Here is a 53,445-nt window from a genome sequence, read left to right as displayed (position 1 = left end):
GACGTCGGCGTGGGCGTGAGTCGGTACCGCAACGGTGACGGCGTCGCACCGATCGAGCAGCGTCTCGAGGTCGACGGCGTCGGTTCCGTACTCGGCAGCGACCCGTCGGGCGACCTCGCGGTCGCGGTCGGCGACGCCGACGAGGTCGACGGTTCGCAGCTCGCTGTACACCCTCGCGTGGTTCTCGCCCATCGAGCCGGCGCCGATGACGCCGGTCCTGACGGGAGGTTGGTCTGTCATTGCGTATCGTAGTAGTCGTGTACCGCCTCGACGACGGTTCGTCGCCCGTCGGCCGACAGCATCGGGTGGACGGGCAGGGAGAGGACTTCCTCGGCGGCCCGCTCGGCCTCCGGGAACGTCGCCGCGGCCGTGCTCACGGAGTCGTAGGCCGGCTGGCGGTGGATCGGTCGCTCGTAGTAGATCCCGGTGTCGACGTTTCGCTCCGCGAGCGCCGCCGCGAGCGCGTCCCGGTCGTTCGCCCGAACCGTGTACTGGTGGTAGACGTGGCGGTACCGGGCGGGCTCGGTCGGCGTCTCGAGGGACAGGTCGGTGAAGGCCTCGTCGTAGGCGGCCGCGTGCTCGCGGCGCGCCCGATTCCGGGCAGGCAACCGCTCGAGCTGGACCCGACCGATCGCGGCCGCGATCCCGGTCATCCGGTGGTTGTGGCCCAGCTCGAGGTGGTCGTAGCCGCCGGTTCCGGTCTCGCCGCGGCCGTGGTTGACGTACCGGGCTGCCCGGTCGGCGACGTCCTCGCGGTCGGTCGTGACGATCCCGCCCTCGCCCGTCGTCATGTTCTTCGTCGGGTAAAACGAGAAGCAGGCGGCGTCGCCGAGGGTGCCGACCCGAGTCCCCTCGCATTTCGCCCCGTGGGCCTGGCAGGCGTCCTCGAGGACGAACAGGCCGTGCTCGTCGGCGAGATCTGATAGCGCGGGCATCGGGGCCGCAAGCCCGTAGAGGTGCACCGGTAGCAGGCCGACGACGTCCTCGCGGTCGCGGACGACCCGTTCGACCGCGCCGGGATCCAGCGCGTACGTCTCGGGGTCGATGTCGGCGAACACGGGCGTCCCGCCTGCGAGCCGGATCGCGTTCGCGCTCGCGACGAACGAAAACGGCGAGGTGACGACCGCGTCGCCGTCCTCGAGACCCAGCGCCTCGAGGGCGGTCACCAGCGCCGTCGTCCCGTTCGAGGTCGCGACCGCCCGGTCGGTGCCACAGAAGGCGGCGAACTCCGCCTCGAAGGCCCGAACCTCGGGCCCGTCGGCGAGTTCGCCGCGCTCGAGGACCTCGCGGACGCGATCGATCGCATCCTCGTCGAGCGACGGGTCGGCGATCGGGACGGACTCGTCGTCCGCGGGGGCGCGCTCGATGGCACTGTCGGCGCCGTCGGCGTCGGTTTCGGTGTCGGTCATTCGAGCTGGTTCGGTCCCTCGAGGGGGGCTGGAAGCGGTCGCGTTCGAGCCGGTGCGCCCACGGCGAGGCTGTCGGCGGGGACGTCCTTGACGACGACAGCGCCGGCCGCGACGAACGCGTTCTCGCCGACGGTCACCCCCGGCAGGATCGTCGCGTTCGCGCCGACGGAGGCGCCGTCCTCGAGGGTCGGCCCCTCGAGGTCGGCCTCGGTTCGGACGGGGTACTCGTCGTTGGTCATGACGGCACCCGGGCCGACGAAGACGTTGTCCCCGATCGTCGTCTCGGTCGGCACGTAGACGTTCGTCTGGAGGCTCACGTGCGAACCGATCGTCGTCTCGCCGTCGATAACGGTCTTCGTGCCGACGAGGACGTCGTCGCCGATCGTGGTTCGCTCGCGGATCAGGACGTCGTGGCCGGTGGTGAACCCGTCGCCGATCGTTACGTCGCCGTAGACGATCGAGCCGGCTCTGATCGTCGCGTCGGCGCCGATTCTGGTAGGTTCGTCGAACTCGCCGTGATCGATCGTCGCGTCGGCGGCGATCGTACAGTTCTCGCCCGAGACGAACCGCGTCACGGGGACCCGCCTCCGCTCGAGGGGGCGCTCGGAAGCCGTCCCTCTGTGTCTCGTCGGTCGTGTCTGTGTTCTCTCATAGCTACTCGGTGCCCGAATGGGCAGTCGTCCGGACACACCCGGTAGCGCGGCTTTGTTATCCCCGGCTTGACGGGCGCGTAGTCCCGTACTACGCGAGCGCTCACGGGGCGGACGCCGGTGAGGCCCCGATCTGCGGTCGCTCGCCGCCGACGCCCGACTTCAGGCCGGTGAAACTCCGATTCTGACGTCAATCACGGCTCCTAACCGGTATATAGCGATTTCAGGTCGGTAACTGCGAGATAGTAAAGGCTCGACCCGTCCCACTCGGTGGTGTGAGTCATCCGAACAGCCCCCACGGACGGATACGGGAGTCGGAATCGGGAGGGAAACCATGACCGACGGGGAGTTCAGTCAGGCCGAACTGTTCGACGTCTTCAGCAACGCGCGCAGGCGCTACGCCGTCAAGTACCTCCGGCGAGGGGGCGGCACCTGTGACCTCGCGCCGTTGGTCGAGCAGGTCGCCGCCTGGGAGAACGGGATCGGGACCACCGAGGTGACCCGGACCCAGCGGCGCCGGGTCTACATCTCGCTGTACCAGACCCACCTGCCGATGCTCGAGGACCACGGCATCGTCGACTGGGACCCCGACACGCACACAATCGAACTCCTCCCCAGCGCCGACGTGTTCGAGCCGTACCTCGACAGGCGCCCGGGGTACCAGCGCCCCTGGCACCGGCTCTACGCGGCGGTGACCGCCCTCGGCGTCGTCGCGCTCGCGCTCACCTGGCTGTCGATCGGCCCCGCGACGACGGCGCTGGCCCCGCTGGTCGCGGTGGCGCTCTGTCTGGCCGTGCTGGCGGTGTCGATCCTCCAGTACGTCTCGAGGCGACCGACGCTGACGCTGCCGTTCGGCGCGGCGGGTCGGTAGTCCGACCGCACCCCGCAGACGACGCGATTCGAACGGCGACGGGGCGTTCGCGGTTCGATTACTCGCTCTCCGCCTCGTCCGGCTCAGGTTCCTCCGCGACGGTCACCCAGAAGTACGCCTCCTCGAGGGCGTTCTCCTCGGTCGGGGTCGTCGGCGCCTCCTCGCCCTCGAACAGCAGGACGCTGATCCGAACGGTCTCGCCGGGTTCGGCCGTCGGCGCCACCTCGTAGGTGCCGTCCGCGGCCGAGCCCGCACCGACCGTCGCGCCGATCCGACCGCGCTCGGTTCGGTCGACGACCTCGCCGCCCTCGACGACCTGCTCCTGAACGACGATCGCGTACTCGCGGGTCTCCCCGCCGCCGTTTTCGACCTCGATCGTGACCGGAACCGACTCGCCCGGCGCGACCTCGTCGGGGAACTCCCCGGCGACGAGCTCGCCGTCCTCGGTCTCGGAGTACAGCGAGAGCTGGTCGTACCCGCCCGCCGAGGCCGGAAACAGGAACGCGGCGAGGAGCGCGCCGAGCGCGACCGCGATCGCGACGCCGAGGACGACCGACGACAGCCCCACCCCGCCGCCCAGTCGCTCGCGGATCGTCCGGATCGAGACGGTAAATCGGACGGCCGCGGGGGTTCGCAGTCGGCGAACGACCCCGAGCTGGGCCAGCCCGATGGCGACGGCCGCCAGCCCGCCGGCGACCGACGCCGCCTCGAGCGCGAAGCCGGCGAACGGGAGCGCGATCACGACGATCGGCCCGACGGCGATCGACAGAGCTAGCCCGAGCGCGAGTCGCTCGGTGACGTCGATCCCGCGCGGACGACGGGTCGTCGCCGTCCGCGCCGTTCGTCTGGCGCTTCGCTCCCCGGCCGGGAACAGCACCGAGACGAGGGCGTACCCGGGGAGAAACAGCGCGAGCGGAAACGTCGCCAGCAGCCGCGGCGCGGTCCCCGGCTCGAGGTTCGTGACGGCGGCGTAGGCAAGCGCAGCCGCCAGCGAGACCACCGCCAGGTCGAGGGGGTACCACCGGAGGAAGCCGAACCGCGGCTCCGCGCTCGTCGGGTGACTCATCCGACGCTCACCGCGGCTGGTCGGGCGATCGGCGACTCGAGAACGGGGGCTACTACCATGGATCGTTGAGCCGGTCCCCGCTCGCGGGCTTTGTTATATCCGGATTACGGCTCGACGGGACCGATCGGAAACGCACGGATCGACGGCGCGGTTCCGGATCGGGATCGACAGCGGCGGGCTACAGGTCGACGTACTGTTGCTCCCACTCGCGGCGCTCGCTGATCCGTTCGCGCCCCTCGTCGGTGATCGCGTAGTAGTTGGTGCGTCTGTCGAGCTCGCCTTTCTCGACGAGGCTTTTGTTGACGAGCGTGTCGAGGTTCGGGTACAACCGTCCGTGGTTGATCTCGGAGCTGTAGTACTGTTCGACCTCGTCTTTGACCGTCTGTCCGGACGGTCGATCGGCGCCCGCGATCACGTACAGGAGGTCGCGCTGGAAGCCGGTCAGATCGTGCATTGCTCAATCACACTGACCGTTCCACTGAGCGGATATTTGTTATCCGTATCGTACAGCCGCGTTAGTAGTTCTTTCCGATCCGACCGCCCGAAGTAAGATGATGCTGGTCGCGACGGTACGGCACCCCCCGTGCGGCGCTCGGACCCGCCGTCGCTACTCGGTTTTCGACAGCGAGACGTCGATCCCGCTCGAGTCGATTCTGATGCGCAGTCCCTCGACGGTCGCCCTGTAGGCCGTCGTGTGCGAGCCACTCTCCTCGAAGCGGACGCACTCCTCGAGGAGGTCGCTCTCGAGGAGGTTATTGATGCGCCGATAGACCGTCGCCGAGGAGCTGTCGGTTCGGGCGGTCAACTCCTTGGCCGTCTTGGGGCCGTCGCTGGTCGCGACGAGGATCGTCCGTGCGCAGTCGTCCCCGAGGACGTTCAGCTTCACTGACGGGTTCGAGTCCGATTCCGCTCGTGTCTCGGTCGCTTGCGTTGACATAGTCGTGATCACCCAGCTGTGCCGGAGCCCCCGGTACCGGTAGACGGTACGAGCTCCGGTCCTAGAGCCGCGGCGGTCCGCGGTCGTCGACCCCGGCGCCGCGTTCCAACACGTAGATCGGTAAGCGGTAGTGGTATTTGATAACGGTGGACCTTACACCCAGTTGCAAAATCTCCGCCAACGGAAACTGTTGCTTTCGGTCGAGAAACGGACACTTTCGATCGGCGTCGAATTCGAGACGTCGCGGCAACGGTCGGCGAACCCGGAAGAACCCGGCTGAATTCACCTTGAGATCGGATCCGTCCGTTCGACCGAAAGCCCCGATAGCGGTCGCAGTAGCCGCCAACGCGGGCAGAAATGACGGGTTTCCGGGAGTATCCACCCGGTCGCGGAGTGAACGGTCGCGGTCCTTTATCCACATCTACCCCCCTGCATGGGAGTGAGGTCGGATGGCGCGATCCCGTCGCCCGTCCGCGACCCCCTTCCCTTACCCATGAACCCCACACAACACGGCTGGAAACCGATGGAATCGTCGTCGGCAGGCGCTCGCTGTCGAAACTGCGGGACACACGTCACCCAGCAGTTCGCCCGGGTTTTCGGCGACAACGGCGACGTCGTCCACGGCTGTCCCGCCTGCACGACGTATCGGGAGATGCAATCGGGCGGCCACCTGCCCCGCTAATCGCTCGCCCCGTTTTCCCCGTGTTAGTTTCCTGTCTCGGCCGATAGAATACAATCCTTCCGGAACGAAAGTACAGGAATTAATACCGCAGGTTGAAGTCGGTGGTCGGCGAAACCCTGGCGTATGGTAGTGGGTGGTAGACCGGTCGAGAACTACACGTCGTCGGACGCTTCTTGAGAATGTCCGTACAGACGAACCGAACCGACTCGCTCGAGGAAAGCGAGGTCTTTCACATTCTAGGGAACGATCGCCGCCGAGCGATCGTCCAGTTGCTCGCCGGAGAGGCCGGCCAGATCGACGTCTCGGACGTCGCGACTGAGATCGCGTCGACCGAGTCCGACGCGGCGTCGGTTCCGAACAACCTCTACAAGAGCGTCTACGTCTCTCTCCAGCAGACCCACCTCCCGCAGCTCCAGGAGGACGATGTCATCGAGTACGACTCCGAGGCGAAGACGATCCGTCCCGGTCCGAACTTCGACGACGTCCTCGGGTACGTCGACGGCGAGACGAGCGATCGCTCCTCGACGCTTCGCCTTCATCTCGGGATCTGCCTGCTCGGACTGCTCCTGATCGCGATCGCCGGCCTCGACGGAACCGCCTCGAGTCTCGATCCCGTCCTCTCGAGCGTGCTCGCGTTGCTCGTCGTCGCGGCGAGCAGCCTCTACCAGCTCCTCGGCTAACCGCTCGACCCCGGACCGTCTCACTCGTTTTTGGGTCGCTCCGGCGACTTCGAGGCGGTCGGCTCGTGACCCGGCAGACAGACCAGGTTCTCCCGCCCCAGCCGGAGCTTCGTGACCTGCTCGTCCTCCTCGAGTTCGGCCAGCAGTCGGCTCACCTTCGCTTTCGACCAGTCGACGGAGTCGACGATCTTCGACTGTTTCATTCGGCCGCCGTTTTCCCTGACGAGTTCGCACACCCACTCCCGATCGGTCATGAACTCCTCGTCGCGACGCGGTTCGGACTCGCTTCCGAGCGAGGTCGTCCCGACCAGCTGGTTCCGGGCGACGAGAACGCCGCCGAGTATCACCAGCGCGAGGAGTCCGACGACGGCCGCGAGGTGGGGATCCCAGACGAGTCCGGGACCGGAGACGTCTCCGGGGACGGTACCCTCGGTGGTCGACGGAACGAGCGCGCCGGTAGCGGAAGGAGTCGTGATCATGGTGGCTGGAGAGATCGGTCCGTGGTACCGCACGCTGCGGAGCGACCGTCTTACGCAGAACCGTCGATAGCGCCCCACAAAGTATTTTTTATAAATCATGTAGTGTTATCCCAGTCACTGTATGTCACCTACAGCCCAGTATCAGGCGATTTAGCGCCACATCTAGATATCAACAAAGCGTGTTCTATTCTGATACGTCTGCGGCGCGCTACACCCCGGGGACGCCCGCTGCTTCGAATGCGGTGAGGCCGAGGAACGCGAGCACGTAGAGGACGACGAGCACGGCGAGCCAGGCGACGATCGTGATGACGAGCGCGTCGATCCAGCCGCCCGGATACCGGGCGTTGATCACCGCGAGATAGGCCAGAAACACCAGTATCGGGCCCAATAGCGGAATCCATCCCAGGAAGAGACCGACGACCGCCCAGACGATCGCCCCGATGAGGGCGGTGATCAGTGCGTAGGTGTAGTCCTCGGTGTCGACGACGACCTTCGCGCCGACGAAGATGCCGAACGCGCCGATCAGGAGGCTGACCAGGAAGACGACGAGGTTATCGATCATAGGTCGATCGCACCCGGCCGAGCCCGTTAGTTATCTCTCACCTACGCGAACCGATCGAGAATCGCACGAGCGGCGTCGATCGATTTCCGCAACTCGAGGCGGAAACGCGCCAATCCGTCGATACCGACGGAAAACCACGATTAGCGACAGGACCGGCTCGAGGCGACGATCGCGGTCGCCACGGTCGGCCCGAGCACCACGCTTGAGGGGCGACGCCGGCCGGGCGAGAGCCGACCGATCGAGCCAACAGAAGGTATATCCGGGCTTCGCGGGTACGTGATCCCGATGACCGCCGATCTCGTCGTGCGAAACTGCACCGTCGTCACCCCCGCCGGGCGAACCCCCGACGCGGGCGTCGCCGTCGAGGACGGGACGATCACCGCCGTCGCGCGCAGCGACCGCCTCCCCGACGCCGAGCGGGTCCTCGACGCCGAGGGGGCCGTCCTCGTGCCGGGCGTCGTCGACTGTCACATCCACAACCGCGAGCCCGGCCTCGAGTACAAGGAAGACTGGGAGTCGGCCACCCGCGCGGCGGCCGCGGGCGGCGTGACGACCGTCGTCGGGATGCCAAACACCGATCCCGTCATCGACCGCCCCGAACGCCTCGAGCTGAAGTACGAACGGGGCGAGGCCGGCGCCCACGTCGACTTCCAGAGCTACGCCGTCGTCACCTCGGAGAACCTCGAGGCGATCCCAGACCTCGACGCGGCCGGCGTACTCGGGTACAAGATCTTCCTGGGCTCGACGGTCGGGGACGTGCCGCCGCCGACCGACGGCGAGATCCTCGAGGCGATGGAGCGGATCGGCGAGACGGGCAAGCGGCTGGGCTTTCACGAGGAGAACGGCGAGATCATCGATTATTACACGGCGCGGTTCCAGGCCGACGGTCGGAACGACCCGATCGACCACTCTCACTCGCGGCCCGCCATCGCCGAACAGGAGGCCGTCGAGCGGATGATTACCTTCGCCGCGGAGACCGACGCGTCGATTCACATGTTCCACGTCTCCTCGGGCTCCGCAGCGGAAGCCGTCGCCCGCGGCAAGGAGCGGGGCGTCGACGTCACCGCGGAGACGACGCCGCACTACCTCTGGTTCACGGAGGAGGTCATGCACGAGAAGGGCAACGTCGCCCGGATCCAGCCGCCGATCCGCGACGCCGACGAGCGCGAACGGCTCTGGGAGGTCGGGATCGACGGCGGCGCGATCGACTGCGTCGCGACCGACCACGCGCCCCACACCCCCGAGGAGAAGAAGGTCGACGACCCGTTCGGCAACACCTGGGAGGCGACCTCGGGGTTCGTCGGCCTCGAGACCGAGGTCCCCGTCATGCTCAGCTTCGTCGACCGGGGTCGGCTCACCCTCGAGGAGTGGGTGCGTCGCCACTCGACCCGGCCCGCGCAGGTGTGGGGGATGTACCCGCAGAAGGGGTCGCTGCAGATCGGCACCGACGCCGACTTCACGATCGTCGACCCCGACGAGGAGTGGACCCTCGAGAGTTCCGACAAGCTCCACTCGAAAAACTGCGTGACGCCCTTCGTCGGGGAGTCGTTCGTCGGCAAGCCGACAGCGACGGTCGTCCGCGGCGAGGTCGTCTACGAGGACGGCGACGTGGTGGGCGAGTCGGGGTACGGGATGCGGGTCGACGTCGACTGATACGGACTGCTGTGACGATTTGCCAGTGCGACCGCAGAACGGTCGCAGTCGCGCCGGAAATAACTTACAGCAGTCCGTATGCGGCCGTCAGTCGAGGTCGGCCCCGACGGCGTCCTCGACCGACGAGAAGCCGTCCCGTTCGAGCAGGTCGACGAGTCCGCGGTTGATCCGTCTGGCCGTCCCGGGACCGCCGTAGACGAACCCGGTGTAGAGCTGGACGAGCGAGGCGCCCGCCCGGATCTTTTCGTAGGCGCGTTCGGCCGAGTCGACGCCCCCGACGCCGATTATCGGCAGGTCGTCGTCCGCGTTTCTCGCCAGCGTTCGGATCGTCTCGGTCGAGCGCTCCGCCAGCGGCGCCCCGCTGAGCCCGCCCCGCTCGGCGGCCGTCGGCGAGGTGACGCCCTCGCGGCTGGTGGTCGTGTTCGTCGCGACGATCCCGTCGAGGTCACAGTCCTCGACGATCCCGAGGAGCTCGAGCATCGAGTCCTCGGGCGAGTCGGGACCGATCTTGACCAGGATCGGGACGTCGTCGTCGTTCTCGGCCGCGAGGGTCTCGAAGATCGACCGCAGGTGGTCGGGGGCGGCCTCGTCGAACTCGTCGGGCGTGTTCGGACAGGAGACGTTGACGACGACGTAGTCCGCGAAGGGCGCGAGCCGGTCGAACACGCGCCGGTAGTCCTCGATCGCCTCGTCCTCGCTCGAGGAGTTCATCTTCCCGACGTTGATCCCGAGCGGGACCTGGGGCGGCCCCTCGCGCTCGAGCCGAGCCCGGACCCGTTCCATCCCCTGGCCGTTGAACCCCATCCGGTTGACCATCGCCTCGTCCTCCCGCAGTCGGAACAGCCGCGGGCGGTCGTTTCCGGCCTGGGGGTACGGCGTCACCGTCCCGACCTCGACGAACCCGAACCCGAGCGCCTCGAGGGCGCGGGCCACCTCAGCGTTCTTGTCGAACCCCGCGGCCACCCCCACCGGGTTCGGAAACCGGGTGCCGAACAGCTCGATCTCGAGCGCCGGGTGGGCGTACCGGTAGTTCGAGGCGAGTGCCGCTCGAGTCGGCCACGTCGACTGCATCGCCCGTAACGCCCGTTTACCGAGCGCGTGGGCCGTCTCGGCCGGGAGTGTGAACGCGAGCGGACGGACTCGCGAGTACAGCGTCATCGGTACCGACTGGGGGTAGCGGGAAGGTAAACCCCTCGAAACCCGTGGGCTGGGTTCTTCGGCACGTCAGCGCCCCTCGAGCAGCGCCATGATCGCGCCCCCGCCCCCGACGCTCATCCCGACGAGGCCCCGCTCGACGTCCGGGTCGTCCCGGAGCTGGGAGGCCAGGCTGGCCGCCAGCATCCCCCCGGAGGCGCCGATCGGGTGGCCGAAGGCGACCGCCCCGCCCGACGGGTTCATCTTCTCGCGGGGAATCCCGAGGCGGTCCATGACGTACACCGACTGGGCCGCGAACGCCTCGTTGATCCAGAAGACGTCGACGTCCGCGACCGCGAGGTCGTTGCTCGCGAGCAGGCTCGCGACGACGTCGCCGACGGCCTCGTTGAACTCGTCGGGGTCGCGGTAGACCAGCTCGTAGTCGACGACGGTCGCCAGCGGCTCGAGGCCGCGATCGGCCGCCGTGTCCGCGCCGGCGAGCAACACCGCCCCGGCGCCGTCGCTGAGCTTCGAGGCGTTGCCCGGGGTGATCGTCCCGTCCTCGCGGAAGGACGGCGACAGGGCGGCAAGGTCCGACAGCGTCGAGTCGGGACGGGGCCCCTCGTCGGCGTCGACCGTTCCGTCCCGCGTGTCGACGGGGACGATCTCGTCGTCGAACGCGCCCGACTCGATCGCCTCGGCCGCGCGGCGGTGGCTCTCGAGGGCGTACTCGTCCTGGGCCTCGCGGGAGACGTCCTCGCGGTCGACGAGTCGCTCGGTGATCTCGCCCATGTGCACGTCGAGGTTGACGTCCCACAGCGAGTCCATGATCATCGAATCCTTAAGCGTCACATCGCCGTGGCGCCGCCCCCTGCGGTAATCCGGCAGGATCCAGGGAGCGTTGGTCATCGACTCGAACCCGCCGGCGACGGCGAAGTCGACCCGCCCGGCCGCGATCCGGTCGAACGCCAGGGCGATCGCTCGCAGCCCCGATCCCGAGGCCTCGTTGACCGTCGTCGTCGGCGTCTCGTTCGGGAGGGCGGACTCGACGACGGCCTGACGGCCCGGCACCTGTCCGATCCCGGCCTGGATGGCGTTGCCGAGGGCGACCCAGTCGACCGCGTCGCCCGGGAGGGCGGTTCGCTCGCACAGTCCGTCGATCGCCGTCCGTCCGAGTTCGACCGCCTCGACGTCGGCGAGCGACCCGAGCAGGGTTCCGTGGGGCGTTCGCGCGCCGGCGACGAGGACGGTCTCGCGCGTGTCGGTCATACCCCCCGTGACGACGGGAACACGAATCAATGTTCGTGATCGTTTTTCGGCCGCGATCGCGGCGAGTCCCCGCGAACCGACGCCGTCCCGGAGACGGCGCCCTCGAGCGCGGCCGCGGTGTCGGAATCGGACGAGCGATTTATCTCTCGCCGTGCGCGTTGTAATCTGTGCGGATATCGTCCGAGAAAACCAACGGTGGGACGCGTCGGGCCCGCCCGACGGATAACGAAATCGTTTTCCTACGGCTACCGCTTGAATCGATTACCAACGAGAGCCATGAGTGTACAACGACGGTCGCGCGGAGGGACCTACCGTGGCGACTGAACGACTCCTCGTCCCGCTGTCGGAGACGGTGACCGTCCGGCAGACGGTCGGCTACGCCGTCCGATCCGGACTCGAGCGGGCCGACGACCTCGAGTGCCACCTGGTCGTCGCGATGCCGAGCGACCGGGAGTTGCCGGAGGGAACGTCCGAGGTCGACGAGGCGGAATCGCTGCTCTCGAAGGCCGAAAGCTGGGTCGAGGAGGACGCCGAGGGCTCGTCGGTAACCGTCGAGACGGCGGTTCTCGGCGCCGACGAGTACCTCTTCGGTCCGCGGGACTTCGCGCGGACGTTCGCGTCCTACGCCGCGGCTCACGACGTCGACCGCGTCGTCCTCGATCCGGAGTACCAGCCGGGCGCGACGGCGGGGATCATCCAGCCCCTCGAGCGCGAACTCGAGGCCGCCGGACTCGCCTACGAGGAGGCGCCCGTCGAGCGCCCGGCGCGCCACGAGCGGCTGATCGGCGACGGGACCCAGCGGTTCGATCGGCTGTTCGCGACGTTCGTGATCTCCTACGGCTTCTACATGATCCTGGGCGATCCGACCTACTGGTTCGACTGGGCCACCGGCGCAGCCGTCGCCGGGATCGTCGCGGCCACGCTGGCGAACGTGACGTTTACCTTTCCGCTCGATCGCGTGCAGTCGCCGCTGCGGACGGTGCGGTTCGCGCTCTATATCCCCTACCTGCTGTACGAGATCGTCAAGGCCAACCTCGCGATCTCCGTGGTGATCCTCCGGCCGTCGATGCCGATCGATCCGAAGCTGACCCGGGTCGACGCCCGCGTCAGGAGCGGTCTGCCGCTGCTGGCGCTGGCGAACAGCATCACGCTGACCCCGGGGACGCTGACGGTCCGGGCCGACGACCAGCGCCTGATCGTCCACTCGCTGATCGCCGGCGCCCGCGAGGACCTGTTCGACGGCTCGCTCGAGCGCGCGGTCCGTTTCGTCTTCTACGGCCGCGACTCGGCCGCGATCGCCACGCCGCGCGAGAGAGACGACGCCGAGGTTATCGGTGGTGAGGAACTGTGAACGGCGAACTGCTCGCCGACGTCTTTCTCGGAGCCGCGGCCCTGTTCGTCGTGCTGGCGATCGTGTTGTTCTACCGCGTCGCCGCCGGGCCGACCACCCAGGACCGCCTGCTCGCGGTGAACGTGCTGGGAACCAACACCGTCGTGATCCTCGCGCTGCTGGCCGTGGGACTCGACGAGACGTCGTTTCTGGATATCGCCCTGATCTACGCCCTGCTGAACTTCCTGATGGCGATCGCCATCTCGAAGTTCACCGTCGAACGGGGTGGGGTGCTGTGATCGAGACGATCCGCTTCTGGGCGATCGTCGCCCTCGTGGCGTTCGGACTGTTCTTCACGTTCGTCTCCGTCGTGGGGGTCATCCGGCTGCCGGACGTCTACGCGCGGTCTCACACCGCCTCCCAGACCGACACGCTCGGCGCGGGGCTGACGCTCGCGGCCGTCGCGCTGGCGCTGGGCTGGCAACACGCCACGGTCTACACCGTACTGTTGCTGTTTTTCGTGTTCATCACGAACCCGACCGCGGCCCACGCGATCGCCCGCTCGGCGGCCGAGTCGGGGATCGTTCCCTACGAAAACGCCGTCGACGAGGAGGGTGAGTCGCCGTGAGCGTGATCGCCTACTCGCTCGCCGTGTTCGTCCTGCTGTCGGCGGTCGCGACCGCCCTCTTTCGGGACGTCCTGTCGGCGATCATCGTCTTCGCCGCCTACAGCCTCGGGATGGCGATCCTCTACACCTACCTGCTGGCGCCCGACGTCGCGATGACCGAGGCCGCGATCGGCGCCGGCGTGACGACGATCCTGTTGCTGTTGACCATCGCGCGGACGACCCGTCCGTCCACGGACGAGGTCTTCGAGCGGGTCGACGTCCCGGCGGTGGTCGTCGTCGGCGCGTTCGTCCTTGTGCTCGCGACGCTGTTGCCCGACATGTACGCCGTCGGAACGCAGGACGCGCCGATCTGGGGTGCGGGAGTCCTCTCGGAGACCCCCACCGTGCACTACGTCCAGGAGGCCTACGCTGAGACCCACGCTCACAACGCGGTGAGCGCGGTGCTCGCGTCCTACCGCGGGTTCGACACCTTCGGCGAGGCCGTCGTCGTCTTCGCGGCCGGCCTCGCCGTATTGCTCGTGTTGAAACGGGAGGTGTTCGCGTAATGTCCGACGCCGACTCCTACGGCGATACCTACACCGAGAGCCAGGTGATCATGACCGCGGTCAAGATCATCGCCCCGTTTACGATGACCTACGGCCTGTTCCTCACGTTCCACGGCACCGACACGCCCGGCGGGAGCTTCCAGGGCGGAACGATCGTCGGCGTCACCGTCCTCATGCTCGCGTTCGCCTTCGGGATCGAGTCGACCCGACGTTGGATCCGACAGTCGCTGATCGTCGGCCTCGTCACCGGCGGCGTCGTCATCTTCGCCGGAACCGGCGTCGCGACGATGGCGCTCGGCGGCGGCTTCCTCGAGTACGAGGCGTTCGTCGATCGGTTCGGCATCTCCCACTACTGGGGGATGGAGGCCGTCGAGGTCGGCGGCGTCGCCCTGATCGTCGCCGGGATCATCGTGACGCTGTTTTTCGCGACGGCCGCGGGCTTTACCCCCGTGGGCGACGACGCGGACCACCACGAGATGGGGGTGGGCAACGATGATTGAGGGCGGACTCGAGATCCTGGCGTCCCGGTACGCCTACGCCCTGATGTTCGTCCTGATGGGTATCGGACTGTACATGGTGATCGCCAACGAGAACCTCGTGAAGAAGCTGATCGGCGTCAACCTCTTCCAGACCGCGATCTTCCTGTTTTTCATCGCGGTCGCCTACGTCGAGGGCGGGTCGGCCCCGATCGTCCCCGCGGAGAGCGGCGAGGCGGTCGCCAGTCCGCTCCCGCAGGTGATCGTCCTGACGGCCATCGTCGTCGGCATCGCGCTGACGGCGGTCGGCCTGGCGCTGGTCGTCCGCATCTACGCGGAGTACGGTACTCTCCGCGAGGACACGCTCAGGGAGGTGCGAGCCGATGAGTAGCGCCGACGCGCTGTTGCCGCTGCTGATCGCCGCGCCGATCGTGATGGCCGCCGTGCCGATCGCGCTGGGCCTGTGGACCGACCGGACCGGCTGGTGGGTCGCCGCGCTGGCGACGATCGGACTGTTCGGCGCGACCGCCTCCCTCGCGAGCGCGGTCGCCGAGACCGGACGCGTCGTCCACGTGCTCGGGGGGTGGGGAGAGCCACAGGGGATCGGCATCGAACTCGTCGCCGACCCGTTCTCGGCAGTGATCGCGCTGCTCGTCACCCTCACCGCCGCGGGCCTGCTCATGTACACGCGCACGGGCGGTCCGCGCGGGAACACGTTCTACGCCGGCTACCTGTTGCTCGTCGGCGGCCTGCTCGGCATCTCGCTGACCGGTGACGTGTTCAACCTGTTCGTCTTCCTCGAGATCACGGGACTGGCGACGTACGCGATGATCTCGAGCGGCGACGGCCCCGAGTCCGCCGTCGCGGCCCTGAAGTATCTCATCCTCGGCACCGTCGGCGCGTCGCTGTACCTGATCGGCGTCGGCTTCCTGTTCATGGCGACTGGCGCCCTGAACATGGAGGTGCTCGGCGCCGAGGCGATCCCGGCGATTCTCGAGGCTGGCGGGCGGGACCTGACGCTCCTGCGGGCCGCGTTCGCCTTCGTCTTCGTCGGCTTCGCGCTCAAGGTGGCCCAGTGGCCGCTGCACACCTGGCAGCCCGACGCCTACCAGCACGCTCCCGACGGAATCACGCCGCTGATCGCGGCGCTGGTCTCGACGGCCTACGCGTACGCGCTCGGCCGCGTGATGTTCACCGTCTTCGGCGTCGAGTTCCTGACGACGACGCCGTACCTCCAGGAGATCGTCGTCGCCGTCGGGGCCGTCAGCGTGGTCGCGGGAAGCGCCCTCGCGGTGCTCCAGCAGGACGTCAAGCGGATGTTCGCCTACTCGTCGGTCTCGCAGTTCGGCCTGGTCGTCGCCGCCTACGGCGCGCTGACCGAGACCGCACTGGTCGGCGCGGTCGTCCACCTCGTCGGCCACGGGGTGATGAAAGCCGGGCTGTTCGTCGCCGTCGGGATCGTCGCGATCAGCTACGACGCCCGGACCGTCGACGAGTACGCCGGCCTCGCCGACGACAGACCGTTTCTCGCCGGCCCGATCGCGCTGTTGCTGGCGGCGCTGGTCGGCATCCCGCCGGCGGCCGGCTTCGTCGGCAAGTGGTACATCGCCCTCGGCGCCGTCGAGGCCGAGCTGTGGCCCGTCGCGGGCGTGATCCTGTTCAGTACGATGCTGACACTCGCATACTCGGCCAGGCTGCTCGAGAAGATGTACTTCACGCCGGCCCCGTCGGTCGAGTCGCCCGGCGAACGCGGCGTGGCGACCGACGGCGGGAACGGCGATCCGGGGATCCTCATGGAGTCCAACCGGTTCCGGCGGGGATCGCCCGACGACGTTTCGATCGGAATGCTCGCCGCACTCGCCGGAGCCGTCGCCCTCGCGATCCTGCTCGGGTTCGCGGGCGGGCTGTTCTTCGAGTGGCTCGAGCCGTTCACCTCGGAGGTGTTCTACTGAATGACCGAATCATCCGTACTGCCGCTCGCCGCCGTCCTCGCGTCGGCGGTCGCGATACCGTTGATCGTCGCGTCGTATCGCTATCCGAACGTCCGCGAGGGCTGGTCGGTGTTGGCCGCCCTGACGAAGTTCGGTATCGTCGCCAGCATGCTCCCCGGCGTAATGGAGGGTACCGTCTACGAGTGGAGTCTGCGGGACTCGCTCGGAGTCGACTTTCTGGCCGGACTCGACTTCGTGTTGCGGGCCGACCCGCTCGGGATGCTGTTCGCGTTGCTGGCCAGCTTCCTGTGGATCTTCACCGCCTTCTACGCGACGGGGTATATGCGCGGGCTCGACGAGCACGCCCAGACGCGCTTTTTCGCCTCCTTCGCGGCCAGCCTCTCGACGGCGGTCGGCATCGCCTTCGCGGGGAACCTGGTGACGATCTTCGTCTTCTACGAGCTGTTGAGCCTCGTCACCTACCCGCTGGTCGCTCACAACGAGGACGAGGAGGCCCGCGTCGCCGGCCGGAAGTACGTCACCTACACCTTCTTCGGCGGCGGCGTCCTCCTGCTCGCCGGAACGGTGCTGGTGTACTGGCTCACCCAGGGCGTCGGGGAGGCGACGGTCGCCTTCGAGGCCGGCGGGATCGGGGCGCTCGCGGAGGCCGCCCAGGCCGAGCCCGGGATCGCCCAGGCCGCCTTCTACCTGCTGATCGCCGGCTTCGGCGTCAAGGCCGCCGTGATGCCGCTTCACTCCTGGCTGGCCGACGCGATGGTCGCGCCGACGCCCGTCTCGGGGCTGCTCCACGCCGTCGCGGTCGTCAAGTCCGGCGCGTTCGGGGTGGCGAGGGTCATCCTCGAGGTCTTCGGTCCCGGGTTGATCTCCGATCTCCCCCTCGAGGTTCCGGGGATCGGCGCGGTCGGACTGAACGTCCCGGTCGCGATCATGGCCGCGTTCACGCTGACGGCGGCCAGCATCATCGCGATGCGCAAGGACCACCTCAAGCGCCGGCTCGCCTACTCGACGACGGCTCAGCTCTCCTACATCGTGCTCGGGCTGTCGATGCTTCACCCCTACGCCGTCGTCGGGGCGCTGTTTCACATTCCCGCCCACGCGTTCGCGAAGCTCACGCTGTTTTTCTGTGCGGGAGCGATCCACGTCGAGACCCACACCGACTACATCAGCGAGATGGCCGGCATCGGCAAACGGATGCCGCTGACGATGTCCGCCTTCGCCGTCGGCGCGGCCGGGATGGCCGGGTTGCCGCCGCTGGCCGGCTTCGTCAGCAAGTTCTATATGCTGATCGGCGCCGGCGACGTCGCCGGCGGCTACTGGCTGTTCGCCGGCGCGCTGTTGCTCTCGGCGGTGCTGAACATCGTCTACCTCTGGCCCGTCGTCTACACCGCCTTCTTCGAGAGCGAGGACCGCCACGACGCCAAACCGGTGCTGGAATTCCCCCGGGGCGGCCTGTTCGAGTCGTACGCCGACGAGGAGGACATCGCCGCCGACGGTGGTGAGTCGAGCGACGACGAGGACCGTCCCTTCGAGGCGGACGACGAGAACTACGAGTACGCCGTCGACCGCTACCCCAGCGACGCCGACATCCCCGAACGGTTCGAGGGAGAGCGGGTTAGCAGCGTCGACCACCACGGCGACCACGACGACCACCTCACCGGCGGTCCGTCCGCCGAGGCCTGGCCACGTCGCTCGCCGTTTTCCGAGAGCACGTGGCTCATGCTCGTACCCATCGCCGTCATCGCGACGGGCGCGGTCGTCCTCGGGATCGTCCCCGACCGCGCGGTCTTCCTCGAGCTGGCGATGCGGATCGTCGAGGGCGTCTTCGGGATGCCCTTCGAGGAGCTCTCTGACGTGCCGTTCGACGAGCTCCTGGCGGGGGTGAGCGAATGATGGCGCTCGGACCCGAACTCGAGTTCCTCTCGGCGGCCTACCCGCCGCTCGTGGTCCTCGTGGCGGCGTTGCTCGTGCTCGTCCTGCCGCGGATCGCCGGCTTCGCCGTCGGCGCGGCCAGTCTCGCGGCCGTGCTGGCGATTTCGCTTCTCGCGCCCGGCGGCGAGCATCTCGGCGGGACCTTCCTCGGCTTCGAGGTCGTCCCGTTCCTCGTCGACGACTTCTCTCGCATGATCGGGATCGGACTGGGCTTTCTCGGGATCTGTAGTGTCATCTACGCCTACTCGAGCGAGGCCAGCGAGACGCTCGTCGCGTTCGCACTGGCGTACGTCGCCTCGTCGATCGGGGCCGCCTTCGCCGGCGACTGGCTCGTCCTGCTGTTCATGTGGGAGCTGATGGCGGTGACGAGCACGCTGGTCGTCTGGCACTACGGCGGCGACGCGGTCCGCGCGGGCTTTCGGTACGCCGTCTTCCACGGTACCGGCGGCGTGCTCGTGATGATGGCGGTCGCGGTCCACTACGTCCAGACCGGCACGTTCGTCTACGACGGCTCCGGCATCGCCGGCGGCGTGCCGGCGCTGCTCGCAGTGCTCGGGATGGGCGTCAACGTCGCGTTCGTCGGCCTCCACACCTGGTTGCCCGACACCTACCCGCGTCCCCACATCGCGGCCTCGGTGTTCCTCTCGGTGTACACGACCAAGACGAGCGCGTTCGTCCTCTACCGGGCGTTCCCGATCGGCGGCGAGAGCGACCTCGCGATCTACGTCGCGTACATGGGCGGCGTAATGTCCGTCTACGGCGCCAGCTTCGCCCTGCTGCAACACGACATGCGGGCGCTGCTGTCCTACCACATCCAGGCACAGCTCGGCTACATCGTCGCCGGGATCGGGATCGGCGCGGGCGCCGCGACCTCGGAGCTCGCCACCGCCGGCGCGATGACCCACCTGTTCAACAACATCCTGTTCAAGAGCCTGCTGTTCATGGCCGTCGGGGTGGTCATCTACCGCACCGGGAAAGAGGACCTCTACGAACTGGGCGGGCTCTGGCGCGAGATGCCCCTGACCGCCGTCGCCTTCGGGCTCGGCGCGCTCTCGATCACCGCGATCCCGGGCTTTAACGGCTACGTCAGCAAGGGGATGCTGTTCGACGCGGCCAACCCGGGCTACTACGGGACCCCCGAGTACCAGGCGCTGTACTACCTCCTGTGGCTAGGCGCGATCGGGACCCTGCTTTCCTTTATCAAGCTCGGCTACTACGTCTTCTTCCACGGCGAGAGCGACATCTCGGTCCCCGACGCCAAGCCGGGCCAGACCGTCGCGATGTTCGGACTCGGCGCGGCCTGTCTGCTGTTCGGCGTCTGGTGGCAGGGCCTGGCCGACCTCGCACCGACGCTCCACGCCGCGGGCGGGCACTTCGAGTTCGCCTACCCCAGCGGCGAGAGCGAACTGCACCCCTACAGCGCGAGCCACCTCGAGACCGCGGGGATCCTGACGGGGGTCGCGGCCGTCACCTTCGTGATCGTCCGCAAGCCCCTCTCGAAGCTCGATCTGTCCGATCCGGCGACGGTCGTCTTCCCGGCGGGATACTCCCTCGGGCGGTGGTCGATGCTCGCGGTCACCGAACTCTACGCCGCGGTCGATCGGGCCGTCGTCGACGTCGTCACGAGCTGCTACTGGATCGGTACCAATCCGGCCCTGGCGGTCGACGCGACGGCCCGCCGACTGCCCGACTGGATGGTCGACGTCGAGGAACCCCGTCCCGCCGACGGCGGCCGTCCGTCGACGATCCACCTCCGGGCGAGCGTCGGGCTGACCGTCCTCGTGCTGACGGTCGTGCTGACGGTCGTTCTCTGGTTACTGCTCTCCTGATCGGAGCCGACGTTCCCGGCTTCGAAGTCGGCGGTCGGCACGCCGTCGCCCCGTTCAGTCGCGTTCGCTCCCCCGACGCTCGCGCGGGTCGGCAGCCTCGAGATCGACGTCGAGATCGATCACCGGTTCCCGCCGCGGAACGGCGATCGCCCGCTCGAGCGCCGCCGCGCGAAGCGCCGGGCTCGAGGGCGAGGCCTCGCGGCGGGAGCCGATCGGGCGCTCCGCGCGAACGTCCCGGGGGGTCGGCGACGGGTCGCCGACGCCCGCGTCCTCGCAGAGCCGCCGCAGCAGCGAGCGGGCGCCCTCGGTCGTGATCGCCGGGGGTGCGATCGACCGCTCGCGGGCGAGTTCGATCGCCGTCGACTCCGAGAGCAGCGCCTCGATCTCGCCGTCGTCGTACCCTCGCCCGCCGAGAACCTCCCGAACCCGGCGGGCGATCGAGGGCGCGTGGCGGGTCGGGAACAGCGGCCAGTCGTTCGACGGGGGATCGAGCGCGACCCGGTACCGCCGCAGCGGCGTCCGAACGGCCGCCGGCAGCGGCACCTCCTCGAGGCGCTGGGAGCGACCGAGAACCCGGATCGTCCCGGTGTAGAAGTCGACATCGTCCCAGACCGCGCCCGTTCGCCGATCGTCGCGGGGGACCCGGAACAGCTCGCTGCCCCGCACGTCCGAGTACAACAGCAGGGCGACCAGGGCGTACTCCCGCAGGCGGTCCCGACGAGTCTCCCGGTCGCGATCCTCGCTCGTCGCGGCGATCGCCCGCTCGCGGACGTAGCCCTCGAGGGCGCGCCGTCGGTCGGCGTTCCAGCCCGCTTCGGCGTCGCCGTCGACCGTCGCGGGCAACGCGGCCGCGGCGGCGTCAGCGGCTGCGGGGTTCGAGTCGAGAATGCTACCCCGAACGCACCACGAGAGGAAGGCCCGGACGACCGCGTAGTAGGTTCGGGCCGTCGAGGGCGCGTAGGCGCCCCCCTCGGTCCGCCCCCGGAGCACCTCGGCGTAGGCCCGCATGTGAGCGGGCTCGAGGGCCGAAAGCGAACGGAGGTCGTGTTCCGCGGCGAGCCAGTCGGCCCAGCGCCGGAGGACGGACTCGGCGTTGGCGGCGTACGTTCCCGCCCCGGAGCCGTCGGGGTCACCCAGCGACTTCCGCTCGATGTAGGCGTCGACCGCGTCGGCGATCGCGATATCGGTCACGGGGGACGCACCTCCGCGTCGCGTTCCGGCGGCCGGAGTCGCGAACGCCGGACTCGAGCGCGCCATCGATCGACTCGATTTCGGTCCTCGCCGACGTCCATCTCGTTCGAAACACTACCGCCGGACTACCCTAAATCTGACCTCCTACGATCGGTCGCGCTCGAGGGAGAGTTCGCGGGTCTCGAGGTTGGCCCGCTCGGCTCGCTCGTCGGCGTCGAGCAGCCGCTCGAGTTTCGTCTCGAACTCGGCCTCGGAGAGTTCGCCCGCGGCGTAGCGGCGTTGCAGTTCCGTGACGGGGTCGACCGACTCCCGGGCGGGCTCGTCGGCGCCGCCGACCCGCTCGGTGAGATACCAGACGAGAAAGACGCTGACGACGAGCAGGGCGGTGATCGCGACCGCGTAGAGCGGTCCGGCGAAAAGCAAGGCGGCGACGATGATGACGTCGGCCAGCACGAACTTGATCGCGAAGATCTCCGTGAGACTGTAGCCGCCGTCACCACGGTCGCCGCTCATACTCGGCGATACGGCCGTCGTCGAAATAACTGTGGGGGCCGGACGGCGTCGGCTCGAGACGCGTTCGGAAGCGGCCGCGACGACGCGTTCCTCGTTCGGCGCTCGCGGCGGGGATCGAGACGGTGCGCTCGAGATCGCTCTCGGCGAACGCCGTCGCAACTCCGGGATGTATTCTATATCGCTATAGCTATTTCTGTGACACGGGACGGGTTTCGACGGTTCGGCGGGCGGGGCATCGACGACTTCCGTATCGCAGTCCGTCGAGGTGCCCGTGCGGACCGTTCGGAGACGGTCGGCACCTTCTTTGATCGACCCCGCAGAGAAACGGTATGCGAGTGGTTGTCGGTACCGATTCCGTACACGCGACCGCGGCGATCTGTGACTACTTCGAGCGCCGGGCGGGCGACGACGACGTTCGCGTCGTCGCCGCGGTTCCTCCCGGAAACGAGGTCGCTCGCCGCGACGCGGCCGAGGCGCTGAACGTCGCCGGCGTTCGCCTCGCGGGCGACGACGTCGAGACCGAACTCAGAGAAGGTGAGCCCGCGTCGGCGCTGTGCGAGGCCGCCGCCGACGTCGACGCCGACGAGATCGTCGTCGGGGAGACGGGTTCGGACGCGGCGGGCTCGACGGCGCGGACGATGCTCGAGCGGGCGTCGCGTCCCGTGGTGATCGTTCCGGTTCCCGACCTCGAGTGAGTCATCCGGTTTACTGGAAGTCAGTTCCGGCGCAACCGCTGCCTGGGTCGCGGTTGCGCCGGGACATCGGGACGGCGATCCGTATCAGTCGTCGCTGGGCGCGGCGCCGGGTCGATACCCGCGACTGATCGCCTTCCAGCGCCCGGTCGAGAACCGGTAGTAGTTGATCGCGGCGGGCGCGGCGGTTTCGGCGATAAAGGCGAGGTACAGTCCCGCCAGCCCGAGTTGGGGAATCGAGACGGCGGGCGTCGCCACCCTCAGAACCGGGATCGGTACGGCGGGGATCGTCAGCCCCGCGGCGCCCAGGTAGGCCAGCGGGATCGCGAGCCCGAACATGCCGACGAGCTGTCCGTAGAAGGGCCACCGGGTGTCGCCGCTGGCCTTGAGCGCGCCCTCGGCGCCCGTCGAGATCCCCTTGAGCAGGATCGCAAGACAGGCCGCGTAGATCAGCGCGACGGCGGTCGAAACCGAGAGGTCGGCCGGATCGTCGGTAAAGGCGAGGACGATCGGCTCCGCGAAGACGAAGACGATCGCCGCGGCGAGGACGTAGACCGCGACCCCGAACAGGACGATCTCGCGACCGTAGCGCTCGGCGGTCCCCTCGCGGCCGTCGCCCAGCTCTTGGCCGACGAGGCTCGAGGCTGCGAGGCCGAAGCCCCAGCCGGGCGTGTTCATCAGCCCCCAGATGCGCCGGGCGATGACGTAGGCGGCGACGACCTGCGGGCCGAACAGGGCGACGATCGCGAGCATGGGGAACTCGGCGACCGTCCAGACGGACTTCGATCCCATGACGGGGAGGCCGATCGAGGTCAGATCTCGAAGCGTCTCGGCGTCGAGGTAGGTTCCGAACGGATCGACGCGGAACGGGAAGCTCCCGACGCCGGGAAGCCACCCCGCGGTGAGCCCGACCGCGAAGGTCGCGGTGACGACGACGTTCGCGAGTACCGTCCCCAGGGCGGCGCCGGCGGCGCCGAGTCCGAGCCCGAAGATCAACACGGCGTTGAGCCCGATGTTCGCGACGGCGCCGCCGGCTCGCACGATCATCGGCGTCCAGGCGTCGTCGATCCCGACGAATGTTCGGCTCCCGATGAGATTCAGCCCCGCGAAGGGGACGCCGAGGCCGACGATCCGCAGGTAGGTCGCGCCCTGGGAGATCGACTCGGGATCGTTCCCGATGAGCGAGATCAGTTCGGTCGGGTACGTCCAGAACACCGCCGTCACGGGAAGCGTCAGGAGCAACACCAACACGACGCTCGAGCGAACGGCCTGGCCCAGCGAGTCGAACGCCTCGGCGCCGTAGCGCTGGGAGACCAGCGCGATCGTGCCGCCAGCGACCCCGCCGCCGATGGCGAACGCCAGCCCCCAGAACGAGGCGGCGAAGCCGACGCCGGCGATCGCCGTCGAGCCGACGGCGACGCCGACCATCGCGACGTCGACGGCGTTTTTCGACATCCGCGCGAGCCCGGTGAGAACCCGGGGCCAGGCGAGGTTAGTCGTGCGACGCGCTCGCTCGGAGCTGACGAGACCGAGCCGGGCGAGCGCCAGCCCGATCCAGAGGATTACCAGTCGGATCGGATTCGGAGAACGGACCACGAGAATCTACCGTCCGTAGCGGACTGCTACAAAAGTGCTTTCTCGACGCGGCAGAGGCCACCGCTTTCGAATGCGAGGGATTCGCGATCAGTCGACGCCCGCTCGCGACTTGCGGAAGTCGACTCGAGCCCGCTCCGAACGTCGACTCCCGCGGTGCTCGATCCGGTCCGGATCGATCCCGTTCGTGTGCTCTCGACGTCCGGTCGTACTCGCGGGGGATTTTCCACCGAGTAGCTGCTACCGATTCTCTCGCTGCTCGACCTTGTTCAACTCGATCAGCAGCCGGAAGATCGCCTTCACGAGGTTCGCGTCGACGTCGAACTGCTCGGCGTTGTGGCCCGCCCGTTCCATCACCTGTTCCTCCTGTTTCTCGTCGGTCGTCGGCAGCCCCTGCTCGTCTTTGACCGCCGCGATCGTGTCCGCGACGTAGGTTCGCTGGGCGATCAGCTCGACTATCTCGCGGTCGATCGACTGGATCTCCTCGCGGAGCTCGTCGAGGTCCATTTCGTCTGGCGTTCGGTTCTCGAGGTCGTCGGTGTCGGTGTCGTCCGGAGTCATGTGGTTCGTGTACCGTCGGTTCGCGTCGCCACCAGTCGGGTCGTCCCGTCGCGGTCGGCCCAGCGCTCGCGCACCGCCTCGAGGGTCGCCCGGTCGCCGACCGCGACGTAGCTCGGGCCGGTGCCCGACAGCGAGACGCCCGTCGCGTCGGGCAGCGCCTCGAGCAGCGGCCCCGTCGGGAACTCGAGGGCGCCACAGAAGGCGAAGCCGTTGACGGTCATCGCCTCGCCGTAGCGGCCCTCGAGGGCCAGTTCCTCGACGAGGGCAGCGAGCGGCGCGACTCGCTCGCAGGCGGCGACGTCGGCGTCGGCGCTGAACGCCTGCTCGGGCGGCGTGTAGACCAGCGCCTCCCAGTCGACCTCCTCGCGGGCCAGCAGCTCGTCGCTCGCGTTGTCGGTGACCGTCACCCCGCCGAGCATGCTCGCGCTGGCGTCGTCGAACGCGCCCGTCGCGGTCACGCCGGCGTCGCGGGCCGCCCGCACGCCGAGCCGACAGGCGTCGATCCGGTCGACGGCGTCGGTGATCTCGAGAGCGTCGAGGGTGGCGAGCGCTGTTGCGTTGGCCGCGGCGCTGGAGCTTTTGAGCCCGGCGGCCATCGGGATCTCGCTGTCAGTTCGGACCCGGGCGCCGACCGGGCCGGCGAGCCCCGCGTCCTCGGCGTACTCCTCGAGGGCGAGTTCGGCGCAGCGCTCGATAAGTCCGGTGTCGGCCTCGGGGCGCTCCGCGACGGTGCCGACGACCTCGCCGTCGGTCGTCAGCTCGACCGTCGCGGTCGTCTCGAGGTCGATCGCGAACGCCGATCCGCGACCGGTCGCGAGCGCGTTCAGCACGGTTCCGGCCGCCGGCGCGACTGCCCGGCCATCCATACCGATCCCTCTCGCCCGGGCCGTATTTAGGCTGGCGGTCACGGCGAGTAGTGGGAGCGGACGGCGCCGTTCGACGATCGGGCAGGGCGCGTCGGCCGGAGCGCGAGCGCACGCCTTTTCTCCGGCCCGGCCGAAGCGGGCCGTATGAGCCAACGCAGCAACGTCGCACCCAGTACCGTCGGCGTCGACTTCGTCGAGGGCGGGGTCGTCGTCGAGTACCTCGACGGGCGGGACGTCTTCTACCACGGTCCGCCCGAACCCGTCGAGGGGGCGATAACGGCGCCGCCCGGAAAGGAGGTCCACGTCCTGGTCACCGACCCCGACGGCGTCGAGGGCGTGATGACCTACGTCAACGACCGCAACACCCACGAGGAGATCCTCGAGTCGACCGGCGTCGGGCGTGTGATGCTCGAGCGCGACGACGAGGAGGTGCTGTACCCGGGCGTAACCGTCTCGACGGCGGGGTACTCGATCTGCGTCGAGGCCGATCTCGAGGTCGTCGACGGGCGCGTCTTCGTCTTCGCGGAGGACGAGATGAGCGAGCACGCCTACGAGCTCGTCGCGGAGGGGGAGTGATGCCGCTGCAAAAGCCCTGGCGCGACCTCGACCGCGAGACCGTCGCCCGGGCCCCGGATCGACCCGGCGTTTACGAGCTCGGGGACGAAGCGGGCACGGTGCTGTCGGTCGATCACGGCGTCCTCCGCAACGAGCTCAAGACGGCACTGGCCTACGGCGACGGCGACCGCGTCCGCTGGACGGAGGCCCACACGCCGGATCGGGCCCGCGAGCTCGCGGCCGAGCACCGCGATCGGCTCGAGTAGCGCGCGGTCGCGGCTACTGGATGTACGACGGATCGCTGCCGTCGCAGTGTTTCTCGTGTTCGGTGGCGTCGGACTGCTCGTCGAACAGCAGTCCGCAGGTCTCGCACTCGTACCAGGTGGCGTCGTCGCGCTCAGTCTGGACCACCATGGAAAACGGTGCGTCACGGACACCCAAAGGCGTTTCTCCGGCACGGGCGGGAGACGGGAGGGCAATTCTCAAGAGCGCCGCGCCGAAACGACACTCTATGAGTGGGTCGGACGCGGACGGCGTCGAGCTGTCCGTTCGGGCGGCTGAGAAGCGCGACGCCGGGCGCGGAGTCGCTCGCATCCCCGAGCGCGCGCGTCGAGAGCTGGGCGTTCTCAGCGGCGACACGGTCGTGATCGAGGGCGAGAGGGCGACCGTCGCGAAGATGTGGCCCGCGGATCCGTCGGTGCCCGAAACCGTCGTCCAGATCGACGGCGATACCCGCGCGAACGCCGGGGTCCACGTTGGCGAGACGGTCACGATCCGACCGAAGGATACCTCGACGATCCGGGAGGCCGAGCGGGTGACGCTGTCGCCGCCGCCCTCGCTGGGCGAGGACGACCGACGGCTCGCCTCGCGTGACGTGGCACAGAAACTCCGGAACCGTCCGGTCCGGTCCGGCGAGCAGATCCGGATCGAGGGCGTCAGCCAGGACCCCTTCACCGTCGTCGACACGACGCCGAACGGCGACGTGCGCATCTCGAGTGCGACCGCGGTCCGGCTCGCCGGCGCCGACGCCGACGCGAACGGCGGGGCGGCTCAGGGCGACGGGGCCGCCGCCTCGAGCACCGGGACCGACGCGGCGTCGCTCCCGTCGGAGGGGACGACCGGGCCGACCTACGAGGACATCGGCGGCTTGGACGAAGAGCTCGAGCAGGTCCGGGAGATGATCGAGCTCCCGCTGTCCGAACCCGAGCTGTTCCGCCGGCTGGGCGTCGAGCCGCCGTCGGGCGTGTTGCTGTACGGTCCGCCCGGAACGGGGAAGACGCTGATCGCCCGCGCGGTCGCCAACGAGGTCGATGCGTCCTTCGAGACGATCTCTGGTCCGGAGATCATGTCGAAGTACAAGGGCGAAAGCGAGGAGCAGCTCCGGGAGGTGTTCGAGCGCGCCCGCGAGAACGCGCCGACGATAATCTTCTTCGACGAGATCGACTCGATCGCCGGGGCCCGCGGCGACGACAGCGACGCCGAGAACCGCATCGTCGGCCAGTTGCTGACGCTGATGGATGGGCTCGACGCCCGCGGCGAGGTGATCGTCATCGGCGCGACGAACCGGGTCGACGCGATCGATCCCGCGTTGCGACGGGGCGGGCGCTTCGACCGGGAGATCCAGATCGGCGTCCCCGACGAGGCCGGCCGCAGGGAGATCCTCGAGGTCCACACCCGCGGGATGCCCCTGGCCGAGGACGTCAGCGTCGACACGATCGCCAGGCGGACCCACGGGTTCGTCGGCGCGGACTTAGACGCCGTCGCCAGCGAGGCCGCGATGGCTGCGATCCGGGAGCGACCGACCGACGCCGACGACCGCGAGGAGTGGAACCGGGATCCGAGGGTCACCAGGGCGCACTTCGATACGGCGCTGGCGTCGGTCGAGCCCTCGGCGATGCGCGAGTACGTCGCCGAATCCCCGGAGACCGACTTCGCCGACGTCGGCGGACTCGAGGGCGCGAAGAACACCCTTCGAGAGTCCGTCGAGTGGCCCCTGACCTACGATCGCCTCTTCGAGGAGACCAACACCGAACCGCCCTCCGGCGTGTTGCTGTACGGCCCGCCCGGAACGGGGAAGACGCTGCTGGCCCGCGCGCTCGCGGGCGAGACCGACGTCAACTTCGTCCGGGTCGACGGCCCCGAGATCGTCGACCGCTACGTCGGCGAGTCGGAGAAGGCGATCCGGAAGGTCTTCGAGCGCGCCCGCCAGGCCGCGCCGTCGATCGTCTTCTTCGACGAGATCGATGCCATCACCGCGGCCCGCGGCGAGGGGGGGAGCGAGGTCACCGAGCGCGTCGTCTCCCAGCTGCTCACGGAGCTCGACGGAATGGCAGAGAACCCGAACCTCGTCGTGCTCGCCGCCACGAATCGCAAGGACCAGATCGATCCCGCCCTGCTCCGACCCGGACGGCTCGACACCCACGTGCTGGTCGGCGAACCTGACCTCGAGGCCCGCGAGAAGATCCTCGCGGTCCACGCGGGAGACAAACCGCTGGCCGAGGACGTCGACCTCGCCGAGCTGGCGGCCGAACTCGAGGGGTACACCGGCGCCGACATCGAGGCCCTCGTTCGAACCGCCTCGATGAAGGCGATCCGGGAGGTCGCCACCGCCTACGACCCCGAGGAAGCCAACGAGCGGGCCGACGAGGTCCTGATCGAGCGTCGCCACCTCGAGGAGGCCCGCGAAGAGCGCGACGCCGCGGGCTAAGACGGTACCCGCCCCGATCGGGGCGAGGACGGTAGGCGGCGCGAAACGGACGGTTTCGGACGCGGGAGCGAGAAGGCGTCGATTACCCGGGCGAGCGGTTTTGTACTAGTCTCTGATACCGCGGCGTATGGATTCATCGCCCCGACAGTCGGACGATGCGCCCGCCGAGACCGAGCCCGCCGACGCGGCCGCGGACGGCCCGACCGCGACCCGGCGACGACACCTCGCGACGACCGCGACCGCCGGACTGTTCGCCTCCGTCGCCGGCTGCGGAGCCATCGGCTCCGGGGGGCCGGCCGATACCGAACCGTCCGAGAGAACGGACGAGACGGCCGACGAGTCGAATCCCGTCGGCGACCTCCCGCTGTTCGACGCGCACGCACACGTCATCCCGACGGCGGCGCGGGGGCAGGACTCGCTGTCGGCCGACGAGCTCGTCGACTGGATGGACGCCAACGGCGTCGACCGCGCGGCGGTCATGGCGTTCGACTCCCCCGAGGGGTACCCGGTCCAGGCGCCGAGCTGGTGGGTGCTCGAACAGGTCGCCGCCTACCCCGACCGCCTCGTTCCCTTCTGTACGATCGATCCGCGGACCATGACCTACGGGGACGAGGCCGTCGACGTCTTCGAACGGTACGTCGACAGCGGCGCCCAGGGCTTCGGCGAGCTGAAGGTCGGTATGCCGATCGACGACGGGCGCCTCGAGCCCCTCTACGAGCTGTGTGCCGAGAACGGGCTGCCGATCGTGTTCCACACGGACCGACAGTTCCTGACCGACGAGGTCGGCCTGCCGCGGCTCGAGGAGGTGCTGGCCTCCTACCCGGAGGTCGACTTCGTCGCCCACGCCACCGGGTGGTGGGCCCACGTCGCCGCGAACGTCGAGCCGTCGGACCTCGGCGGCCGTCCGGAGGGGACGATCGAGTCCCGCGGCCGCGTCTGGGAGCTGCTCTCGACGTACGACAACATCTACGGCGACCTCTCCACGCGGGCCGGCTGGAACGCGCTGACCCGCGACGACGAGCACGGTCGGGCGTTGCTCGAGACCCACCACGAACAGCTCGTGTTCGGCAGCGACTACCTCTACCCCGGACAGGAGGTCCCGCTGCTCGAGGCGTTCGATCGGTTCGACCTCGAGCGCGACGCCTGGGCGAACGTTCGACACCGCAACCTCGAGGGATTGCTTCGCTGAGTCGGCGTCGGACCGTTCACGCGGCCGACGGCTGATCCGTACACTGCGTATATACTACCTGGGATCTCCGGAAAGACCGTTATCCCGTTCCGCGGTGACGTCCCGATCGGAATGGACGAACCACCGCGGAACGAGGAGGGCGAACGGGCGGCCGCGATCTGCGAGGGCTGCGGGGACGCGATCGCGGTCCGCGTCGAGGCCGACGGGCAACTGCGACCGATCGGGAGCGAGAAGGGCGGGTGCTGTGCGTGCGACGAACCCGACCTTCGCGTCATGGACGACGCGGCGGAGATTCTGGACGATCCCGGGACGGTCGACCGATCCGCCTGAGTGCCGTCGCTACGCGCCGATCGCGGCCGAGCCGTCGCCGTCGTCGGACTCGCGCTCGAGGGAGTCCTCGAGGCCGGCCTCGAGCAGCGCGTCCTCCTCGGGTTCGAGCACAACGGTCTCGCCGGCGGTCGTCGAGTCCCCGGGTTCGACGGCGACGTCGTCGATCCCGACGCTGGGCGGGAACAGCAGGTCGACGCGGCTGCCGAAGGCGATGTGACCGAGCCGCTGGCCGCGCTCGAGGGCGTCGCCGGATTCCACGTAGGGGAAGATCCGGCGGGCGAACGCGCCGGCGATGAGAGTGACGGTCGCCGTCGCCGCGTCTCTGGAGCGCCCGGCGTCCACGTCGCCGTCGTCGTCGACGGCGAACTCGGGGAGATGTGGCGAGTCGGTCTCGACCGCGACGCGGACGCGCTCGTTTCGTTCTGACTCCTTCGAGAAGGCGGGGCGGTTCGCGCCCGCGACGTGTTCGACGTCAGCGACGCTACCGGCGAAGGGAGCGCGGACGACGTGGACGTGCCAGACGTTCATGAAGATCCCCAGCCGGACGCGCCCGTCCTCCTCGCGCAGCACCGAGACGGTGCCGTCGGCGGGCGCGACGACGCCCGTCGGGGGCGGGTTCCGCTCCGGGTCGCGGAAGAACCCGAGCGTTGCGACCCCCGCGAGGAGGGCGACGACACTGGCCCCGACGCTGAACAGTAGCGCGAACGGCGCGGCGAGCAGCGGCGGCAGGGCGTACTTCCAGGCCCCCGGAGCGACGTTCATACTCCGGGCCACGCGGGCGAGTCGTATGGTCGTTACGGACGAGTTCGGGCCGGGCTCACAGAAATGCAAGGAGGAAGCTCACGACTGTAGTCGTGAGAGGAATCCGACAAGCCACGAATCAACCCACGAACGATAGCAACCCGACTCCCCCACGCCAGTCGTAGTATTTATAAAACACTTTCCTATATGTGAAGTTGCAGATGGAGGTCAAACGAACCGTTCCGGTCAAACTCTCGGTTCCAGAAGACCGACATGATGACCTCCATCAGACCATCGAGCAGTTTAACCACGCCTGCAACTACACCGTCCGACACGGCAGGAACGACGACGGCTATCTCATCCTCAACAAGTCCACCATACACGACAAAGTGTACCACGACCTGCGGGACGAGACAGATCTGCCCGCGAACCTCTGCGTTCGCGCCTACTCAAAATCCGTCGAAGCGATGAAAAGCACTGTCGCAGACTGGAAGAAGGGCAACAGCCGACCACTCCCACGATTCAACGAACCGTCCGCTGTCTACGACAAACGGACGTTGACCATCAAGGACAGGTCGGCCACGCTTTCGACCATCAACGGGCGAGTCGCCGTGGACTACGTTCTCGGTGACTACCAGAAGTCCTACCTCGATGATGACGACTACGAGAAGCGGATGGGAACGCTCCACTACCGCGAAGACGAAGAAGCGTTCTACCTCCACATCGTCATCAAGAAAGAAGTCGAAGAACGAGACGGTGATAAGGTACTGGGCGTGGACTTGAACCTCAAGAACGTTGCCGTGACCAGCACGGGTTCGTTTTACGATGGTGGCGAACTGTTGTGGGGACAGAACCACTACTTCCGCGTGCGTCGAAGCCTTCAGCACAAAGGCACCCGCTCCGCCAAGCAGGTACTCCGGCGACTGTCGGGGCGAGAAAACCGCTTCGTGCTGAATCGCCTGCACACGATTTCTCGACGCATCGTGGAGGAAGCCGACGCCCACGACTGCTCGTACATCGCCGTCGAACGTTTGACCCGTATCCGCGAGCGAATGGATAATCGGAACGACCAAGTGAAGCGTCAGATACACAACTGGGCGTTCCGAGAACTCCAAGAAATGCTCGCGTACAAGGCCAGCGAGTACGGTATCCACGTTGAACAGATACCGCCCGCGTTTACGAGTCAGACCTGCTCGAAGTGTGGACATCAGTCAAGCACGAACCGCGACAGCAAGATTGGTTGGTTCGAGTGTAACGACTGTGGGTACTCGGTTGATGGCGACTACAACGCCTCGAAGAACATCGGTCTGAAACTGCTAACTTTACCAGAGGGCAAACGTCCCTCTGGGTTGGGCGACGGTCATCTCGCCCTCAAGTCCGGGACGCTGAACGGGAACGGCGATTACACCGCCTACGACGTTTCGTCGGCAGACCGGGAGTCCACGGACAAGCCCACGACTTCAGTCGTGGGTCGATGACGAGATGGTCGTGGGAAGGGTGAACGCGAACGTCGCTCCCTCGCCGGGTTCGGAGTCGACGGTGATCTCGCCGCCGTGGCGCTCGACGATCCGGCGACAGATGGCCAGCCCGATCCCCGTCCCGTCGTACTCGTCGGGCCCGTGGAGCCGCTGGAACACCTGAAAGACGCGGTCGGCCGCCGAGGGATCGAGGCCGATCCCTTCGTCGCGCACCGAGAGCCGCCACCGGTCGCCGTCGCGTTCGGCGCCGACGTGAATCCGCGGGGGATCGTCCCCGCTGTACTCGATCGCGTTCGACAGCAGGTTCTGGAAGAGCTGTCGGAGCTGGCTGGCGTCGCCCTGGACCGTCGGCAGCGGCTCGATCGTGATCTCGGCGTCCTGGCGCTCGATCATCACCTGCAGGTCCGTCAACACGTCATCGAGGACGTCCTCGAGCGCCACCGGTTCGAAGGGGTCGCCCTGCGAATCGATCCGCGAGTACGCCAGCAGCCCGTCGATCATCTCGCGCATCCGATCGGCGCCGTCGGCCGCGTACGCGAGAAACTCCTCGGCGTCCTCGTCTAACTCGTCGCCGTAGCGGTCCTCGAGCAGCTCGAGGTAACTCGAGACCATCCGCAACGGCTCCTGGAGGTCGTGGGAGGCCGCGTACGCGAACTGCTCGAGGCGCTCGTTCGAGGCCTCAAGTTCGCGGACCGTCTCGTTGAGCCGTCGCTCGTAGCGCCGGCGCTCGAGGGCGGTCGCCAGGATCGTCGCGACGCTGTCGAGGAAGTCGACGTCGTGGTCGGCGAACTCACGAGGACGGTCGTCGTAGACCGCGAGGACGCCCCAGGCGTCCGCGACCGGGCCGATGGCGACGGCGAGCCCGCTGCGAAGCGCGTCGTTCGGCGGGAGCAGCGGGGCGTCGAACCGCGGATCGGCCTCGACGTCTTCGACCACTACCGGTTCGCCGTCGGCACACGCGGCTGCGGCCAGCGACTCCGCCGGCGATACCGACCCGCTCTCGAGGCGCGCGTCGTCGCAGCCGACTGCGGTCCGGGTCCGAAACGCCGCCCGTCCGTCGCCCGCGTCGGTCGCCTCGAGGACGGCACAGCACTCGGCGTCGAACGCCGCGGCGACCAGCTCTCCGGCCTTCCGGAACAGCGCGTCGTCGTCCGCGTTCTCGAGGGCGTCGCGGCCGAGGTACGCGACCGACTCCAGTTGGGCGACCTTCGTCGTCAACGCCTCCTCGGCCTCCTTTCGCGGCGAGATATCTCGGAAGAGACCGACGAAGTACCGGTCGCCGTCGTGGAAGAAGTCGTTGAGCGAGACCCCGAGCGGAACCTCGTGGCCGTCGCTGTGTCGTCCGGGAAGCTCGACGTAGGTCCAGTCCAGGTTCCGCTCCCCGGTCTCGAGGTACCGGTTGAGCGCGTCGAGGTGAGTTTGTCGGAGCCGCGGCGGGATGATCTCGAGCTTGCTTCCGCCGACGAGTTCCGCGGGGTCGTGGCCGAGGATCCGTTCGACGGCGGGGTTGACGTACCGGATCTCGCTGTCGGTATCGAGGACGATGATCCCGTCGGGTACCGCGTCGGCGAGCGCCTCGAACGTCGGACCGTAGGCCGGTTCGGATCGAGCGGACGTCGGTTTCGGATCGACGATCCCGGTGACTCGCCGCTCCGGGCCAGCGCCGTCAGCCGACGGCGGATCGAAGTGGAGTTCGACGTCGACGACGGCGCCCGCGTCGGTCCGAAGCGAACGGGTCGCCGCCAGCGGCTCCCCGACCAGCAGATCCGCGAACCGACGACCGAGCAGCTCCGAGCGTTCGTAGCCAGTCAGCGACGCGAACGCGGCGGTAACGTCGTCGATCGTTCCCGACGACGTCAGCCGAACGCTCGGAACGCCCGCGACGTCGAGCAGGGAGAGGGGAGCGCCGGACGGTCGCGTCTCGACCTCGGCGGGTTCGTCGGGCGACTCCGAGTTCATAGACGGCGACTCCGCCGGTCCGACGGATAAGGACTCTGCCGGAAGCGGACGACCGGTTCGGTCCCGCCGGATCCGGAGCGGTCAGTCCCAGAACGACTGCGTCCGGGCGTACTCGCGCTCCTTCGAGAGGATGTCCCGGTAGAAGTCGGCCTCGTCCTCCCGGAGCTTGCTGATGATCCGGGCCGCGTTGTGTGGGCCGACCCCGCGGGCGGCCATCGCGATGACCGCCTGCTTGCCGTGGCTCTGGACCAGACTCGCGCTGTGGAAGGCCCGTTCGGTCATCTCCTCCTGTTCGTCGTCCTTTTCCTCGGCCCGGACGGCCTGCACGACCTCGTCGGCCCACGGGTTCAGCGACGCGATCCGGGTCGAGCCGCAGTTCGGACACTCGGGCTGGTCGTCGACCCGGCCGACCTTCGTCTTCACCTTCCACTCGTGACAGTGGGTACACAGCAAGATCACGCGATCGTCGCGGATCCGTTCCTTGACCGTCTCGATGACGCTGGCGTCGGCGTTTTCCGGCGCCAGCAGCTCCTTGCCCGAGGACCGCCCGCCCAGCCCGACGGGCGTTCGACCGCGGTGGGTCACGAGCTCGAGGTCGCCGGACTGGAGGCGTTCGAGAACCCGGCCCGCGCGCTCGACGTCCAGATCCTCGTGGAAGACCTCCCGGAGCGACTCATCGTACATCGGGGTGTCCTCGAGCGCCGAGAGGAGCCGTTCGTTCGACATTCGGCCGGACCCCTGCCAGCGCTTGAGCGCGCCGAACTTCGCCGAGACCTGCGCGAGCCGGAAGGCCAGCGCGTCCGACCCCTTGAGTCCAAGCTCGACGATCGTCCCGACGTGGTCGGGGTCGGTGTCCTCGAGCACCTCGAGGACGTCACTGGTCGCGACCGAGGTCGGCACCTCGAGCTCGATCCGGTAGGGGTCCGTCTCGAGGCCGACCGAGGAGCCCGCTCGCTGGCCCAAAAGCGCCGAAAGTACGCGACCGAGCGTCTCGTTTACCTTGTGGCCGAACGGCGCGTTGAGCACGACCGTCCGGCCCTGCCGCTCGAGGACGAGTCGGTCGGCCGTCGGCATCGGCGCTTCGGCCTCGAGGTGGTCCTCGAGCTGCGAGCAGGCCGCCGAGAGCGTCTCCGGGTCGGCGGGATACCGGCCTGCGAACTCCCGGCCGACGGCGGCGGCGTCGGCGCCCTGCCGGAGCTGGGGCTCGGCGACCGCACGGATCTCGCCGACCTCGCCAGCCACGGCTGCGGGGACAGGGATTTCCTGACCGATCCAGGACGGCACTTCGCCCGCGGGATCCTCGATCGGGCTCACCTTCACTCGACCCTCCTCGTCGTCGATCTCGGCGATGCGCCACATCTCGCCGCGCTGGATGAACACCTCGCCCGGCTGGGCGAAGTTGACGACGAACTGCTCGTCCAGGGTGCCGATCTGGCCCCCCGAGGCGATGTCGTGGACCTCGTAGGTCTCCTCGTCGGGGATCATCGAGAGGTTCGCGTAGACGTACTGCCAGGTCCCGCCGGTCGTCTCGAGACGGTCCTCGCTCTCGTCGAACCAGACGACCCGGTTGCGGTGCAGCTCGCCGAGGATTTCCCGGATCGTCGCCTCCGTGACCTCCCGGAACGGGTACGCGCGGGTGATCGTCTCGACGGCCTCCTCGAAGCGGGTGTCGCCGCGGCTCTGGACGAGCGCCGGGAGCTGGTTGGCGACGACGTCGAGGCTTCCCTCGTGGATCTCGGCGGGTTCGACCTCGCCGTCCCGGGCCCGCCGGGCGATCGACAGCGCCTCGAACGTGTCGTCGGGGCGGGTCGTCACGATCGTCCCGCTCGAGACCTCGTCCTGGCGATGGCCCGCGCGGCCGATCCGCTGGAGCAGGCGGGCGACCTGACGTGGACTCTGGTACTGGATCACGTGGTCGACCCGGCCGACGTCGATCCCAAGTTCCATCGAGGACGTACACAGCAGCCCCTCGAGCTCGCCGTCTTTGAACCGGTCCTCGACGTCGATCCGGGCCTCCTTCGAGAGCGAGCCGTGGTGGACGCCGATCGGGAGGTCGAGTTCCGTAAAGCGCGACCCCAGCGCCTCGGCGGTCTGGCGGGTGTTGACGAAGATCAGCGTCGACTCGTGCTCGTCCACGAGGTCCCGGATGAGCCGGACGTGACTCGCCGTCGAGGCGTCGGTGACGAGCTTCCCGGCGAGTTCCTCGTCCTCGGGCGTTACCTCGGGGCTGCGGACCGTCACGTCGACGTTGCTACCGACGTCGATCTCGCGGATCTCGCAGGCCCGACCGCCGGTGAGGAGTCGCCCTACCGACTCCGGATCGCCGACCGTCGCCGAGAGCCCGATCCGCTGCATCCGCCCCGCGAGGTCGTGCAGTCGCTCGAGGGCGATCGACAGCTGGGCTCCGCGCTTCGAGGCCGCGAGTTCGTGGACCTCGTCGATCACGACGTGGGAGAGGTCCGCCAGCGCCTCCCGGAGCCGCTCGCCGGTGAGCATCGCCTGGACCGTCTCGGGGGTCGTGATCAACACGTCCGGCGGGTCCTCGGCCTGCTTGCTGCGCTGGTAGTCGGTCGTGTCGCCGTGACGGACGTCGACCTCGAGGTCGAGGTACTCGCCCCACCACTCGAGGCGCTCGCGCATGTCGCGGTTGAGCGCCCGCAGCGGCGTCACGTAGAGCGCGCCCAGACCCTCGGGTCGCTCCTCGACCAGGTGATCGAAGACGGGCAACATCGCCGTCTCGGTCTTGCCGCTCCCGGTCGGCGCGATCACGAGCGTGTTCTCGCCGGCCGACAGCGGCGGGATCGCGAGCCGCTGGGGTGCCGTCGGGGCGGAGAATCCGCGCTCCGAGAGCGCCCCGCGGACCGTCGGCCCGAGGTGCGTGAAGGCGGCGACGTCTCCTGCAGTCATCGTCGTTTCTACGGGCGTAGGGCGGATAAGAGACACGTTCTCCGTCCGTTTCGCCGTCGTCGATCACCCCTCGCGGTCGTCCGCTCGGAGCTCGTCGGCGAGTTCTTCGTCGAGGGTTAGCTCGCCCGGCGAGGCCGGCTTCTCCTGAACGTTCGCCGCGGTCCGTTCATCGATTGCCTCGGCCGAGCGCGCCCCGTCCGTCAGATCGGCGTTCAGTCGGTCGTCGTCGATCGTCTCGGCGCCGTCCCCGTCGGACGGGGGACGGCTCCGTGGCGTCGGTTTGCCGCGGCGCTTTCGCACGCCGTCGACGACCATCGACGGATCGGCCGATTCGAGGCGGCGGGCGAGCGCGTCCGCGACGAGGACGATCCCCGCGCCGACGACCGCCAGCCCCGCGAGTCGACCGAGTGACGGCCCCGTCGCGGGCGATTCCGGTCGACGGTTGGAGTGCGCTCCGCGAAACGCTCGTAGACTCATTGACCGTCCTTTCGGCGGTGTCGGCAAGTCCGTTCGGCCCGCGAGAGCAAGCCCGATCGCCGGGTGCTACTCTCCCGTATCAACCTCCTAACAGGGGTTTAACAACCGAATAGTATACAGTTGTCTCGGATATTGTCATTGTAGATGAGATTCAGTAAATCGGTTCAGTGCGAGCACTCGAGTGTCGCTCGCTCGACGGAGGGTCCCGCTGCGGAGTCGGACCACCGGTGCGCGCGGAGGAAACGATGAGCGGGACGGATCGGCGGCGAGCCGGTCGAACCGTCGCGGTCGTCGGCGCCGTCGCGGTGCTGGCCGGCGTCCTCGCGACGGCGTTTCTCGTCGGCGGAACCGCGGCCGTCGGTTCCGACGGGGCGCCCGACTCCGACGCGACCGCGTTCGAGTCGAGCGCGGTGCAGTCGACGACCGGGGTCTCCGAAACGGCGAGCGAGGTCCCGGTCCCGGAACCGGGCGACGAGTACTACGAGGCTGCCGCACCCGACGGCAGCTGGATCAGCTACATCAACACGCGAGACGAGTACCGGGATCCGTACCTCGGCGACGGCTCCGGGAAACTCTGCGTGACGCTCGTCAACGAGGCCGGCGAACCGGTCGTCGGCGAGAGCGTCCCGAACACGACGGCGACGATGTCGACCGGCGAGGAGCTCGAGTGGCACTCCCAGGCCGACCCGATAACCGTCGAGTATCCGCTGACCGACAACTACGAGCAGCCGCTCGATTCCGACCAGTTCGGGACGAGCTCGGAGCTTCCGCAGGGCGACGGCTACCTCGACTCCCACTGCATCGAGATGCACGGCCAGCCCGAGGACGGAACGATCGAGTACGTCGAGGTCGTCGGCTACGTCCAGCAGGCCCACGACGCCTGGGACACGGACGTCGATCCGGTCGAGGACGCCGTGCCCTACGAGGACGCCGGCGGCTGGACCTACGAGCCCAACGGCACCCACGGACAGGCCGTCGCCGTCCTCCAGTTGACCGCCAACGCCGACGAGTTCGAGGACGGCGAGAACGGAAGCGAACCGACCGACGGGAACGGTGACGATTCGAGCGAAACCGACCAATCGAACGAGACCGACGGGACCGGTTCGGACGACGGTACGAACGCCTCCGACAGCACCGATTCGAACGGCGCCGACGGTGACGAATCGAGCGAGACCGACGACTCGGATGGCCTGCCAGGGTTCGGCGCCGCCGTCGCCGTGATCGCGCTGGCTGCGGTCGCCGTCGGGGTCGCCCGGCGCTGATCCACGAGCGACCCGTCCGCGGACTCCGAGCCATTTACCGGCTCCGGCGACGAACTCGAGGTACCGATGACCGACGACAGTACCGAGTGGATGGACCCGGTCGACGAGGAGCTCCTTCGGCTGCTCCGGGACGAGGACGTCTTCATGCCCGACCAGCTCGCCGAGGAGGTCGAGCCCCGCGCACCCCACGTCGCCTACCGGTGTCGGGAGCTCACGAAGTACGGGCTCGCGACGAAACACGCGATGGGAATGTACGGCATCAGCGACCTGGGCGAGCGGTACCTCGCGGGCGAGGTCGATCCGAGCGAGCTCGAGCCCGACGACGCCTAGACGCCTCGCGACGACCTCGAGGCCGCGGCGAGTTCGGGCCTTCGGTCGAAGAAACGATCATTGAGAAAAGGGGCTTTATCCCTCGATCCGCTACGAACGCCGATGACTCGTTCCGTCAGTCACGACCGCGACGTCCGCGAGGGACGGAAGGCCACGCTGTACTGCTGGGGGTGTGACCACGCGAGTTCCGTCGACGGCGACTGGGTCCGCGAACCTCGCGGGACCGAGGTAGCGTACGTCTGTCCCGACTGCGGGACGGTGATCGCGGAACGGCCCCGCGAGGACGGCGGTCCCAATCCCGGTGAGGCCTGGGGACGAGTGGTCCGAACCTCCGTCTCGGTCTGGCAGGCCAGCGTCGGTCTCGCGTCGACGATTCCCGTGCGGGCGTCGCCCCGTCGAGACGACCCGTGAGTTCCGCGCGGGGTCCACGTTCGGAGCTTTTCTGGCCGATTCCTCGCCGACTTTCGACCCGATCCCCACCCAGCGGGATATCGTGTTTACGATCATCCACTTTTCTACGGGATCGAGTATATTCGCCCACAACAGCAGAGCTTTAATAGTGGGATCCGTTGGATAACTCGAGTAGAAGATGTCAGATGGGAACCTGACCACGGTAGAACAGGAGGTACTGGACGAGATCGAAGCCGAGGGCGTCGACTTCCTTCGCCTGCAGTTTACCGACATCCTCGGAACCGTCAAGAACGTCTCGGTTCCGGCCCGGCAGGCCGAGAAGGCGTTCACGGAGGGGATCTACTTCGACGGATCCTCGATCGAGGGCTTCGTCCGCATTCAGGAGTCCGACATGCGCCTCAAGCCCGATCCCGAGACCTTCGCCGTCCTTCCCTGGAGGGACAAGGAGGACAGCGCCGCCGCGCGGATGATCTGTGACGTGATCGACACCTCGACGGGCGAACCGTTCGAGGGTGACCCGCGATACGTCCTCAAGAAGGCCCTCGATCGGGCCCAGGAGATGGGGTACACCGTCAACGCCGCCCCCGAGCCGGAGTTCTTCCTGTTCGAGGAGGACGAGGACGGCCACGCGACGACCGAGACCAACGACCACGGCGGCTACTTCGACCTCGCGCCGAAGGACCTCGCCAGCGACGTTCGCCGGGACATCATCTACGGGCTCGAGGACATGGGCTTCGAGGTCGAGGCCAGTCACCACGAAGTGGCGGAGGGCCAACACGAGATCAACTTCGAGTACGACGACGCGCTGACGACCGCCGACAACGTCGCAACCTTCCGCACCGTCGTTCGCGCGATCGCGGCCCAGCACGACTACCACGCGACGTTCATGCCCAAGCCGATCCCGAAGGTCAACGGCTCGGGGATGCACACTCACCTCTCGCTGTTCACCGAGGACGGCGAGAACGCCTTCCACGACGAGGACGACGAGTTCGACCTCTCCGACGAGGCCCGCGCCTTTACCGCTGGCCTGCTCGAGCACGCTCCCGCGATCACGGCCGTCGCGAACCCGACGGTCAACAGCTACAAGCGCCTGGTACCGGGCTACGAGGCTCCGGTGTACGTCGCCTGGTCGGACCGCAACCGCTCGTCGCTGATCCGCAAGCCCGCCGCCCGCGTCCCCGCGGCCTCGCGGGTCGAACTGCGTTCGCCCGACCCCTCCTGTAACCCCTACCTCGCGATTGCGACCATGATCCACGCCGGCCTGGACGGCATCGAGCAGGATCTGGAGTGTCCCGATCCGGTCCGGGAGAACATCTACGAGTTCGACGAACAGAAACGCGAGGAGTACGGCATCGACACCCTGCCCTCGAACCTCGGCGCCGCCGTCGACGCCCTCGAGGACGACGAGGCGATCTACGACGCGCTCGGCGACCACGTCGCCGAGAAGTTCGTCGAGGCCAAGCGCCAGGAGTTCGAGGAGTACCTGATCGACGTCTCCCAGTGGGAGCTCGATCGCTACCTCGAGACGTTCTGAATCGGTCGCGCGCCGCGGCGCTCGATCTGCCGATCTTTTTGTTTTCGCGGACGTAGCGTCGCGACGATGCCACCTGTCGATCGGCCGACCCCGCCCGACGATCTCGAGCCGGAGCTGTACGCGGTGCTCGAGGCGCTCGCCGACTGCGATCCCGAGACGATTCGTACGGTCGCCGACCACGTCGACGCGCTGGCGGCGTGGGCCGAGTCGCGGTCGACCGACGACGGGACGCCGGAGGGCGTCCCGGAGGACGCGACGGTCTCGACGCTCGAGGTCGACGGCGAGACGTATCGCCACTACCAGTGGCGGGAGGGCGACGCGATCAGATCGAAAACCGAACGCGCGTGAGCCGGCTTACTCCTCGTCGTCGACCCGGATCGTCGCGAGCGTCTCCCGATCGCCCAGCAGCTCGAAGGTGAACCCGCCATCGTCGCGCTGGACCTGAACGTCGGTCTCGGTGACGTCGGCGGTTACCTCCTCGATTTGGGAGATCCCCTCGTCGCGCTGTGGCGCCTCGACGTCGAAGTCCTCGTAGGCGACGTGGGTCGACTCCGCGATCATCTCCTCGCCGTCGTAGAGGTCTGCGTCGAGTCCGGCGTCCGATTCTCGCACCTCGAGTCGGTACGTTTCCAGCGACATACGCCGTTGTTCCCGCGGCCGAGTCATCGGGATTCGGCTTCCATACGCCGGCCGCCCTGCGCTCACCCGGAGCGGCCGCGTTGCTCGCGATCCTCGGGATCGACGCCGGGCGCGAGCGCCGTCGTCTCGATCCGCGCGACGCCCTTGACCGCCCGAACCCCGTCGATGCCGGGCGCCACGAACCGCGTCGCGTACTCGCCGTCCTCGGCGAGCGGGCGCCCTCCCTTCGCGACCGCGAGCAGCCCCTCGAGGGCTGCCTCGACGGGAACGCAGGCCCGCAGCCCGTCCCGGGCGTCGACGAGCAGGTGGGTCGTCTCCGGCGGCGCCTCGGCTACCTCGAGCAGCGACGGGATCGGGACGCCGCGCCAGCGCTCGACGAACCGATCGCCGGTCGCACAGACGATCGCGATCTCGCGGGTCGTCTGCTCGAGGGCGGCGAGATCGGTTGCCTCGAGACGTCGTTCCCGGGTTCCGACGAGACGGATCGGTCGCTCGAGTGCGGGTTCGGACGGAACGCTCATACTCGTCGTTCGGTTCGGAGGGACCCTCCCGGTTCCGGCCGTTCCCGACGGCTGGGATCGCGCCGAGGCTACAGCTCCCGGTAGGGACCGAGTCGCGTCCCGTCGAGCAGGTACGCCTCTCCGGACGCCAGTCCCTCCGGCAGGAACGGCGAGAGAAACGACTGGCCGGGGACGTTGACCCACGTTCCGCCCGCGAGGTCGTTGAACGCCGGCAGGACGATCAGCTGCGGCGGGTCGCCGCCCTCGATCCAGGGGACGCCCGCGTACTCGGGGCGATCGCGAAAGGGCTCCGGGTCGATCCGACCCCGGAGCCACGCCGGTTCGACCCGACTACCGCCGACCTCGTCCTCGAGGCGGACGCAGGGGTGTTCGTGGCCCAGACAGAGGACTTCGCAGTCGAGGACGCCGGGCGCGGGCCAGGTGTGGCCGTGGCAGACGCCGATCGAGCCGATCGTCGCTCCGGCGCCCGATACCACCGTCGCGTCCCCGAGCCAGTCGGCGATCCCGCCGTCGTGGTTGCCCTTCACGACGGTCGCCTCGAGGGTCGGTGGCAGGGACTCGAACAGCACCTCGACCTCGCCGCGCTCGGCGCCGTCGGGATCCCCGATCGAGTGCATTAGATCCCCGAGGACGACCAGTCGGTCGATCCCGGTTCGCTCGAGGATCCCGAGCAGTCGTTCGCGGCGCTCCGGGGCTCGACTGGGAACGTCGACGCCCCGTTCGCGGCGCAGCCCCGCCTCGTAACCGGCGTGGTAGTCGGCGATCAACAGCGCACGCTCGTCGCCGACGGTCGCGACGGCGGCCGGCTCGTCGGGGACGGGTTCGACGGCGGGCGTCGCCCGAGTCGGGTCGGTACACATCGCCCGTTCAGATCGCCTTCAGCGTTCCGTCGGCGGGCTCGTAACACTGCCCGCCCATCAGCGCCTCCTCGATGGCGTCCTCGACGACGTCCTCGTCGACGCCGGTCTCGGCGGCGACCCGCTCGACGACCTCGGTTCGGTCGGCACCGTCGCCGTCGTCGAGTTCCGCCATCGTCTCGACGGCCACAGACTCGAGGTCGACCGACGCGGATTCGGGTTCGTCGTCTCCGCCGTCCTCGGTTTCGGCGGTCGACTCGTCCTCGGGCGAGGTCCCGTCGGACTCGGCCTCGAACTCGAGGTCCGAGCTCGGTGCCTCGGCGTCCTCCTCGTCCGGCTCGCGGCTGCGCTCGCTCTCGGGCTCGGGAACGTCGATGTCGTTCTCGCCGGGGTCGTCGACCTCGGTTCCGGTCGCGAACTCGGCGCCGAACTCCGCCTCGAGTTGCTCGCGTTCGTCGTCGTCCATCTCGTACATGCCGCCGCCGTCGAAGTCGCCGAGCTCCTCGTCGGCGTCGGCGGCGTCGGTCGCCGCTTCGGTCGGCTCGTCGGTTTCGGCTTCCGCGGACGAGTCGTCGGCCTCGACGGCCGCTCCGGCGTCGGGCTCGTCGGCGTCGACGGCGGGATCCTCGCCGGCGGCGTCCGTCGGGGTCTCCTCGCTCGCGGAGAACTCGTCGGCCGTGGCCGTCGTCACCGACTCCGGCTCGTCCTCGCCCGCGGTTACCGCCGCGGGATCGGGCGCGTCGGTCTCGGGGGACGGCTCGGCGCTGGAATCGTCGGCGTCGAAGGCGGGATCGTCGCCGGCGGCGTCCGTCGGAACGTCCTCGCTCGCGGAGAACTCGTCGGCCGTGGCCGTCGCCACCGGCTCCGGTTCGTCCTCGCCCGCGGTTACCGCCGCGGGATCGGGACCGTCGTCCTCGGACGGGGTCGAGACGTCGGATTCGCCGGGTGCGATCTCGCCGCGTTCGGCCAGCGAGTCGAACGTCGCCCCGCCCTCCGGGCTCGAGCCGTCGGGCGCGATCGCGAGCCCGCTCACCTGGTCGCGCTCGCCCGCGACGACCTCGCAGGCCTCGAGCGCGCAGTTCCGCAGGGCGGCGAGGTAGTCCGGCGTCGTCCCGTAGTGGTCTCTCGCGAGCGGGATGCCGTCCGCGAGGCCGGCGTCGACCCCCGCTTCGGTCAGCGCGGTCGCGAGGGCGTCGTCGTCCGTATCGAGGCCCATCGCCGCCGCGTAGGTGCCGATCCGCTCGATCGTTCGTTCGGCGGCGCTGACGACCCAGCGGTCGCGCGTGTCGGCGTCGATCGTCGCGATCGACTCCGGTCGGATCGAGGTGTAGACCCGATCGGAGTCCTCGGGCTGGAAGGTGCGGGCCTTGCCCGTCACCGCGACGAACGCGGGCGGCTCGAGCGACTCGAGCGTCGCTAGCTCGTCGGGCTGGTACTGACCCGCATAGACGACGAACGCGCCCGTCGGGTCGACGACGCGGGCCCGTACCATCTCGTCGTTGACCGACGTGACCTCGGTGAGCGTGCCCGCGACGAAGACGCGGTTGAGCCGGGCGCCCGTCGGCGTGATCACGTAGTTGGGCGCGCGCTCCTCGTCGCTTTCGGCGTACGAGAGCGAGGCGTCGTCGTACTCGGCGGCGAACAGGCGGTAGGCGATCTCCCGTCCCGGAATCTCCTCGTCGTTCTCGTCGCCGTTCGCGCTCATGCGTCCACCTCCTCGAGGAAGGCCGTCGCGCGAGCGGCCGGATCGTCGTCGCTCTCCTCGAACGTTTCGGCGTCGAGGTTGGCGCCGTACTCGTCGACCGAGAGGTGGCCCCGCACGCGGTACTCGCGGCCGACGACGTTCTCGCGGATCGCGTCGGCGACGACCTCCTGGTCCATCGCCTCGCGGGCGGCCTCGAGGGCGTCCTCGAGGTCCCCGCCGTAGACCTGCTGTGTGAGGTCGTCGTCGAGGATAGCGGTGACGGTCCCGGTGCCGTCGTCGAGGATCGCCTTCACCCGCAGGTCGTCGATCCCGTCGACGTCGCCGTGGGTCCGGCACTGTCCCTTCTGAATCACGCGATAGCACTCCGGACAGCGCTGGATGAGCCCGGAGCCGTCGCGGACCGCAATCGCGTTGCCGACGAGTTCGACGTCGTAGATCCCGCCGGTGCGGACGGCCTCGCCGACGTCCATCGTCGTCGCGTCGCTTCCGACGTCGATCTCCCGATCGAGGTGGGAGACCCGCGAGAACTCCGAGACGTTGACCTCCGGGACCCCGCGGAACTCCTGGACGTAGGCGTTCTCGATGCGGACCGAGGCACCCTCCTCGATCTCCGGGGCGGGATCCCAGTTCGTGAAGGGGAGTCGGCCGCTCTCGTCGCCGAGCACTCCGCTTAAGATCTCGGTCTCGCCGTCGCGGCCGTCGATCGTTCGGCGCTCACAGTCGAGGACGCTCACCTCGATCGTGCGCGCGCGGTCGCCCGTCTCGAGGTCGGCGAGGTCGGCCTCGCCGCCGATCTCGTAGGGCACGTCGGGGGAGTCGCTCTCGAAGGACAGCGCGGTGCTCTCGCCGAGATTGAGCTCGGGTTCGCCGTCCCACTCGCGGACGCCCGCGTTGCCCGCGGTGATCGTATCGCCCGGCTCGAGACCGAACTCCTCCCAGGCGGTGTAGTCGATCCGTCCGGTCTCGTCGGCCAGCTGGCCCTCCACGATGACGTGGTCCGAGCCCTGGTACCGGATCGAGCGCTCGCCCGCGGTGAGGACGGTGGCGGTGACCGTCACGTTGCCGTCCTCGGGCGCGACGTCGGCGACGTTCTTCGCCGAGGGCGTTGCGCCCCCGCCGCTCGAGCCGTCGCCGTACTTCCGGCGCAAACTCTGTTTGGCCTCGTCGACCGGGACGCTGTACTCCACGAGGTTCTGCAGGTCGGATTTGACCTCCTCTTTGTCGACACCGAGGTCGGAGGCGAGCTCCTCGGCATGATCGTCGAGTTCCATCACCGGCATTTGGTCGGGAGGCCTGAAAAGCGTTCCCGGAACGCGGCGAAAGTAAAATCCGGACAGGCGTGCCTCGAGACGGCGAGCAAGCGGTACGTTCATCCCGCCGTTTCGTGAACGTCGGGTATGGAACGGGTCACGGCCGCGCTCGGCGGGCTGGCATTCGTCGCCCTGATCTTCGGGGGCCTCGTCGCCGTTCGGATCCTCACGCGGGCGCTGTACGCCGTCATCTGGTTCGCTGAGACCGTCGCGACGTTCGGGTTCGCACTGCTCGTGGGGTATATCGTGTACCGGATTCTACTCGGCTCGAGCGACGATCCGCGATGCGGCGTGTGACCCGTCGAGCCCGTCGGTCCCGCATCCGACGGGAACAGCGCGGCGAGTCGGCGACGCGGACCGCCGTCCGCCTTTAAGTCGTTCTGGTCACAAGGAGGAGCTATGACGGGAGGTCGTCGCTTCTCGGAGTTCCCCGTTCGGTAGCTTCGGGTATCCGACCAGAGTCGCGTCCTCGCACGGATCCGGCGCTTGCCTCGCAGCGGCGGGCGTCGGGTGGATCAGCATCCTCGAGTCCGGCGAGCCAAAACGTATGAGGATCGATCACACAGTTCCCGGCCCGAATATCACGCGTATCTGACATAGGTATTTACGCCCGATCGTGGTACCTCCGGGCATGGAACCGACAGTTGCGAGACGGTGCCATATGCTGTTCGGCGGTTCGTTGCTGCTGCTGACGATCGGGATCGGGTACTGCGTTATCGTCGGGACGTGCCTGGCGGATTTTCTGGTGGTGATCGCGGGGCTCGTTCTCGGCTGGATCGGGCTGTTCTACTGCGTCGGCAGCGGCTCGTTCTGGGGGTGACTGGACGCCGACCGAAGCGGGGCTCGCGGGTCGGCTCGGAGAGACGACGTTCGAAGATTCGAGCCGCTGGCGAACACGCTCGGCCAGAAACTCATCCCGGCGGGGCGTTCCGCTCGAGTTCTCGCCAGTCACCGCCGACTGTCTCCTCGACGATCCCGATTTCCTCGTCGGTCGACCGTACAGCTCGTACGCGATCTCGTCGATCAACTTATCAGTTTTCTCGATCTTCTCGAGTTCCTCCGCCCGTTCCGTCGTCTCGAGGTAGCTCTCGAAGCAATCCCTATTGAACCGATGTCCGAGATACCTATTGCACCTGAGTTACCTGGACCAACCAAGGTAGTTGGCTTAGGTTCCTATTGTGACTGTCGGCTATCGCTACTGCCCCGCTTCGACGAACCCACCCGAACACCCCTACCCACGCCTTCTTTAGGACCCGCCTCCCAGCAGGGGGTATGCACGTCGTCGTCAACGCCGCCACGAGCGCGGACGGGAAGCTCTCCTCGAGACGCCGCGAACAGATCCCGATCAGTGGCGACGCCGATTTCGCACGGGTCGACCGCCTGCGGGCCGACAGCGACGCCGTCGTCGTCGGCGTCGGCACCGTCCTCGCAGACGACCCCCACCTCACCGTCAAAGAGGAGGCGCTGATCGACGAGCGCCGCGACCGTGGCGAGCCCGCACACCCGGCCCGGGTGGTCGTCGACTCGAGGGCGCGCACGCCGACCGACGCGGCCGTCCTCGACGACGCGGCGACGACCTACGTCTGTACGAGCGAGCGGGCGACGATCGACGACCGAATGGATCTGGCCGACCGCGCGGAGCTGGTCACGGCCGGCGACGACCGCGTCGACCTCCTGCGGGCGTTCGCGACCCTGCAGGCCCAGGGGCTCGAGCGGATCATGGTCGAGGGCGGGGGCGAACTCATCTTCTCGCTGTTCGAGGACGGCCTCGTCGACGAGCTGCGCGTGTTCGTCGGCCCGACGGTCATCGGCGGCCGGGACGCCCCGACACTGGCCGACGGCGAGGGCTTCGTCGCCGACTTCCCGACCCTTGAGCTCGAGAGCCTCGAGCGGGTCGGCGAGGGGGCGCTGTTGACCTGGCGGATGGCCGACGGCTGAAGCCCTCGGAGCCACGGTCCGGCTATCCGTACCGCGAGCGCGCCGTCCCGGCCAGCCGGACGCCGACGGCGAACCCGCCGAGCATGAACGTGCCGAGGAGGACGTGGACCGGGCTGTCGAACGGACCGGCGGTCGCCTCGAGGAAGAGCCACCAGACGGAGTAGACGACGGCGCCGCCGACGAGGAGCGGGAGGGACCGGATCCCGGTCAGCGCTCCGAAGCCCGCACCACAGGCGAGACAGACGCCGATCAACACGAGGAGGAATCCGAACTCGCCGACGCGGTCGATGGTCGGGCCCCACAGCCGGCGACCGGGAACGACGAGCAGGTAGCTGGCGACGAGGACGAATAGGCCGCCGAGCGCCGTTTCCCGAAAGCCGCCCCTCACGACCGTACGTTCACCCGACGTTACATATTCGTGACGGCCGAACCGACGGGACGAGCGGCAGGGTCGTCCCGTCAGGTCTTTGCGCGCTCGTTCCCTACGGCCGACCATGGAACGAGCGACCTTCGGCGGCGGCTGTTTCTGGTGCGTCGAGGCGGCCTTCGAACAGCTCGAGGGCGTCGAATCGGTCACGTCGGGCTACGCGGGCGGTCACGCCGAGGATCCGACCTACGAGGCGGTCTGCTCGGGCTCGACGGGCCACGCGGAGGTCGTCCAGCTCGAGTACGACCCCGAGACGGTCGCCTACGAGGACCTGCTCGAGGTCTTCTTTACGATCCACGATCCGACCACCAAGGACCGCGAGGGTCCCGACGTCGGCAGCCAGTACCGCTCGGCGATCTACGCCCACGACGACGAGCAACTCGAGACCGCCGAGGCCTTCGCCGCGGAGCTCGAGAACGAGGGGCTCTACGAGGGGATCGTCACGGAGATCGAACCGCTCGACACCTTCTACGAGGCCGAACAGTACCACCAGAACTACTTCGAGAAGAATCCCAACGACGCCTACTGCTCGATGCACGCGGCGCCGAAAGTCGAGAAGGTCCGCGAGAAGTTCGCCGCGAAGGCGACGCTCGAGGACTGAGTTCGGGGTCCGTTCAGCGCGTCGGCCCGGGCGCCCTCACTCGGAGATCGTCAGGATTCCGTTGTTGGCCGTAACCTCGCTGGCGCCCGCGGGCAGTTCGAACTCGAACTGCCGGTCGTCCATGACGACCAGCACCCGATCGTCAACGACGTCGACGGCCATGTCGGCGGCGTCGGGGCCGAAGTCGACGGTGATCACGCTCCCGTCCTCGGCCTCGGTCTGGCGGACGACCGCGTCGTCGGTGTGACCGTCTCGGAGCTGTTTTGGGACTCGCATGGTTCGGCTAGGCGCCCGCCCACCGTAAGCGCTCCCCCCGCAGCCTCCGGCCCGCGGTCCGCAAAACCGTCCCGCAGCCGGCGTATCCGTGGGCGGGCGTCGTCTGCGCTCACTCGAAGGCCGTACCGTCACAAGGGTGCGCAGCGTCGACCGACTCGTATGCCAGTTGGCGAACTCGGTCCGGAAGACGTCGTAACGGTACAGCCAGACGACAACCTGGAGACGGTCGCCGAGCGGTTCGCCGAGGAGAACGTCGGCGCCGTCGTCGTCACCGAGGGCGAGGAACCGGTTGGGATCGTCACCGATCGCGACGTCGCCCTCGCGATCCCCAACAACGACGACGTGGGTTCGGTCTCGGTCGAGGACGCGATGACCGCCGACCCCGCGACGCTACGGGAGGACGACGAAGCGATCGAGGTCTCGCGAGCGATCGAGGAGCACAACGCCCGCCGGTTCCCGGTCGTCGACGACGACGGGACGCTGACGGGGATCGTCACGCTCGACGACCTCGTGGCGACGATCGGCGAACAGCTCGACAACGTCTCGGAGACGATCGAAGTGCAGTCGCCGGACTACCGCCCGTAGCGGCGTGCGGTCTCCGGCGAGCCGTCCCGGTTCGACCGATCGTAGGATCTCCCTTCGGCGCCGACTCGGTCGAGCCGCGCGGTATCTTCGTGGTAAACCCGCTCCTACGATACGAAACGGGTCCGAAACAATGAGCACTGGCGCCGTCGCTCGTCGTAGATCCACGGATCGTCGGCCTCGAGGGACCGAGCGGGAGCGGGAAGTCGACGATCCTCCACGCCGTCGCCGGACTGCTGGTGCCGACGGCGGGAACGGTGACCGTCGAGGGCGCCGACCTGACCGCGCTGTCGGACCGCGAGCGAACCCGCCTGCGCCGCGAGCGGATCGGGATCGTCTTCCAGCGGTTTCACCTCCTCCCCTCGCCCTCCTCCCCTCGCTGTCCGCGCGGGCGAACGTCGCGCTCCTGCTGGTTCAGACCGGAGTACCGAAGAAACGGCGCCGAGATCGGGCGACGACGCTGCTCGAGCGCGTCGGGCTGGGCGATCGGATCGGCCACCTGCCGGGGGAGTTAAGCGGGGGCGAGCAACAGCGCGTCGCGATCGCCCGCGCGCTGGCGACCGACCCCGACGTAATCGTCGCCGACGAGCTCGATACGGCGACCGGTCGACGGGTCCTCGAGCTACTGACTGAGATCGGTCGGAAACGGGCGATGCTGGTCGCCTCTCACGACGCCGAGACCCTGGCGGTGACCGACCGCGCGGTCGAACTCCGGGACGGTCGCGTCGTCTCCGGCGGTCGCTGAACGCCGCGAGAAGGGAGCGGCCGTCAGGAGTCCTGGGTCCAGAGGCCGACCAGCGGATCGCTCGAGCCGTCGACGTCGACCCGGATCGATCGGTCGTCGTCGAGGCCGATCGCGACCCGCTCGAAGTCGGCGACGTAGCGGGACTTCTCGCGTCGGCACCGGCCGACGCTGGCCGTCTCCCTGACCAGCCCGGCCTCCGTCAGTCGGTCGAGCTTCCGGTAGGTCGTCGAGAGCGGGTGCTCGGTCACCTCGGCCGTCTCCTCGACGGTCAGGGGTTCCTCGAGCGCCGCGATGATCTCCCGACACGCCTCGTCGGTCAACGCGCCGAAGACGTGCTCGCGGGCGGGGGTGTCGTCCGACGAGGAGAACTCGAGTGACATACGAGTACACGCGGGTTGGGAACGGAGCCTAAAGACACGTTTGGTCGACCCCGGGATGGGGTAGCTACATGTGGTCGGCGGGACACTCCTTCCGCATGAGCGACGACCGATCCGCGAACGCCGACGTCCTCGAGAACACGCCCGGCGAGGGCCGAACGCCCGAAGCCGAGCGCATCGAACCTGCGGCGCCCGAGTCGTTCGGACTCGTCCAGGTCTGGTGGGGCGACGGGAAGGGAAAGACGACCGCGACGCTCGGCATGGGGATGCGCGCAGCCGGCCACGGCTACCGGGTCCACCTGCTGCAGTTCATGAAAGGCGGCGCCTCGAGCGTCGAGGCCGTCCGCGGGGAGTACAACGCTATCGCCGCCTTACCGGGGATGAGCTACGAGAACCTCGGCCACTACGGCTGGCACGGGATGGCCGACGGCAGCGACGAGGCCGACCACGAGGCCGAGGCCGAGGCGGGCCTCGAGCGCGCCCGCGAGTTGCTCGCGGCGGCCGACGAGGCGGACCTCTCGGCGCCGATCGATCTCGACGCGGACCCCGAGGAGGGCGTTCACGTGCTGCTCCTCGACGAGGTGCTGTACGCGGTCGACCAGGGGCTACTCGCCGAGGACGATGTCCTCGAGTTGCTCGACGCCAAACCCGACGACCTCGAGCTGGTGCTGTCGGGGAGCCACACCGAGCCGACCTACCTCGAGGACCGCGCGGACCTGATCACGAATGTCCGGAAGGTGAAACACCCGATCGACGCGGGCCAGCGTGCGCGGCGGGGAACGGAGTACTGAGCGTTTTCCGCCGTCCTCCACCGCGAGTCCCGCCCGTGGACTTATGTTGCCGATCGTACAGTAACGCGGTATGGCAGTCACCCTCGAGACCGTCGACCTGCCGAACGGCGAGACGATCGGCTACCGCGAACGCGAGGGGGGCGACGTTCCGGTCGTCCTGCTCCACGGAAACATGACCTCTTCGAAACACTGGGACGTCGTCCTGGAGGCGATGGCCGACCGCTACGCGCTGTACGCGATGGACATGCGCGGGTTCGGCGAGTCGAGCTACGAGGAGCCGATCGACTCGCTCGCGGACTTCGCCGAGGATCTGGCGCTGTTCGTCGACGAACTCGGCCTCGAGCGGTTCCACCTCTGGGGGTGGTCCACCGGCGGCGGGGTCGCGATGGAGTACGCCGCGGCCCACCCCGACCGGGTCCGCAAGCTCGTCCTGCTCGCGCCCTGTAGCACGCGCGGCTACCCGATCTACCGGAAGGACGAGGACGGAAACCCGACCGACGAGGTGCTGACGACCCGCGAGGAGATCGCGCGGGATCCCGTCCAGGTCGCGCCCGTCCTCGAGGCCCACGAGCAGGAGGACGCGGCGACGATGAAGGGGATCTGGAACCAGCTCATTTACGTCAACGACGAACCCGACCCGGAGCGATACGACGAGTACGTCGCGGACATGTTCACCCAGCGAAACCTCGTCGACGTCGACTACGCGCTCACCCGGTTCAACGTGAGCGACGAGCACAACGGCGTCACGGCGGGCTCCGGACACGCGGCCGACGTCGAGGCCGACACGCTCGTCCTGCGGGGCGAGGACGACCTGGTCATCACCGAGGCGATGCTCGAGGAGACGCTCGCGGATCTGGGCGAGACGGCGGCGTTCGTCGAACTCGAGGACTGCGGCCACTCGCCGCTGATCGACGACCGCGAGCAGCTACTGGCGGAGGTCGAGTCGTTCCTCGAGGACTGAATCAGAACGTATCGACATCGAGCCCGTCGATCCGTTCGAAGTGCGCGACGTTTTTCGTGAGGATAGATTCCTCGTGGACGAGTGCCGTTGCCGCGATAATCGTATCACCCATCCCGATCGCATCGCCGTCGGACGTCAGCCGTCCGTCGATACGACCGGCTTTCTTCATCACCGCGCTGTCTGCCGGATACACGGGCTTCGTGTCGAGTACCGCCTCGATCGTTCGTCGACGGGCAGCCGAATCGTGCACTCGTTCGATACTGTGGTAGAGTTCGAACTGGGAAACCGACGAGATGTGAAGGGGAACGTGCTGGTTCTCGAGTGCGGAAATCTTCCGC

Annotated in this window: 62 protein-coding genes and 1 pseudogene (2 of these 63 running past the window's edge); 33 read left to right on the top strand and 30 right to left on the bottom strand. The window is 68.4% G+C overall.

The window, feature by feature from the left end; all coding sequences use genetic code 11:
* The 3 genes in view from GWG54_RS04390 to GWG54_RS04380 are tightly spaced (each overlapping or abutting the next) and all read right to left on the bottom strand, a layout consistent with a single transcriptional unit that may run on beyond the window.
* On the bottom strand, positions 1-240 hold the 5' portion of the coding sequence (locus GWG54_RS04390; RefSeq protein ID WP_167936617.1) for a Gfo/Idh/MocA family protein. The gene continues 738 nt to the left of window position 1, outside the view; the window shows 240 of its 978 coding nt (coding positions 1-240); its start codon is at positions 238-240; its stop codon lies off the left edge, out of view.
* Complete coding sequence (locus GWG54_RS04385; RefSeq protein ID WP_167936616.1) at positions 237-1,409, bottom strand: DegT/DnrJ/EryC1/StrS aminotransferase family protein; 1,173 nt, start codon at positions 1,407-1,409, stop codon at positions 237-239. The genes GWG54_RS04390 and GWG54_RS04385 overlap by 4 nt, the downstream gene beginning before the upstream one ends.
* The gene (locus tag GWG54_RS04380; protein WP_167936615.1) at positions 1,406-1,984 is read right to left on the bottom strand and encodes an N-acetyltransferase; all 579 of its coding nucleotides are present in this window, start codon (positions 1,982-1,984) and stop codon (positions 1,406-1,408) included. The genes GWG54_RS04385 and GWG54_RS04380 overlap by 4 nt, the downstream gene beginning before the upstream one ends.
* A 409-nt stretch (positions 1,985-2,393) precedes the next feature.
* Here GWG54_RS04380 and GWG54_RS04375 point away from each other — a divergent pair, with 409 nt between their 5' ends.
* Entirely contained in the window at positions 2,394-2,930 is a 537-nt protein-coding gene (locus tag GWG54_RS04375) for a hypothetical protein (protein WP_167936614.1), read from the top strand.
* Positions 2,931-2,988: 58 nt separating this feature from the next.
* Here the strand turns inward: GWG54_RS04375 and GWG54_RS04370 are convergent, their stop codons facing one another.
* The 4 genes from GWG54_RS04370 to GWG54_RS04355 all read right to left on the bottom strand — a co-directional run bounded on the left by GWG54_RS04370 (position 2,989) and on the right by GWG54_RS04355 (position 5,354).
* Complete coding sequence (locus tag GWG54_RS04370; protein WP_167936613.1) at positions 2,989-3,996, bottom strand: DUF1616 domain-containing protein; 1,008 nt, start codon at positions 3,994-3,996, stop codon at positions 2,989-2,991.
* Positions 3,997-4,174: 178 nt separating this feature from the next.
* Positions 4,175-4,450 carry a PadR family transcriptional regulator gene (locus GWG54_RS04365; RefSeq protein ID WP_008425351.1) on the bottom strand — a complete coding sequence of 92 codons (276 nt, stop codon included), beginning with the start codon at positions 4,448-4,450 and terminating at the stop codon, positions 4,175-4,177.
* A 153-nt stretch (positions 4,451-4,603) separates the two neighbouring features.
* Positions 4,604-4,933: a helix-turn-helix domain-containing protein gene (locus GWG54_RS04360; RefSeq protein ID WP_167936612.1), complete on the bottom strand. Its 330-nt coding sequence runs from the start codon at positions 4,931-4,933 to the stop codon at positions 4,604-4,606.
* 61 nt (positions 4,934-4,994) lie between these two features.
* Complete coding sequence (locus tag GWG54_RS04355) at positions 4,995-5,354, bottom strand: hypothetical protein (RefSeq protein ID WP_167936611.1); 360 nt, start codon at positions 5,352-5,354, stop codon at positions 4,995-4,997.
* A 102-nt stretch (positions 5,355-5,456) separates the two neighbouring features.
* Between GWG54_RS04355 and GWG54_RS04350 the strand changes: the two genes are divergently transcribed.
* Both GWG54_RS04350 and GWG54_RS04345 read left to right on the top strand, forming a co-directional pair.
* Positions 5,457-5,615, top strand: a complete 159-nt coding sequence (locus GWG54_RS04350; RefSeq protein WP_008425347.1) for a hypothetical protein — start codon at positions 5,457-5,459, stop codon at positions 5,613-5,615.
* A gap of 179 nt (positions 5,616-5,794) precedes the next feature.
* Complete coding sequence (locus GWG54_RS04345; protein ID WP_167936610.1) at positions 5,795-6,295, top strand: ArsR family transcriptional regulator; 501 nt, start codon at positions 5,795-5,797, stop codon at positions 6,293-6,295.
* Between the two features lie 20 nt (positions 6,296-6,315).
* On the opposite strand, the gene GWG54_RS04340 is transcribed toward GWG54_RS04345, so the two are convergent.
* Positions 6,316-6,774: a membrane-associated protein/domain-like protein gene (locus GWG54_RS04340; RefSeq protein WP_167936609.1), complete on the bottom strand. Its 459-nt coding sequence runs from the start codon at positions 6,772-6,774 to the stop codon at positions 6,316-6,318.
* A gap of 208 nt (positions 6,775-6,982) precedes the next feature.
* The gene (locus GWG54_RS04335) at positions 6,983-7,336 is read right to left on the bottom strand and encodes a hypothetical protein (protein WP_167936608.1); all 354 of its coding nucleotides are present in this window, start codon (positions 7,334-7,336) and stop codon (positions 6,983-6,985) included.
* 285 nt (positions 7,337-7,621) lie between these two features.
* Between GWG54_RS04335 and allB the strand changes: the two genes are divergently transcribed.
* Complete coding sequence (gene allB / locus GWG54_RS04330) at positions 7,622-8,989, top strand: allantoinase AllB (RefSeq protein WP_167936607.1); 1,368 nt, start codon at positions 7,622-7,624, stop codon at positions 8,987-8,989.
* 87 nt (positions 8,990-9,076) lie between these two features.
* On the opposite strand, the gene GWG54_RS04325 is transcribed toward allB, so the two are convergent.
* Both GWG54_RS04325 and GWG54_RS04320 read right to left on the bottom strand, forming a co-directional pair.
* Positions 9,077-10,147, bottom strand: a complete 1,071-nt coding sequence (locus GWG54_RS04325) for a quinone-dependent dihydroorotate dehydrogenase (RefSeq protein WP_167936606.1) — start codon at positions 10,145-10,147, stop codon at positions 9,077-9,079.
* 66 nt (positions 10,148-10,213) lie between these two features.
* Complete coding sequence (locus tag GWG54_RS04320) at positions 10,214-11,392, bottom strand: thiolase family protein (RefSeq protein WP_167936605.1); 1,179 nt, start codon at positions 11,390-11,392, stop codon at positions 10,214-10,216.
* Between the two features lie 313 nt (positions 11,393-11,705).
* Here GWG54_RS04320 and GWG54_RS04315 point away from each other — a divergent pair, with 313 nt between their 5' ends.
* Genes GWG54_RS04315 through GWG54_RS04275 form a run of 9 tightly spaced genes read left to right on the top strand, consistent with a single transcriptional unit; the run spans position 11,706 to position 20,081 of the window.
* A complete protein-coding gene (locus GWG54_RS04315; RefSeq protein WP_167936604.1) occupies positions 11,706-12,743 on the top strand; it encodes a monovalent cation/H+ antiporter subunit E in 1,038 nt (345 codons plus the stop codon).
* Entirely contained in the window at positions 12,740-13,021 is a 282-nt protein-coding gene (locus GWG54_RS04310; protein WP_008425331.1) for a cation:proton antiporter, read from the top strand. The genes GWG54_RS04315 and GWG54_RS04310 overlap by 4 nt, the downstream gene beginning before the upstream one ends.
* Positions 13,018-13,350, top strand: a complete 333-nt coding sequence (mnhG, locus tag GWG54_RS04305; protein WP_167936603.1) for a monovalent cation/H(+) antiporter subunit G — start codon at positions 13,018-13,020, stop codon at positions 13,348-13,350. The genes GWG54_RS04310 and mnhG overlap by 4 nt, the downstream gene beginning before the upstream one ends.
* Positions 13,347-13,895: a DUF4040 domain-containing protein gene (locus tag GWG54_RS04300; protein WP_167936602.1), complete on the top strand. Its 549-nt coding sequence runs from the start codon at positions 13,347-13,349 to the stop codon at positions 13,893-13,895. The genes mnhG and GWG54_RS04300 overlap by 4 nt, the downstream gene beginning before the upstream one ends.
* Complete coding sequence (locus GWG54_RS04295) at positions 13,895-14,395, top strand: MnhB domain-containing protein (protein ID WP_167936601.1); 501 nt, start codon at positions 13,895-13,897, stop codon at positions 14,393-14,395. Before GWG54_RS04300 ends, GWG54_RS04295 begins: the two co-directional genes overlap by 1 nt.
* Positions 14,388-14,762, top strand: a complete 375-nt coding sequence (locus GWG54_RS04290) for a cation:proton antiporter subunit C (RefSeq protein WP_167936600.1) — start codon at positions 14,388-14,390, stop codon at positions 14,760-14,762. The genes GWG54_RS04295 and GWG54_RS04290 overlap by 8 nt, the downstream gene beginning before the upstream one ends.
* Positions 14,755-16,323, top strand: a complete 1,569-nt coding sequence (locus GWG54_RS04285; RefSeq protein ID WP_167936599.1) for a proton-conducting transporter membrane subunit — start codon at positions 14,755-14,757, stop codon at positions 16,321-16,323. Before GWG54_RS04290 ends, GWG54_RS04285 begins: the two co-directional genes overlap by 8 nt.
* Entirely contained in the window at positions 16,324-18,213 is a 1,890-nt protein-coding gene (locus GWG54_RS04280; protein WP_167936598.1) for a proton-conducting transporter membrane subunit, read from the top strand.
* Positions 18,213-20,081: a Na(+)/H(+) antiporter subunit D gene (locus GWG54_RS04275; RefSeq protein WP_167936597.1), complete on the top strand. Its 1,869-nt coding sequence runs from the start codon at positions 18,213-18,215 to the stop codon at positions 20,079-20,081. Before GWG54_RS04280 ends, GWG54_RS04275 begins: the two co-directional genes overlap by 1 nt.
* Before the next feature lie 54 nt (positions 20,082-20,135).
* Here the strand turns inward: GWG54_RS04275 and GWG54_RS04270 are convergent, their stop codons facing one another.
* Together GWG54_RS04270 and GWG54_RS04265 are read right to left on the bottom strand one after the other, a co-directional pair.
* Positions 20,136-21,272 carry a site-specific integrase gene (locus tag GWG54_RS04270; protein ID WP_167936596.1) on the bottom strand — a complete coding sequence of 379 codons (1,137 nt, stop codon included), beginning with the start codon at positions 21,270-21,272 and terminating at the stop codon, positions 20,136-20,138.
* 144 nt (positions 21,273-21,416) lie between these two features.
* Entirely contained in the window at positions 21,417-21,785 is a 369-nt protein-coding gene (locus GWG54_RS04265; protein ID WP_167936595.1) for an SHOCT domain-containing protein, read from the bottom strand.
* 329 nt (positions 21,786-22,114) lie between these two features.
* Here GWG54_RS04265 and GWG54_RS04260 point away from each other — a divergent pair, with 329 nt between their 5' ends.
* Entirely contained in the window at positions 22,115-22,480 is a 366-nt protein-coding gene (locus GWG54_RS04260; protein WP_167936594.1) for a universal stress protein, read from the top strand.
* Positions 22,481-22,564: 84 nt separating this feature from the next.
* Here GWG54_RS04260 and GWG54_RS04255 read toward each other — a convergent pair whose 3' ends face one another.
* From GWG54_RS04255 to GWG54_RS04245, 3 genes are all read right to left on the bottom strand, one after another.
* Positions 22,565-24,073 (bottom strand): MATE family efflux transporter, encoded by a 1,509-nt coding sequence (locus GWG54_RS04255; protein ID WP_167936593.1) that lies wholly within the window; start codon positions 24,071-24,073, stop codon positions 22,565-22,567.
* Positions 24,074-24,310: 237 nt separating this feature from the next.
* Complete coding sequence (locus GWG54_RS04250; RefSeq protein WP_167936592.1) at positions 24,311-24,631, bottom strand: chorismate mutase; 321 nt, start codon at positions 24,629-24,631, stop codon at positions 24,311-24,313.
* Complete coding sequence (locus tag GWG54_RS04245; protein WP_167936591.1) at positions 24,628-25,497, bottom strand: shikimate kinase; 870 nt, start codon at positions 25,495-25,497, stop codon at positions 24,628-24,630. Before GWG54_RS04245 ends, GWG54_RS04250 begins: the two co-directional genes overlap by 4 nt.
* 144 nt (positions 25,498-25,641) lie before the next feature.
* Here GWG54_RS04245 and GWG54_RS04240 point away from each other — a divergent pair, with 144 nt between their 5' ends.
* Both GWG54_RS04240 and GWG54_RS04235 read left to right on the top strand, forming a co-directional pair.
* Complete coding sequence (locus GWG54_RS04240) at positions 25,642-26,073, top strand: DUF5796 family protein (RefSeq protein WP_167936590.1); 432 nt, start codon at positions 25,642-25,644, stop codon at positions 26,071-26,073.
* The gene (locus tag GWG54_RS04235) at positions 26,073-26,318 is read left to right on the top strand and encodes a hypothetical protein (RefSeq protein WP_167936589.1); all 246 of its coding nucleotides are present in this window, start codon (positions 26,073-26,075) and stop codon (positions 26,316-26,318) included. The genes GWG54_RS04240 and GWG54_RS04235 overlap by 1 nt, the downstream gene beginning before the upstream one ends.
* 13 nt (positions 26,319-26,331) lie before the next feature.
* Here the strand turns inward: GWG54_RS04235 and GWG54_RS21135 are convergent, their stop codons facing one another.
* On the bottom strand, positions 26,332-26,466 hold the full coding sequence (locus tag GWG54_RS21135) for a hypothetical protein (protein ID WP_008425288.1): 135 nt from the start codon (positions 26,464-26,466) through the stop codon (positions 26,332-26,334).
* 97 nt (positions 26,467-26,563) lie between these two features.
* Between GWG54_RS21135 and GWG54_RS04230 the strand changes: the two genes are divergently transcribed.
* The 3 genes from GWG54_RS04230 to GWG54_RS04220 all read left to right on the top strand — a co-directional run bounded on the left by GWG54_RS04230 (position 26,564) and on the right by GWG54_RS04220 (position 30,278).
* Complete coding sequence (locus tag GWG54_RS04230) at positions 26,564-28,759, top strand: CDC48 family AAA ATPase (RefSeq protein ID WP_167936588.1); 2,196 nt, start codon at positions 26,564-26,566, stop codon at positions 28,757-28,759.
* A gap of 127 nt (positions 28,760-28,886) precedes the next feature.
* Entirely contained in the window at positions 28,887-29,948 is a 1,062-nt protein-coding gene (locus tag GWG54_RS04225; protein WP_167936587.1) for an amidohydrolase family protein, read from the top strand.
* A 111-nt stretch (positions 29,949-30,059) separates the two neighbouring features.
* Positions 30,060-30,278 carry a hypothetical protein gene (locus GWG54_RS04220; protein ID WP_167936586.1) on the top strand — a complete coding sequence of 73 codons (219 nt, stop codon included), beginning with the start codon at positions 30,060-30,062 and terminating at the stop codon, positions 30,276-30,278.
* Between the two features lie 9 nt (positions 30,279-30,287).
* Here GWG54_RS04220 and GWG54_RS04215 read toward each other — a convergent pair whose 3' ends face one another.
* On the bottom strand, positions 30,288-31,040 hold the full coding sequence (locus tag GWG54_RS04215; protein ID WP_167936585.1) for a protein sorting system archaetidylserine decarboxylase: 753 nt from the start codon (positions 31,038-31,040) through the stop codon (positions 30,288-30,290).
* Positions 31,041-31,240: 200 nt separating this feature from the next.
* On the opposite strand from GWG54_RS04215, the gene GWG54_RS04210 reads away from it, so the two are divergent.
* Complete coding sequence (locus GWG54_RS04210; RefSeq protein WP_167936584.1) at positions 31,241-32,497, top strand: RNA-guided endonuclease TnpB family protein; 1,257 nt, start codon at positions 31,241-31,243, stop codon at positions 32,495-32,497.
* Here the strand turns inward: GWG54_RS04210 and GWG54_RS04205 are convergent.
* From GWG54_RS04205 to GWG54_RS04195, 3 genes are all read right to left on the bottom strand, one after another.
* Positions 32,480-34,456, bottom strand: coding sequence for a PAS domain S-box protein (locus tag GWG54_RS04205; RefSeq protein WP_167936583.1), 1,977 nt, complete (start codon positions 34,454-34,456; stop codon positions 32,480-32,482). The two genes, GWG54_RS04210 and GWG54_RS04205, sit on opposite strands and share 18 nt — an antisense overlap.
* A gap of 81 nt (positions 34,457-34,537) precedes the next feature.
* Entirely contained in the window at positions 34,538-37,363 is a 2,826-nt protein-coding gene (locus tag GWG54_RS04200) for a DEAD/DEAH box helicase (protein ID WP_167936582.1), read from the bottom strand.
* 63 nt (positions 37,364-37,426) lie between these two features.
* A complete protein-coding gene (locus tag GWG54_RS04195) occupies positions 37,427-37,840 on the bottom strand; it encodes a hypothetical protein (protein WP_167936581.1) in 414 nt (137 codons plus the stop codon).
* Between the two features lie 245 nt (positions 37,841-38,085).
* Between GWG54_RS04195 and GWG54_RS04190 the strand changes: the two genes are divergently transcribed.
* From GWG54_RS04190 to GWG54_RS04170, 5 genes are all read left to right on the top strand, one after another.
* Complete coding sequence (locus GWG54_RS04190) at positions 38,086-39,102, top strand: PGF-CTERM sorting domain-containing protein (RefSeq protein ID WP_167936580.1); 1,017 nt, start codon at positions 38,086-38,088, stop codon at positions 39,100-39,102.
* Positions 39,103-39,168: 66 nt separating this feature from the next.
* A complete protein-coding gene (locus GWG54_RS04185) occupies positions 39,169-39,432 on the top strand; it encodes a hypothetical protein (protein ID WP_167936579.1) in 264 nt (87 codons plus the stop codon).
* 102 nt (positions 39,433-39,534) lie between these two features.
* The gene (locus tag GWG54_RS04180) at positions 39,535-39,843 is read left to right on the top strand and encodes a hypothetical protein (protein WP_167936578.1); all 309 of its coding nucleotides are present in this window, start codon (positions 39,535-39,537) and stop codon (positions 39,841-39,843) included.
* A gap of 178 nt (positions 39,844-40,021) precedes the next feature.
* On the top strand, positions 40,022-41,377 hold the full coding sequence (gene glnA / locus GWG54_RS04175) for a type I glutamate--ammonia ligase (protein WP_167936577.1): 1,356 nt from the start codon (positions 40,022-40,024) through the stop codon (positions 41,375-41,377).
* 66 nt (positions 41,378-41,443) lie between these two features.
* Complete coding sequence (locus tag GWG54_RS04170) at positions 41,444-41,725, top strand: hypothetical protein (protein ID WP_167936576.1); 282 nt, start codon at positions 41,444-41,446, stop codon at positions 41,723-41,725.
* A 6-nt stretch (positions 41,726-41,731) separates the two neighbouring features.
* On the opposite strand, the gene GWG54_RS04165 is transcribed toward GWG54_RS04170, so the two are convergent.
* The 5 genes from GWG54_RS04165 to GWG54_RS04145 all read right to left on the bottom strand — a co-directional run bounded on the left by GWG54_RS04165 (position 41,732) and on the right by GWG54_RS04145 (position 46,370).
* A complete protein-coding gene (locus tag GWG54_RS04165; RefSeq protein WP_167936575.1) occupies positions 41,732-42,016 on the bottom strand; it encodes a hypothetical protein in 285 nt (94 codons plus the stop codon).
* A gap of 62 nt (positions 42,017-42,078) precedes the next feature.
* Positions 42,079-42,537, bottom strand: coding sequence for a molybdopterin-dependent oxidoreductase (locus tag GWG54_RS04160; protein WP_167936574.1), 459 nt, complete (start codon positions 42,535-42,537; stop codon positions 42,079-42,081).
* Positions 42,538-42,605: 68 nt separating this feature from the next.
* Positions 42,606-43,397, bottom strand: a complete 792-nt coding sequence (locus GWG54_RS04155; RefSeq protein ID WP_167936573.1) for a metallophosphoesterase — start codon at positions 43,395-43,397, stop codon at positions 42,606-42,608.
* A gap of 7 nt (positions 43,398-43,404) precedes the next feature.
* Positions 43,405-45,099, bottom strand: coding sequence for a hypothetical protein (locus GWG54_RS04150; protein ID WP_167936572.1), 1,695 nt, complete (start codon positions 45,097-45,099; stop codon positions 43,405-43,407).
* On the bottom strand, positions 45,096-46,370 hold the full coding sequence (locus GWG54_RS04145) for a Single-stranded DNA binding protein (RefSeq protein WP_167936571.1): 1,275 nt from the start codon (positions 46,368-46,370) through the stop codon (positions 45,096-45,098). Before GWG54_RS04145 ends, GWG54_RS04150 begins: the two co-directional genes overlap by 4 nt.
* A gap of 126 nt (positions 46,371-46,496) precedes the next feature.
* Between GWG54_RS04145 and GWG54_RS04140 the strand changes: the two genes are divergently transcribed.
* The 3 genes from GWG54_RS04140 to GWG54_RS04130 all read left to right on the top strand — a co-directional run bounded on the left by GWG54_RS04140 (position 46,497) and on the right by GWG54_RS04130 (position 48,347).
* The gene (locus GWG54_RS04140; RefSeq protein WP_167936570.1) at positions 46,497-46,706 is read left to right on the top strand and encodes a hypothetical protein; all 210 of its coding nucleotides are present in this window, start codon (positions 46,497-46,499) and stop codon (positions 46,704-46,706) included.
* Between the two features lie 334 nt (positions 46,707-47,040).
* The gene (locus GWG54_RS04135; RefSeq protein WP_167936569.1) at positions 47,041-47,229 is read left to right on the top strand and encodes a hypothetical protein; all 189 of its coding nucleotides are present in this window, start codon (positions 47,041-47,043) and stop codon (positions 47,227-47,229) included.
* A gap of 452 nt (positions 47,230-47,681) precedes the next feature.
* Positions 47,682-48,347 carry a 2,5-diamino-6-(ribosylamino)-4(3H)-pyrimidinone 5'-phosphate reductase gene (locus GWG54_RS04130; RefSeq protein WP_167936568.1) on the top strand — a complete coding sequence of 222 codons (666 nt, stop codon included), beginning with the start codon at positions 47,682-47,684 and terminating at the stop codon, positions 48,345-48,347.
* 22 nt (positions 48,348-48,369) lie between these two features.
* Here GWG54_RS04130 and GWG54_RS04125 read toward each other — a convergent pair whose 3' ends face one another.
* The gene (locus GWG54_RS04125; RefSeq protein ID WP_312854251.1) at positions 48,370-48,735 is read right to left on the bottom strand and encodes an MFS transporter; all 366 of its coding nucleotides are present in this window, start codon (positions 48,733-48,735) and stop codon (positions 48,370-48,372) included.
* 106 nt (positions 48,736-48,841) lie between these two features.
* Between GWG54_RS04125 and msrA the strand changes: the two genes are divergently transcribed.
* On the top strand, positions 48,842-49,375 hold the full coding sequence (gene msrA, locus GWG54_RS04120) for a peptide-methionine (S)-S-oxide reductase MsrA (RefSeq protein WP_167936567.1): 534 nt from the start codon (positions 48,842-48,844) through the stop codon (positions 49,373-49,375).
* A gap of 36 nt (positions 49,376-49,411) precedes the next feature.
* Here msrA and GWG54_RS04115 read toward each other — a convergent pair whose 3' ends face one another.
* Positions 49,412-49,651: a hypothetical protein gene (locus GWG54_RS04115; RefSeq protein ID WP_167936566.1), complete on the bottom strand. Its 240-nt coding sequence runs from the start codon at positions 49,649-49,651 to the stop codon at positions 49,412-49,414.
* Positions 49,652-49,810: 159 nt separating this feature from the next.
* Here GWG54_RS04115 and GWG54_RS04110 point away from each other — a divergent pair, with 159 nt between their 5' ends.
* Together GWG54_RS04110 and GWG54_RS21315 are read left to right on the top strand one after the other, a co-directional pair.
* Entirely contained in the window at positions 49,811-50,236 is a 426-nt protein-coding gene (locus GWG54_RS04110; RefSeq protein WP_167936565.1) for a CBS domain-containing protein, read from the top strand.
* Positions 50,237-50,403: 167 nt separating this feature from the next.
* Positions 50,404-50,978: pseudogene (locus tag GWG54_RS21315) on the top strand (ABC transporter ATP-binding protein); the annotation flags it as partial.
* Between the two features lie 23 nt (positions 50,979-51,001).
* On the opposite strand, the gene GWG54_RS04100 reads toward GWG54_RS21315, so the two are convergent.
* Positions 51,002-51,358 carry a transcriptional regulator gene (locus GWG54_RS04100; RefSeq protein WP_167936564.1) on the bottom strand — a complete coding sequence of 119 codons (357 nt, stop codon included), beginning with the start codon at positions 51,356-51,358 and terminating at the stop codon, positions 51,002-51,004.
* 95 nt (positions 51,359-51,453) lie between these two features.
* Here GWG54_RS04100 and GWG54_RS04095 point away from each other — a divergent pair, with 95 nt between their 5' ends.
* Together GWG54_RS04095 and GWG54_RS04090 are read left to right on the top strand one after the other, a co-directional pair.
* Complete coding sequence (locus GWG54_RS04095; protein ID WP_167936563.1) at positions 51,454-52,146, top strand: cob(I)yrinic acid a,c-diamide adenosyltransferase; 693 nt, start codon at positions 51,454-51,456, stop codon at positions 52,144-52,146.
* Between the two features lie 70 nt (positions 52,147-52,216).
* Positions 52,217-53,107: an alpha/beta fold hydrolase gene (locus tag GWG54_RS04090; protein WP_167936562.1), complete on the top strand. Its 891-nt coding sequence runs from the start codon at positions 52,217-52,219 to the stop codon at positions 53,105-53,107.
* A gap of 1 nt (position 53,108) precedes the next feature.
* On the opposite strand, the gene GWG54_RS04085 is transcribed toward GWG54_RS04090, so the two are convergent.
* Positions 53,109-53,445 carry the 3' portion of a type II toxin-antitoxin system VapC family toxin gene (locus tag GWG54_RS04085; protein WP_167936561.1) on the bottom strand. Its footprint extends 56 nt past the window's final position, so only the last 337 of its 393 coding nucleotides appear in the window; its start codon lies off the right edge, out of view; the stop codon is at positions 53,109-53,111.

Source organism: Natronococcus sp. JC468, from assembly GCF_012163165.1.
GTDB classification, from domain to species: domain Archaea; phylum Halobacteriota; class Halobacteria; order Halobacteriales; family Natrialbaceae; genus Natronococcus; species Natronococcus jeotgali.
The sequence above is the reverse complement of the archived record's forward strand: the minus strand, read 5'-3'. Positions and strand labels throughout refer to the sequence as shown.

Bases quoted from the DNA above. Each gene is read 5' to 3' on its own strand.
- GWG54_RS04385 (WP_167936616.1), bottom strand. From the start codon at position 1,409: ATGACCGACACCGAAACCGACGCCGACGGCGCCGACAGTGCCATCGAG.
- GWG54_RS04375 (WP_167936614.1), top strand. From the start codon at position 2,394: ATGACCGACGGGGAGTTCAGTCAGGCCGAACTGTTCGACGTCTTCAGC.
- GWG54_RS04370 (WP_167936613.1), bottom strand. From the start codon at position 3,996: ATGAGTCACCCGACGAGCGCGGAGCCGCGGTTCGGCTTCCTCCGGTGG.
- GWG54_RS04365 (WP_008425351.1), bottom strand. From the start codon at position 4,450: ATGCACGATCTGACCGGCTTCCAGCGCGACCTCCTGTACGTGATCGCG.
- GWG54_RS04360 (WP_167936612.1), bottom strand. From the start codon at position 4,933: ATGTCAACGCAAGCGACCGAGACACGAGCGGAATCGGACTCGAACCCG.
- GWG54_RS04355 (WP_167936611.1), bottom strand. From the start codon at position 5,354: ATGTGGATAAAGGACCGCGACCGTTCACTCCGCGACCGGGTGGATACT.
- GWG54_RS04350 (WP_008425347.1), top strand. From the start codon at position 5,457: ATGGAATCGTCGTCGGCAGGCGCTCGCTGTCGAAACTGCGGGACACAC.
- GWG54_RS04345 (WP_167936610.1), top strand. From the start codon at position 5,795: ATGTCCGTACAGACGAACCGAACCGACTCGCTCGAGGAAAGCGAGGTC.
- GWG54_RS04340 (WP_167936609.1), bottom strand. From the start codon at position 6,774: ATGATCACGACTCCTTCCGCTACCGGCGCGCTCGTTCCGTCGACCACC.
- GWG54_RS04335 (WP_167936608.1), bottom strand. From the start codon at position 7,336: ATGATCGATAACCTCGTCGTCTTCCTGGTCAGCCTCCTGATCGGCGCG.
- allB (WP_167936607.1), top strand. From the start codon at position 7,622: ATGACCGCCGATCTCGTCGTGCGAAACTGCACCGTCGTCACCCCCGCC.
- GWG54_RS04325 (WP_167936606.1), bottom strand. From the start codon at position 10,147: ATGACGCTGTACTCGCGAGTCCGTCCGCTCGCGTTCACACTCCCGGCC.
- GWG54_RS04320 (WP_167936605.1), bottom strand. From the start codon at position 11,392: ATGACCGACACGCGCGAGACCGTCCTCGTCGCCGGCGCGCGAACGCCC.
- GWG54_RS04295 (WP_167936601.1), top strand. From the start codon at position 13,895: ATGTCCGACGCCGACTCCTACGGCGATACCTACACCGAGAGCCAGGTG.
- GWG54_RS04290 (WP_167936600.1), top strand. From the start codon at position 14,388: ATGATTGAGGGCGGACTCGAGATCCTGGCGTCCCGGTACGCCTACGCC.
- GWG54_RS04285 (WP_167936599.1), top strand. From the start codon at position 14,755: ATGAGTAGCGCCGACGCGCTGTTGCCGCTGCTGATCGCCGCGCCGATC.
- GWG54_RS04280 (WP_167936598.1), top strand. From the start codon at position 16,324: ATGACCGAATCATCCGTACTGCCGCTCGCCGCCGTCCTCGCGTCGGCG.
- GWG54_RS04275 (WP_167936597.1), top strand. From the start codon at position 18,213: ATGGCGCTCGGACCCGAACTCGAGTTCCTCTCGGCGGCCTACCCGCCG.
- GWG54_RS04265 (WP_167936595.1), bottom strand. From the start codon at position 21,785: ATGAGCGGCGACCGTGGTGACGGCGGCTACAGTCTCACGGAGATCTTC.
- GWG54_RS04260 (WP_167936594.1), top strand. From the start codon at position 22,115: ATGCGAGTGGTTGTCGGTACCGATTCCGTACACGCGACCGCGGCGATC.
- GWG54_RS04250 (WP_167936592.1), bottom strand. From the start codon at position 24,631: ATGACTCCGGACGACACCGACACCGACGACCTCGAGAACCGAACGCCA.
- GWG54_RS04245 (WP_167936591.1), bottom strand. From the start codon at position 25,497: ATGGATGGCCGGGCAGTCGCGCCGGCGGCCGGAACCGTGCTGAACGCG.
- GWG54_RS04240 (WP_167936590.1), top strand. From the start codon at position 25,642: ATGAGCCAACGCAGCAACGTCGCACCCAGTACCGTCGGCGTCGACTTC.
- GWG54_RS04235 (WP_167936589.1), top strand. From the start codon at position 26,073: ATGCCGCTGCAAAAGCCCTGGCGCGACCTCGACCGCGAGACCGTCGCC.
- GWG54_RS21135 (WP_008425288.1), bottom strand. From the start codon at position 26,466: ATGGTGGTCCAGACTGAGCGCGACGACGCCACCTGGTACGAGTGCGAG.
- GWG54_RS04230 (WP_167936588.1), top strand. From the start codon at position 26,564: ATGAGTGGGTCGGACGCGGACGGCGTCGAGCTGTCCGTTCGGGCGGCT.
- GWG54_RS04225 (WP_167936587.1), top strand. From the start codon at position 28,887: ATGGATTCATCGCCCCGACAGTCGGACGATGCGCCCGCCGAGACCGAG.
- GWG54_RS04220 (WP_167936586.1), top strand. From the start codon at position 30,060: ATGGACGAACCACCGCGGAACGAGGAGGGCGAACGGGCGGCCGCGATC.
- GWG54_RS04215 (WP_167936585.1), bottom strand. From the start codon at position 31,040: ATGAACGTCGCTCCGGGGGCCTGGAAGTACGCCCTGCCGCCGCTGCTC.
- GWG54_RS04210 (WP_167936584.1), top strand. From the start codon at position 31,241: ATGGAGGTCAAACGAACCGTTCCGGTCAAACTCTCGGTTCCAGAAGAC.
- GWG54_RS04205 (WP_167936583.1), bottom strand. From the start codon at position 34,456: ATGAACTCGGAGTCGCCCGACGAACCCGCCGAGGTCGAGACGCGACCG.
- GWG54_RS04200 (WP_167936582.1), bottom strand. From the start codon at position 37,363: ATGACTGCAGGAGACGTCGCCGCCTTCACGCACCTCGGGCCGACGGTC.
- GWG54_RS04195 (WP_167936581.1), bottom strand. From the start codon at position 37,840: ATGAGTCTACGAGCGTTTCGCGGAGCGCACTCCAACCGTCGACCGGAA.
- GWG54_RS04190 (WP_167936580.1), top strand. From the start codon at position 38,086: ATGAGCGGGACGGATCGGCGGCGAGCCGGTCGAACCGTCGCGGTCGTC.
- GWG54_RS04185 (WP_167936579.1), top strand. From the start codon at position 39,169: ATGACCGACGACAGTACCGAGTGGATGGACCCGGTCGACGAGGAGCTC.
- GWG54_RS04180 (WP_167936578.1), top strand. From the start codon at position 39,535: ATGACTCGTTCCGTCAGTCACGACCGCGACGTCCGCGAGGGACGGAAG.
- glnA (WP_167936577.1), top strand. From the start codon at position 40,022: ATGTCAGATGGGAACCTGACCACGGTAGAACAGGAGGTACTGGACGAG.
- GWG54_RS04170 (WP_167936576.1), top strand. From the start codon at position 41,444: ATGCCACCTGTCGATCGGCCGACCCCGCCCGACGATCTCGAGCCGGAG.
- GWG54_RS04165 (WP_167936575.1), bottom strand. From the start codon at position 42,016: ATGTCGCTGGAAACGTACCGACTCGAGGTGCGAGAATCGGACGCCGGA.
- GWG54_RS04160 (WP_167936574.1), bottom strand. From the start codon at position 42,537: ATGAGCGTTCCGTCCGAACCCGCACTCGAGCGACCGATCCGTCTCGTC.
- GWG54_RS04155 (WP_167936573.1), bottom strand. From the start codon at position 43,397: ATGTGTACCGACCCGACTCGGGCGACGCCCGCCGTCGAACCCGTCCCC.
- GWG54_RS04150 (WP_167936572.1), bottom strand. From the start codon at position 45,099: ATGAGCGCGAACGGCGACGAGAACGACGAGGAGATTCCGGGACGGGAG.
- GWG54_RS04145 (WP_167936571.1), bottom strand. From the start codon at position 46,370: ATGGAACTCGACGATCATGCCGAGGAGCTCGCCTCCGACCTCGGTGTC.
- GWG54_RS04140 (WP_167936570.1), top strand. From the start codon at position 46,497: ATGGAACGGGTCACGGCCGCGCTCGGCGGGCTGGCATTCGTCGCCCTG.
- GWG54_RS04135 (WP_167936569.1), top strand. From the start codon at position 47,041: ATGGAACCGACAGTTGCGAGACGGTGCCATATGCTGTTCGGCGGTTCG.
- GWG54_RS04130 (WP_167936568.1), top strand. From the start codon at position 47,682: ATGCACGTCGTCGTCAACGCCGCCACGAGCGCGGACGGGAAGCTCTCC.
- msrA (WP_167936567.1), top strand. From the start codon at position 48,842: ATGGAACGAGCGACCTTCGGCGGCGGCTGTTTCTGGTGCGTCGAGGCG.
- GWG54_RS04115 (WP_167936566.1), bottom strand. From the start codon at position 49,651: ATGCGAGTCCCAAAACAGCTCCGAGACGGTCACACCGACGACGCGGTC.
- GWG54_RS04110 (WP_167936565.1), top strand. From the start codon at position 49,811: ATGCCAGTTGGCGAACTCGGTCCGGAAGACGTCGTAACGGTACAGCCA.
- GWG54_RS04100 (WP_167936564.1), bottom strand. From the start codon at position 51,358: ATGTCACTCGAGTTCTCCTCGTCGGACGACACCCCCGCCCGCGAGCAC.
- GWG54_RS04095 (WP_167936563.1), top strand. From the start codon at position 51,454: ATGAGCGACGACCGATCCGCGAACGCCGACGTCCTCGAGAACACGCCC.
- GWG54_RS04090 (WP_167936562.1), top strand. From the start codon at position 52,217: ATGGCAGTCACCCTCGAGACCGTCGACCTGCCGAACGGCGAGACGATC.